The sequence below is a fragment of the Pseudomonas sp. S60 genome, from assembly GCF_016647865.1.
GTDB lineage: Bacteria > Pseudomonadota > Gammaproteobacteria > Pseudomonadales > Pseudomonadaceae > Aquipseudomonas > Aquipseudomonas parafulva.
This window is the reverse complement of sequence record NZ_JACVVH010000034.1, coordinates 1-55,420: the sequence shown is the minus strand read 5'-3', so window position 1 is coordinate 55,420 and position 55,420 is coordinate 1. Positions and strand designations below refer to the sequence as shown.

Annotated in this window: 54 protein-coding genes; 24 read left to right on the top strand and 30 right to left on the bottom strand. The window is 63.1% G+C overall.

The annotated features are described in order from the left end of the window. Positions 1-22: 22 nt before the first annotated feature. Positions 23-625, top strand: coding sequence for a peroxiredoxin (locus IAE33_RS17460; RefSeq protein ID WP_012273884.1), 603 nt, complete (start codon positions 23-25; stop codon positions 623-625). A gap of 101 nt (positions 626-726) precedes the next feature. On the opposite strand, the gene rnt is transcribed toward IAE33_RS17460, so the two are convergent. Together rnt and pyrC are read right to left on the bottom strand one after the other, a co-directional pair. Then, positions 727-1,332 (bottom strand): ribonuclease T, encoded by a 606-nt coding sequence (rnt, locus tag IAE33_RS17455; protein ID WP_236403960.1) that lies wholly within the window; start codon positions 1,330-1,332, stop codon positions 727-729. A 59-nt stretch (positions 1,333-1,391) separates the two neighbouring features. Beyond that, the gene (gene pyrC, locus IAE33_RS17450; protein WP_201164435.1) at positions 1,392-2,438 is read right to left on the bottom strand and encodes a dihydroorotase; all 1,047 of its coding nucleotides are present in this window, start codon (positions 2,436-2,438) and stop codon (positions 1,392-1,394) included. Between the two features lie 130 nt (positions 2,439-2,568). Between pyrC and IAE33_RS17445 the strand changes: the two genes are divergently transcribed. Next, positions 2,569-3,537: a flagellar protein MotY gene (locus tag IAE33_RS17445; RefSeq protein ID WP_201164434.1), complete on the top strand. Its 969-nt coding sequence runs from the start codon at positions 2,569-2,571 to the stop codon at positions 3,535-3,537. Positions 3,538-3,666: 129 nt separating this feature from the next. Next, entirely contained in the window at positions 3,667-4,884 is a 1,218-nt protein-coding gene (locus tag IAE33_RS17440) for an argininosuccinate synthase (RefSeq protein ID WP_028633240.1), read from the top strand. Between the two features lie 63 nt (positions 4,885-4,947). Here the strand turns inward: IAE33_RS17440 and IAE33_RS17435 are convergent, their stop codons facing one another. Continuing rightward, entirely contained in the window at positions 4,948-5,427 is a 480-nt protein-coding gene (locus tag IAE33_RS17435) for a hypothetical protein (protein ID WP_201164433.1), read from the bottom strand. A 367-nt stretch (positions 5,428-5,794) separates the two neighbouring features. Between IAE33_RS17435 and IAE33_RS17430 the strand changes: the two genes are divergently transcribed. Beyond that, positions 5,795-6,418: a response regulator transcription factor gene (locus IAE33_RS17430; RefSeq protein ID WP_060482769.1), complete on the top strand. Its 624-nt coding sequence runs from the start codon at positions 5,795-5,797 to the stop codon at positions 6,416-6,418. 40 nt (positions 6,419-6,458) lie between these two features. Here IAE33_RS17430 and IAE33_RS17425 read toward each other — a convergent pair whose 3' ends face one another. From IAE33_RS17425 to metG, 3 genes are all read right to left on the bottom strand, one after another. Then, on the bottom strand, positions 6,459-6,635 hold the full coding sequence (locus IAE33_RS17425) for a PA3496 family putative envelope integrity protein (RefSeq protein ID WP_028633237.1): 177 nt from the start codon (positions 6,633-6,635) through the stop codon (positions 6,459-6,461). Between the two features lie 104 nt (positions 6,636-6,739). Beyond that, positions 6,740-7,378, bottom strand: a complete 639-nt coding sequence (gene nth, locus IAE33_RS17420; RefSeq protein ID WP_201164432.1) for an endonuclease III — start codon at positions 7,376-7,378, stop codon at positions 6,740-6,742. A gap of 137 nt (positions 7,379-7,515) precedes the next feature. Further along, positions 7,516-9,555: a methionine--tRNA ligase gene (metG, locus tag IAE33_RS17415; protein ID WP_201164431.1), complete on the bottom strand. Its 2,040-nt coding sequence runs from the start codon at positions 9,553-9,555 to the stop codon at positions 7,516-7,518. Positions 9,556-9,713: 158 nt separating this feature from the next. Here metG and apbC point away from each other — a divergent pair, with 158 nt between their 5' ends. Next, positions 9,714-10,808, top strand: coding sequence for an iron-sulfur cluster carrier protein ApbC (gene apbC, locus IAE33_RS17410; protein WP_060482771.1), 1,095 nt, complete (start codon positions 9,714-9,716; stop codon positions 10,806-10,808). Between the two features lie 100 nt (positions 10,809-10,908). On the opposite strand, the gene IAE33_RS17405 is transcribed toward apbC, so the two are convergent. Then, on the bottom strand, positions 10,909-11,118 hold the full coding sequence (locus IAE33_RS17405; RefSeq protein WP_003254922.1) for a cold-shock protein: 210 nt from the start codon (positions 11,116-11,118) through the stop codon (positions 10,909-10,911). Positions 11,119-11,457: 339 nt separating this feature from the next. On the opposite strand from IAE33_RS17405, the gene dcd reads away from it, so the two are divergent. Both dcd and IAE33_RS17395 read left to right on the top strand, forming a co-directional pair. Next, positions 11,458-12,024 (top strand): dCTP deaminase, encoded by a 567-nt coding sequence (gene dcd, locus IAE33_RS17400; protein WP_028633233.1) that lies wholly within the window; start codon positions 11,458-11,460, stop codon positions 12,022-12,024. A gap of 96 nt (positions 12,025-12,120) precedes the next feature. After that, the gene (locus IAE33_RS17395) at positions 12,121-12,342 is read left to right on the top strand and encodes a hypothetical protein (RefSeq protein WP_201164430.1); all 222 of its coding nucleotides are present in this window, start codon (positions 12,121-12,123) and stop codon (positions 12,340-12,342) included. Positions 12,343-12,348: 6 nt separating this feature from the next. On the opposite strand, the gene pdeM is transcribed toward IAE33_RS17395, so the two are convergent. The 7 genes from pdeM to IAE33_RS17360 all read right to left on the bottom strand — a co-directional run bounded on the left by pdeM (position 12,349) and on the right by IAE33_RS17360 (position 23,492). Next, positions 12,349-13,002: a ligase-associated DNA damage response endonuclease PdeM gene (gene pdeM, locus IAE33_RS17390; RefSeq protein WP_201164429.1), complete on the bottom strand. Its 654-nt coding sequence runs from the start codon at positions 13,000-13,002 to the stop codon at positions 12,349-12,351. 76 nt (positions 13,003-13,078) lie between these two features. Then, positions 13,079-15,523 carry a ligase-associated DNA damage response DEXH box helicase gene (locus tag IAE33_RS17385; protein ID WP_201164428.1) on the bottom strand — a complete coding sequence of 815 codons (2,445 nt, stop codon included), beginning with the start codon at positions 15,521-15,523 and terminating at the stop codon, positions 13,079-13,081. Positions 15,524-15,590: 67 nt separating this feature from the next. Further along, positions 15,591-16,706, bottom strand: coding sequence for a succinylglutamate desuccinylase/aspartoacylase family protein (locus IAE33_RS17380; protein ID WP_201164427.1), 1,116 nt, complete (start codon positions 16,704-16,706; stop codon positions 15,591-15,593). Positions 16,707-16,824: 118 nt separating this feature from the next. Then, positions 16,825-18,483, bottom strand: coding sequence for an ATP-dependent DNA ligase (locus tag IAE33_RS17375; RefSeq protein ID WP_201164426.1), 1,659 nt, complete (start codon positions 18,481-18,483; stop codon positions 16,825-16,827). After that, positions 18,480-19,496: a ligase-associated DNA damage response exonuclease gene (locus IAE33_RS17370; protein ID WP_028633227.1), complete on the bottom strand. Its 1,017-nt coding sequence runs from the start codon at positions 19,494-19,496 to the stop codon at positions 18,480-18,482. Before IAE33_RS17370 ends, IAE33_RS17375 begins: the two co-directional genes overlap by 4 nt. Before the next feature lie 109 nt (positions 19,497-19,605). Beyond that, positions 19,606-22,047 (bottom strand): penicillin acylase family protein, encoded by a 2,442-nt coding sequence (locus tag IAE33_RS17365; protein WP_201164425.1) that lies wholly within the window; start codon positions 22,045-22,047, stop codon positions 19,606-19,608. A 104-nt stretch (positions 22,048-22,151) separates the two neighbouring features. Beyond that, a complete protein-coding gene (locus tag IAE33_RS17360) occupies positions 22,152-23,492 on the bottom strand; it encodes an aminotransferase-like domain-containing protein (RefSeq protein WP_201164424.1) in 1,341 nt (446 codons plus the stop codon). 129 nt (positions 23,493-23,621) lie between these two features. Here IAE33_RS17360 and IAE33_RS17355 point away from each other — a divergent pair, with 129 nt between their 5' ends. Next, on the top strand, positions 23,622-24,815 hold the full coding sequence (locus tag IAE33_RS17355; protein WP_201164423.1) for an MFS transporter: 1,194 nt from the start codon (positions 23,622-23,624) through the stop codon (positions 24,813-24,815). 24 nt (positions 24,816-24,839) lie between these two features. Here IAE33_RS17355 and IAE33_RS17350 read toward each other — a convergent pair whose 3' ends face one another. The 4 genes from IAE33_RS17350 to IAE33_RS17335 are packed head-to-tail and all read right to left on the bottom strand — an operon-like array spanning position 24,840 to position 26,497. Continuing rightward, positions 24,840-25,037 carry an SEC-C metal-binding domain-containing protein gene (locus tag IAE33_RS17350; RefSeq protein WP_009684590.1) on the bottom strand — a complete coding sequence of 66 codons (198 nt, stop codon included), beginning with the start codon at positions 25,035-25,037 and terminating at the stop codon, positions 24,840-24,842. Between the two features lie 7 nt (positions 25,038-25,044). Further along, positions 25,045-25,521, bottom strand: a complete 477-nt coding sequence (locus IAE33_RS17345) for an LEA type 2 family protein (protein WP_201164422.1) — start codon at positions 25,519-25,521, stop codon at positions 25,045-25,047. A 2-nt stretch (positions 25,522-25,523) separates the two neighbouring features. Beyond that, positions 25,524-26,000 (bottom strand): YchJ family protein, encoded by a 477-nt coding sequence (locus IAE33_RS17340; protein WP_028633222.1) that lies wholly within the window; start codon positions 25,998-26,000, stop codon positions 25,524-25,526. 2 nt (positions 26,001-26,002) lie between these two features. After that, positions 26,003-26,497, bottom strand: a complete 495-nt coding sequence (locus tag IAE33_RS17335; RefSeq protein ID WP_201164421.1) for a DUF6231 family protein — start codon at positions 26,495-26,497, stop codon at positions 26,003-26,005. A 160-nt stretch (positions 26,498-26,657) separates the two neighbouring features. Here IAE33_RS17335 and IAE33_RS17330 point away from each other — a divergent pair, with 160 nt between their 5' ends. From IAE33_RS17330 to IAE33_RS17320, 3 genes are all read left to right on the top strand, one after another. Continuing rightward, complete coding sequence (locus IAE33_RS17330; RefSeq protein WP_201164420.1) at positions 26,658-27,362, top strand: OmpA family protein; 705 nt, start codon at positions 26,658-26,660, stop codon at positions 27,360-27,362. 144 nt (positions 27,363-27,506) lie between these two features. Continuing rightward, the gene (locus tag IAE33_RS17325; RefSeq protein ID WP_028633219.1) at positions 27,507-27,782 is read left to right on the top strand and encodes a DUF1145 domain-containing protein; all 276 of its coding nucleotides are present in this window, start codon (positions 27,507-27,509) and stop codon (positions 27,780-27,782) included. Continuing rightward, positions 27,775-28,533: a collagen-like protein gene (locus IAE33_RS17320; RefSeq protein WP_201164419.1), complete on the top strand. Its 759-nt coding sequence runs from the start codon at positions 27,775-27,777 to the stop codon at positions 28,531-28,533. Before IAE33_RS17325 ends, IAE33_RS17320 begins: the two co-directional genes overlap by 8 nt. Positions 28,534-28,545: 12 nt before the next feature. On the opposite strand, the gene IAE33_RS17315 is transcribed toward IAE33_RS17320, so the two are convergent. Continuing rightward, a complete protein-coding gene (locus IAE33_RS17315; RefSeq protein WP_201164418.1) occupies positions 28,546-29,010 on the bottom strand; it encodes a CopD family protein in 465 nt (154 codons plus the stop codon). Between the two features lie 98 nt (positions 29,011-29,108). Here IAE33_RS17315 and dinG point away from each other — a divergent pair, with 98 nt between their 5' ends. From dinG to pdxH, 5 genes are all read left to right on the top strand, one after another. Next, a complete protein-coding gene (dinG, locus tag IAE33_RS17310; protein ID WP_201164417.1) occupies positions 29,109-31,253 on the top strand; it encodes an ATP-dependent DNA helicase DinG in 2,145 nt (714 codons plus the stop codon). Between the two features lie 80 nt (positions 31,254-31,333). Then, positions 31,334-33,571, top strand: a complete 2,238-nt coding sequence (locus tag IAE33_RS17305; protein ID WP_201164416.1) for a beta-galactosidase — start codon at positions 31,334-31,336, stop codon at positions 33,569-33,571. Positions 33,572-33,643: 72 nt separating this feature from the next. Further along, positions 33,644-34,789 (top strand): serine hydrolase domain-containing protein, encoded by a 1,146-nt coding sequence (locus IAE33_RS17300; RefSeq protein WP_201164415.1) that lies wholly within the window; start codon positions 33,644-33,646, stop codon positions 34,787-34,789. A gap of 99 nt (positions 34,790-34,888) precedes the next feature. After that, positions 34,889-35,878, top strand: a complete 990-nt coding sequence (locus IAE33_RS17295; protein ID WP_201164414.1) for an OmpA family protein — start codon at positions 34,889-34,891, stop codon at positions 35,876-35,878. Between the two features lie 18 nt (positions 35,879-35,896). Further along, positions 35,897-36,544 (top strand): pyridoxamine 5'-phosphate oxidase, encoded by a 648-nt coding sequence (pdxH, locus tag IAE33_RS17290; protein WP_201164413.1) that lies wholly within the window; start codon positions 35,897-35,899, stop codon positions 36,542-36,544. A gap of 32 nt (positions 36,545-36,576) precedes the next feature. Here the strand turns inward: pdxH and IAE33_RS17285 are convergent, their stop codons facing one another. Then, positions 36,577-36,810 carry a hypothetical protein gene (locus tag IAE33_RS17285; RefSeq protein WP_028633211.1) on the bottom strand — a complete coding sequence of 78 codons (234 nt, stop codon included), beginning with the start codon at positions 36,808-36,810 and terminating at the stop codon, positions 36,577-36,579. Between the two features lie 144 nt (positions 36,811-36,954). Between IAE33_RS17285 and IAE33_RS17280 the strand changes: the two genes are divergently transcribed. Further along, on the top strand, positions 36,955-37,419 hold the full coding sequence (locus IAE33_RS17280; protein ID WP_028633210.1) for a glycine zipper 2TM domain-containing protein: 465 nt from the start codon (positions 36,955-36,957) through the stop codon (positions 37,417-37,419). A gap of 89 nt (positions 37,420-37,508) precedes the next feature. Here IAE33_RS17280 and IAE33_RS17275 read toward each other — a convergent pair whose 3' ends face one another. From IAE33_RS17275 to IAE33_RS17245, 7 genes are all read right to left on the bottom strand, one after another. Next, positions 37,509-39,116, bottom strand: a complete 1,608-nt coding sequence (locus IAE33_RS17275) for an NAD(P)/FAD-dependent oxidoreductase (protein ID WP_028633209.1) — start codon at positions 39,114-39,116, stop codon at positions 37,509-37,511. A 104-nt stretch (positions 39,117-39,220) separates the two neighbouring features. Then, positions 39,221-39,895: a COG3650 family protein gene (locus IAE33_RS17270; RefSeq protein WP_201164412.1), complete on the bottom strand. Its 675-nt coding sequence runs from the start codon at positions 39,893-39,895 to the stop codon at positions 39,221-39,223. Between the two features lie 122 nt (positions 39,896-40,017). After that, on the bottom strand, positions 40,018-40,719 hold the full coding sequence (locus IAE33_RS17265) for an ABC transporter ATP-binding protein (protein ID WP_028633207.1): 702 nt from the start codon (positions 40,717-40,719) through the stop codon (positions 40,018-40,020). Further along, positions 40,720-41,487 (bottom strand): high-affinity branched-chain amino acid ABC transporter ATP-binding protein LivG, encoded by a 768-nt coding sequence (livG, locus tag IAE33_RS17260; protein ID WP_028633206.1) that lies wholly within the window; start codon positions 41,485-41,487, stop codon positions 40,720-40,722. Next, positions 41,484-42,740 carry a high-affinity branched-chain amino acid ABC transporter permease LivM gene (locus tag IAE33_RS17255; protein ID WP_028633205.1) on the bottom strand — a complete coding sequence of 419 codons (1,257 nt, stop codon included), beginning with the start codon at positions 42,738-42,740 and terminating at the stop codon, positions 41,484-41,486. Before IAE33_RS17255 ends, livG begins: the two co-directional genes overlap by 4 nt. Beyond that, entirely contained in the window at positions 42,737-43,660 is a 924-nt protein-coding gene (gene livH, locus IAE33_RS17250; RefSeq protein WP_028633204.1) for a high-affinity branched-chain amino acid ABC transporter permease LivH, read from the bottom strand. The genes IAE33_RS17255 and livH overlap by 4 nt, the downstream gene beginning before the upstream one ends. A gap of 186 nt (positions 43,661-43,846) precedes the next feature. Then, the gene (locus IAE33_RS17245) at positions 43,847-44,962 is read right to left on the bottom strand and encodes a branched-chain amino acid ABC transporter substrate-binding protein (RefSeq protein WP_201164411.1); all 1,116 of its coding nucleotides are present in this window, start codon (positions 44,960-44,962) and stop codon (positions 43,847-43,849) included. 358 nt (positions 44,963-45,320) lie between these two features. Between IAE33_RS17245 and IAE33_RS17240 the strand changes: the two genes are divergently transcribed. Both IAE33_RS17240 and IAE33_RS17235 read left to right on the top strand, forming a co-directional pair. Further along, a complete protein-coding gene (locus IAE33_RS17240; protein WP_201164410.1) occupies positions 45,321-45,626 on the top strand; it encodes a DUF2288 domain-containing protein in 306 nt (101 codons plus the stop codon). A 194-nt stretch (positions 45,627-45,820) separates the two neighbouring features. Beyond that, entirely contained in the window at positions 45,821-46,708 is an 888-nt protein-coding gene (locus IAE33_RS17235) for an NAD(P)-dependent oxidoreductase (RefSeq protein WP_201164409.1), read from the top strand. On the opposite strand, the gene IAE33_RS17230 is transcribed toward IAE33_RS17235, so the two are convergent. Next, the gene (locus IAE33_RS17230) at positions 46,608-48,872 is read right to left on the bottom strand and encodes a putative bifunctional diguanylate cyclase/phosphodiesterase (RefSeq protein WP_201164408.1); all 2,265 of its coding nucleotides are present in this window, start codon (positions 48,870-48,872) and stop codon (positions 46,608-46,610) included. The two genes, IAE33_RS17235 and IAE33_RS17230, sit on opposite strands and share 101 nt — an antisense overlap. Positions 48,873-49,074: 202 nt before the next feature. Beyond that, positions 49,075-51,921, bottom strand: coding sequence for an RNA polymerase-associated protein RapA (gene rapA / locus IAE33_RS17225; protein WP_201164407.1), 2,847 nt, complete (start codon positions 51,919-51,921; stop codon positions 49,075-49,077). 161 nt (positions 51,922-52,082) lie between these two features. Here rapA and IAE33_RS17220 point away from each other — a divergent pair, with 161 nt between their 5' ends. The 5 genes from IAE33_RS17220 (at position 52,083) to IAE33_RS17205 (ending at position 54,149) form a co-directional block, all read left to right on the top strand. Next, positions 52,083-52,775 (top strand): M949_RS01915 family surface polysaccharide biosynthesis protein, encoded by a 693-nt coding sequence (locus IAE33_RS17220; protein ID WP_201164441.1) that lies wholly within the window; start codon positions 52,083-52,085, stop codon positions 52,773-52,775. 62 nt (positions 52,776-52,837) lie between these two features. Beyond that, on the top strand, positions 52,838-53,167 hold the full coding sequence (locus IAE33_RS17215) for a hypothetical protein (protein ID WP_028633198.1): 330 nt from the start codon (positions 52,838-52,840) through the stop codon (positions 53,165-53,167). Between the two features lie 66 nt (positions 53,168-53,233). Beyond that, a complete protein-coding gene (locus IAE33_RS17210) occupies positions 53,234-53,392 on the top strand; it encodes a hypothetical protein (RefSeq protein ID WP_201164406.1) in 159 nt (52 codons plus the stop codon). Between the two features lie 143 nt (positions 53,393-53,535). After that, the gene (gene ccoM, locus IAE33_RS24810; RefSeq protein WP_028633197.1) at positions 53,536-53,652 is read left to right on the top strand and encodes a cytochrome c oxidase subunit CcoM; all 117 of its coding nucleotides are present in this window, start codon (positions 53,536-53,538) and stop codon (positions 53,650-53,652) included. A 146-nt stretch (positions 53,653-53,798) separates the two neighbouring features. Continuing rightward, positions 53,799-54,149 (top strand): DUF2025 family protein, encoded by a 351-nt coding sequence (locus IAE33_RS17205; protein ID WP_201164405.1) that lies wholly within the window; start codon positions 53,799-53,801, stop codon positions 54,147-54,149. Here IAE33_RS17205 and IAE33_RS17200 read toward each other — a convergent pair. Next, positions 54,130-55,227 carry a diguanylate cyclase gene (locus IAE33_RS17200; protein ID WP_201164404.1) on the bottom strand — a complete coding sequence of 366 codons (1,098 nt, stop codon included), beginning with the start codon at positions 55,225-55,227 and terminating at the stop codon, positions 54,130-54,132. The genes IAE33_RS17205 and IAE33_RS17200 overlap by 20 nt on opposite strands. Between the last annotated feature and the right edge of the window lie 193 nt (positions 55,228-55,420).

The following is a 55,420-nucleotide window of genomic DNA, read 5'->3' as shown; positions in this document are numbered from 1 at the left end:
TCACCCTCATCAGGAGATTACAATGAGCGTACTCGTTGGCAAGAAAGCCCCCGATTTCACTGTACCGGCCGTGCTGGGCAATGGCGAGATCGTCGACAGCTTCAACCTGGCCTCGGCCATCAAGGGCAAGTACGGCCTGGTGTTCTTCTACCCGCTGGACTTCACCTTTGTCTGCCCGTCCGAGCTGATCGCGCTGGACAACCGCATCCCAGACTTCCAGGCCCGCAACGTGGAAGTGATCGGCGTCTCGATCGACTCGCACTTCACCCACAATGCCTGGCGTAACACCCCGGTCAACAATGGCGGTATCGGCCAGGTGAAGTACACCTTGGCTGCCGACATGACCCACGAAATCTGCAAGGCCTACGACGTTGAGTCCGAAGGCGGCGTGGCGTTCCGTGGCGCTTTCCTGATCGACACCAACGGTGTGGTTCGCTCGCAGATCATCAACGACCTGCCGCTGGGCCGTAACATGGACGAGCTGCTGCGTCTGGTCGATGCCCTGCAGTTCCACGAAGAGCACGGCGAAGTCTGCCCTGCCAACTGGAAAAAAGGCGACAAGGGCATGAACGCTTCGCCAGAAGGCGTTGCTGCCTACCTGAGCGAGAACGCCGGCAAGCTGTAATGGCAGCCATTTGCCCAAGGGCTTGAACCTGCCCTGGGGGCACAAAAAAACCGATGCTCGCGAACGGGCATCGGTTTTTTTTTGCCGCAGGGTCGGCGGTATCAACCCTGGCGCCAGCCGCCCATGTCCTTCCAGCGGTTGACGATACCGCAGAACAGTTCGGCGGTTTTCTCCGTGTCGTAGCGGGCCGAGTGGGCCTCGCGACCGTCGAAATCGATGTCGGCGCTTTGGCAGGCACGGGCCAGCACCGTTTGACCGTAGGCCAGGCCCGCCAGGGTGGCGGTATCGAAGCTGGAGAAGGGGTGGAACGGGTTGCGCTTGAGGTCGTTGCGCGCTACTGCAGCGTTGAGGAAGCCCAGGTCGAAGCTGCTGTTGTGGCCGACCAGAATGGCACGCTTGCAACCGTTGGCCTTCAGCGCCTTGCGGATGCCGCGGAAGATGTCGGTGAGCGCCGCCTCTTCGCTGACCGCCATGCGCAGTGGGTGGTCCAGCTTGATACCGGTGAACTCGAGGGCCGCTGCCTCGATGTTGGCACCCTCGAACGGTTCCACGCGGTGGAAGTAGGTGTGCTCCGGGAACAGGAAGCCTTTTTCATCCATGCCGATGGTGACGGCTGCAATTTCCAGCAGGGCGTCGGTGGCGCTGTTGAAGCCGCCTGTTTCTACATCCACCACCACGGGCAGGTAACCGCGGAAGCGCTCGGCCATGGGGTGGCGTGAGCCCGTGTTGCCCTGGGTGTCCAGGTCGTCTTCGTACAGGTCTTCGCTCACGCGCGTTCCTCCAGCAGGCGCCAGCGCAGCTTTTCTCCAGCGCGTAGCGGAATCACGGTCTGCTCGCCAAACGGCAGGCTGTCAGGGGCGGTCCATTCGTCGCGCACCAGGGTGATGGTGTCGGTGTTCGCCGGCAGGCCATAGAACGCCGGGCCATGAAGGCTGGCAAAGCCTTCGAGCTTGTCCAGCGCGTTGCGCTGCTCGAACGCCTCGGCATACAGCTCGATGGCGGCATAAGCGGTGTAGCAGCCAGCACAACCGCAAGCGGCTTCCTTGGCGTGGCGGGCGTGGGGCGCCGAGTCGGTACCGAGGAAGAACTTTGGGTTGCCGCTGGTTGCAGCATCCAGCAACGCCACCTGGTGGGTGTTGCGCTTGAGGATGGGCAGGCAGTAGAAGTGCGGGCGGATACCGCCAACCAGCATGTGGTTGCGGTTGTACAGCAAATGCTGCGCGGTGATGGTGGCGCCGACGTTGGCCGAGGCCTCGGTGACGAACTGGGCGGCATCCGCGGTGGTGATGTGCTCGAACACGACCTTCAAGGTAGGGAAGCGCTCGACCAGACGGCGCATGTGCTCGTCGATGAAACGCTTCTCGCGGTCGAACACGTCAATTTCGCTGCGGGTGACTTCACCGTGCACGAGCAGTGGCATGCCGACTTCTGCCAGCGCCTCGATGGCCGGGAAGATGTTGTCGATGCTGGTCACGCCCGAATCGGAGTTGGTGGTGGCGCCTGCCGGGTACAGCTTAGCCGCATGCACGAAGCCGCTAGCCTTGGCGGCCCGGATGTCCTCGGGGCTGGTGCGGTCGGTGAGGTACAGCACCATCAGGGGCTCGAACCGGCTGCCGGCCGGCCGCGCCGCCAGGATGCGTTCACGGTAGGCTTGGGCTTCAGCGGCATTGCGCACCGGTGGTACCAGGTTGGGCATGATGATGGCGCGGGCGAAGGTACGCGCCACATCACCAACGGTGTGGGGCAGGACGGCACCATCACGCAGATGGATGTGCCAGTCGTCGGGGCGCAGGAGGGTCAGGCGATCGGACATTGAGGATTCCAGGCGGGTCGAACTCAAGGCGCAATGCTACCGGAAAACCCCCGGGCGAGCACGGGTATCAAGTTTTCCGCGTGCTGTCCGATAGCCTGAAAGTAAGTTGTCGAACTCTGTGGAGCCACCCGTGCGCCAGCGTTACCTAGCCCTGTTCACCTTGTGCGCCAGCCTGCCGGCCGGCGCGCTGACATTCCAGACGCGCATGGAGAATATCGCCTGGAAGGTCGAAGGTGACCTGTTCGAGTGCCGGCTCATCCAGCCCATCGAGGGTTTCGGCAGTGGCGAGTTCGTGCGCCGTGCCGGCGAACAACCGGTCTTCCAGTTGCGCTCGGACAGCAACGCATTGGGCGCCGGCGGCGCCAGCCTGCTGGCAGCGGCGGCGCCGTGGCAGCCGGGGCGGGGAGACATCAACCTGGGCAATGTGCGGCTGGCGCGCACGGGGCTGTTGTTCAGCTCGTCCCAAGGCCAGGCCAGCCGCTTGATAAACGGCCTGCTGGACGGGCGCAGCACCGTGGTGCGCAACTTTACCGGCGAGGGCGGCAGGCCGATGGAGGTGCGCGTGCTGCCGGTCAGTTTCGCCAAGGCCTACGGCGATTACCAGCTGTGTGCGGCCAAGCTGCTGCCGGTCAATTACGACCAGGTGCGCCAGACCCAGGTCGGCTTCCCTGGCGGGGGTATCGACCTGGACCAGAACGCCAAGGCGCGCCTGGACGTGATCCTGGACTACATGAAGGCCGACCCCACGGTCAACCAGGTGGAACTCAATGGCCACTCGGACAACAGCGGCAACCGCCTGACCAACCGCGACCTGTCGCGCCGTCGTGCCTTGGCCGTGGCGGATTACCTGATTGCTCACGGCGTGCCTGAGGAACACATCGCGGTGCGCTTCCACGGCGAACGTTATCCGCTGGCGAAGAACTCCACTGCCGCGAACCGAGCACGCAATCGACGCGTCAGTATTGAACTGGAACGCGTTGCCGTGGCTGAAAAGCCGGCTGAGAAACCCGCGCAGCAGGCGGCACCTGCCGTGGCACCTGCTGCGACGGGCGCTGGCGCTGCAGCACCGGCCCAGGCACCGGCTGCCAAGGCACCCTGAGGCCTGAAACCCCGTCGCGCTGCCATAATTTCTTGTCGCTTTGTCGTCAGAAGCTGTCGCGCCACTGTAAATCCGCACGCAACGCCGTTAGAATCGGGCCTTTTCCGTACAACCCCGTGGAGTGATGGCATGGCGGACGTAAAAAAGGTCGTACTGGCGTATTCCGGCGGCCTTGATACTTCGGTGATTCTCAAGTGGCTGCAAGATACCTACAACTGCGAAGTGGTGACCTTCACCGCTGACCTGGGGCAGGGCGAAGAGGTCGAGCCGGCGCGCGCCAAAGCTCAGGCGATGGGCGTCAAGGAGATCTACATCGACGACCTGCGCGAAGAGTTCGTTCGCGACTTCGTGTTCCCGATGTTCCGTGCCAACACCGTCTACGAGGGTGAGTACCTGCTGGGTACTTCCATCGCCCGCCCGCTGATCGCCAAGCGCCTGATCGAGATCGCCAACGAAACCGGCGCCGATGCCATTTCCCACGGTGCTACCGGCAAAGGCAACGACCAGGTTCGCTTCGAACTGGGTGCCTATGCTCTCAAACCAGGCGTGAAGGTGATTGCTCCATGGCGTGAGTGGGACCTGCTGTCCCGCGAGAAGCTGATGGACTACGCCGAAAAGCACGGCATCCCGATCGAGCGCCATGGCAAGAAGAAGTCGCCTTACTCGATGGACGCCAACCTGCTGCACATCTCCTATGAGGGCGGTGTGCTCGAAGACACCTGGACCGAGCACGAAGAAGACATGTGGCGCTGGAGCGTGTCCCCGGAAAGTGCCCCGGACCAGGCGACCTACATCGAACTCACCTACCGCAACGGTGACATCGTTGCCATCGATGGTGTAGAAAAAACCCCTGCGACCGTGCTGGCCGACCTCAACCGCATCGGCGGCGCCAACGGTATCGGCCGCCTGGATATCGTCGAGAACCGTTACGTGGGCATGAAATCGCGCGGCTGCTACGAGACCCCTGGCGGCACCATCATGCTCAAGGCACACCGTGCCATCGAGTCGATCACCCTGGACCGTGAAGTGGCTCACCTCAAAGATGAGCTGATGCCCAAGTACGCCAGCCTGATCTACACCGGCTACTGGTGGAGCCCAGAGCGCCTGATGCTGCAGAAAATGATCGATGCTTCGCAGGTGAACGTGAATGGCGTGGTTCGCCTGAAGCTGTACAAGGGCAACGTGACCGTGGTTGGCCGCAAATCGGACGACTCGCTGTTCGATGCCAACATCGCGACGTTCGAAGAAGACGGGGGCGCCTACAACCAGGAGGACGCTGCCGGCTTCATCAAGCTCAATGCGCTGCGCATGCGCATTGCGGCGAACAAAGGTCGCTCGATGCTCTAAGCGTCAACGGCTGCCTGAAGAGCCCTCGCCCTGTGCGGGGGTTTTTTATGCGTGAAAGCGCGTTCAGCTCGCCACAGTGGGGCTCGGCGTGTTCATCGGGCTGATGGAAAGGCGAATGCATTGGCGTTTTTGCAGGTTGCAGAATTGCCAGGTGCGTGCCGGTTCCGCGGGCTCAGCCAACGTGAGCAGCAGTTGCTTTTCCAGTAATTGGCAGGCATCTGGCCCGGAAAACATGAAGGTCACCTGCTCGGCGTTTATCGGTTCATTGTTCAGCGCTGCCGTTTTTGAATCCGTATCGCGTGGTGGTGCCCCATCAGCCGAGACCGCCCGGGTAAGGGCGGGGCTGTAGAACGACTTATAATTGAAGTTCAGCGTCAAGAAGAACAATGCCGTTAGAAAAAACGGGAAGCCGACCAGGAACCACGTGTAGAGCTTCTGGCTGGCCTCGCTCAAGAACGGCAGTGTGGCGAGCGCGGAGGCTTCGATAATGCCGGCGAAGATGGCGATGATGGTCAGCGGGGCAACTGGTTGTGCTTGTGGCATGGGGCCGTCTCCTGCGGAGTGGACCCATGATTACCCTACACGGCTGCTCACGTAGAAGCCTGCACTGTTTCCCCGGCTGGGAAATATCCCCTGATTTGCCCGATGAACCTCATTTTCGGCTTGATAGTTTCCACTATCGCCCAAGCCATTGTTACTTATTCCAATCGTATCGAGTGGGTAGCGCTGTTACGCTAACTTGCAGGTATAGATAATAGTCTTGTTACAACTATAATTATTAGTTGTAGGAAATTTCTGTAAGTGCTGTAAGGCCCTTCTGTTCATCTATTTCCAAGATAAAACCCCGCGCCATCCTTACTTCTGTCGGTTATCGTGGCGCACTAACGCAACAGCAATGAATGGATATCGCATGAACAAAGTGCTTATCGTGGACGATCATCCGGTGATACGTCTGGCCGTACGCATGCTGATGGAGCGACATGGGTATGACGTCGTCGCAGAGACCGACAACGGGGTGGCGGCCCTGCAGCTCACCCGGCAGCATCTCCCGGACATCGTTGTACTGGACATTGGTATCCCCAAGCTCGATGGCCTTGAGGTAATCGCGCGCATGGCCAGCTCCAGCCCGGGCAGCAAGGTGCTGGTGCTGACCTCCCAGGCGCCGGGTAACTTCTCCATGCGCTGCATGCAGGCGGGGGCGGCAGGCTATGTGTGCAAGCAGCAGGAACTCACCGAGTTGCTCAGCGCCATCAAGGCTGTACTGTCGGGCTACAGCTATTTCCCCAACCAGGCACTGCATGCCTCGCGTGGCAGGGGCGGAGGTAGCGAAACAGAGATGGTCAACCGCCTCTCGGCGCGTGAGATGACGGTGTTGCAGCAACTGGCAAGGGGGCGGTCCAACAAGGAAATAGCCGACAGCATGTACCTGAGCAACAAAACGGTCAGTACCTACAAGTCTCGGCTGCTGCTCAAGCTCAATGCACGTTCCCTGGTGGACCTTATCGAACTGGCGCAGCGGCAAGGGCTGAACTGATCCCCATGGTCAAGCCTCCTGCAGGGAGGCTTTGCCAAGGCTAGAAGTCGTAGTCGAAATCAGCCAACTGCTTCTGCAGGCGGCGTTCCTCAAGCAGGTTATCGATGGTGCGACGTTTGCTCAGGTTGGTCTTTGCCGGTTCTACTTGAGGCTCTGCATCCTCCTCAGTGGCAACAAAATCATCTTCGATCGACAGGTCGTCTTTGTCGGTACTCATGCGTCGCTCCAAGCCAAGGGGCCGATGGCCGACCTTATAACCAGAAAGCGCACGCTGGTAAAAAAGATTTTTTCAATCGAGACGGGCTGTTTTCAGCTATCGGTTCAATCGTCACCGGTTTTGTGCTTGTATTCGCACAAGTCCTCGATACGGCAACTTCCACAGCGCGGCTTGCGGGCTTGGCATACGTAACGCCCGTGCAGGATCAACCAGTGGTGGGCGTCGAGCAGGTAGTCCTTGGGCACGAACTTGACCAGTCTCTTTTCCACTTCCAGTACGGTCTTGCCCGGTGCGATGCCGGTGCGGTTGCTGACCCGGAAGATGTGGGTGTCCACGGCCATCGTCGGCTGGCGGAAGGCCGTGTTGAGTACCACGTTGGCCGTCTTGCGCCCGACACCGGGCAGGGCCTCCAGGGCTTCGCGGGTTTCTGGCACCTGGCCGCCATGACGTTCGATCAACAGGCGGCACGCCTCGATCACATTCTTGGCTTTGCTGTTGTACAGGCCGATGGTCCTGATGTACTGGCTAAGGCCTTCTACGCCGAGGGCATGGATGGCCTCGGGGGTGTTGGCCACTGGAAACAGGCGCGCGGTAGCCTTGTTGACCCCCACGTCGGTGGACTGGGCCGACAGGGTTACCGCGACCAGCAGCTCGAACGGCGTGGTGTAGGCGAGCTCGGTCTTGGGGTCGGGGTTGTCTTCGTGCAGCCGGCGGAAGATTTCCAGGCGTTTGGCGGCATTCATGGTGTCGAGGTGTTCCTGGAAGGCGTGGATGGGCAGATGAGCCAGGCATCAGCCACGTAATGCGTGGTGGCGGCCGGCGCCCCTGGCCACTGCCCGCTGTTCGAGAGTGGGGCCGCATCAGCGGCCCCGGTCGACAGTTACTTGATGCGCTGGCCTGGCTTGGCGCCGCTGTCGGGGCTCAGCAGGTAGATCTCTTCACCGCCAGGGCCGGCAGCCATGACCATGCCTTCAGACACCCCAAAGCGCATTTTGCGGGGTTTGAGGTTGGCCACCATCATGGTCAGGCGGCCTTCGAGCTTGGACGGGTCTGGGTAAGCCGACTTGATACCCGAGAACACGTTGCGGCGCTCATCGCCGATATCCAGGGTCAGTTGCAGCAGCTTGTCGGCGCCGGCAACTGCCTCGGCTTTGACGATCAGCGCCACGCGCAGGTCGACGGCGGCAAAGGTATCGAATTCGATCTCGTCGGCCAACGGGTCCTTGGCCAGCTCGCCATTACCGACCGCAACCTTGGCCTCGGCGGCCAGCAGGTCTTCCTTGCTGGCTGCAACCATGGCTTCGACCTTGGCAGGTTCGATGCGGCTCATCAACGCCTTGAACGGGTTCAGCGTGTGGTTCTCCAGGCGCGTGGCATGGTCGCCCCAGGCCAGAGGTGGCACGTTGAGGAAAGCCTCGGCGTCCGCCGCCAGCACCGGCAGTACCGGTTTCAGGAAAATCACCAGCTGGCGGAACAGGTTCACGCCCTGGGCGCAAATGGCCTGCACTTCGTCCTGCTTGCCTTCCTGCTTGGCCAGCGACCAGGGGGCCTTGTCGGCGATCCAGGCGTTGGCGCGGTCGGCCAGGGCCATGATTTCGCGCATGGCGCGGCCGAAGTCGCGGCCCTCGTAGGCTTCGGCGATGGAAGGGGTTGCCGCCAAAAAGGCTTGCGTGAGCTCGGGCGCCGCATCACCGGCCACCATCACACCGCCGTTGCCTTTGTGAATGAACCCGGCGCAGCGGCTGGCGATGTTGACCACCTTGCCCACCAGGTCGGAGTTCACCTTCTGCACGAAGTCTTCGAGGTTGAGGTCCAGGTCGTCGACGCCACGGCCCAGCTTGGCTGCGTAGTAGTAACGCAGGTATTCGGGCTGCAGGTGATCGAGGTAGGTACGGGCCTTGATGAAGGTCCCGCGCGACTTGGACATCTTGGCGCCGTTGACGGTGAGGTAGCCGTGCACGTTCACTGCCGTGGGCTTGCGCAGGCCCGCACCCTCAAGCATGGCGGGCCAGAACAGGGCATGGAAGTTGACGATGTCCTTGCCGATGAAGTGGTACAGCTCGGCCTTGGAGCCTTGGCTCCAGAACGCGTCGAAATCCAGCTCCGGGCGGCGGGCGCACAGGTTCTTGAAGCTGGCCATGTAACCGATCGGTGCGTCCAGCCACACGTAGAAGTACTTGCCTGGCTCCCCTGGGATCTCGAAGCCGAAATACGGCGCGTCACGGGAGATATCCCACTCCTGCAAGCCCGCATCCAGCCACTCGGCCAGTTTGTTGGCGACGGCGTCCTGCAGTGTGCCACTGCGGGTCCACTGCTGCAGCATGGCCTGGAAATCAGGCAGCTTGAAGAAGAAATGCTGGGAATCGCGCAGCACCGGGGTGGCCCCGGAAATAGCAGATTTCGGGTCTTTCAGTTCGGTAGGCGCATAGGTAGCGCCGCACTTTTCACAGTTGTCGCCGTACTGGTCCTCGGCCGCACATTTGGGGCAGGTGCCCTTGATAAAGCGGTCGGCCAGGAACATGCCTTTTTCTGGGTCGAAGTACTGGGTCACCGAACGGGTGGCAATGTGACCGGCTTCGCGCAGGCGTGTGTAGATCATGCTCGACAGCGCGCGATTCTCTTCGCTGTGGGTCGAGTGGAAGTTGTCGAAATCCACCAGGAAGTCGGCAAAATCGGCGCTGTGCTCGGCCTGCACATTGGCGATCAACTGCTCCGGGGTGATGCCTTCCTTTTCGGCACGCAGCATGATTGCCGAGCCGTGGGCATCGTCAGCGCAGACGTAGATGCACTGGTTGCCGCGCATTTTCTGGAAGCGAACCCACATGTCTGTCTGGATGTACTCGAGCATATGGCCAAGGTGGATCGATCCATTGGCATAGGGCAAGGCGCTGGTGACGAGAATCTGACGTGGCTCGGACATGGTGGCTCGGCTACTTTCCTGGCGACGGGGTGAAAATGAGGATGATCGGCCACTATAAAGGGCTGGCGAAGATATTTCACCCCGCGCACGCATCTGTTGACGATTGACGGGTTAGGATAGGCGCCTGTTTTACATTCAGTTTGCCAATGGGAGTGTCCATGAGTGCCGTCACCCGCGCCGCCGTCGAAGGCGTGCTTCGCCAGTACACCGACCCCTACCTCAACCAGGACCCGGTCAGCGCCGGCTGTGTGCGTGCCATCGAGATCGACGGCGGGCAGGTCAATGTGCAGTTGCAACTGGGCTACGCCGCCGGGCTGTTCAAGCAGGGGTGGGCTCAGGTGCTGCAGACCGCCATCGGCAACCTTGAGGGGGTTGCCGGCGCCCAGGTTGCCATCGATTGCGTGATCGCCCCGCACAAGGGCCAGGCCCAGGTGCCAGCGATGGCCAACGTCAAGAACATCATTGCCGTTGCGTCGGGCAAGGGGGGGGTTGGCAAGTCCACCACAGCGGCCAACCTGGCCTTGGCTCTGGCCCGAGAAGGCGCGCGCGTGGGTATTCTGGATGCCGATATCTACGGCCCCAGCCAGGGTGTGATGTTCGGCATCGCCGAAGGTACCCGCCCGCAGATTCGCGAGCAGAAGTGGTTCGTGCCGATCAAGGCCCATGGCGTCGAAGTGATGTCCATGGCCTTCCTGACCGATGACAACACGCCCATGGTGTGGCGTGGCCCGATGGTGTCGGGCGCGCTGTTGCAACTGGTCACGCAGACCGCCTGGGACGACCTGGACTACCTGGTCATCGACATGCCACCGGGCACGGGCGACATTCAGCTGACGCTGGCGCAGAAGGTGCCGGTGGCAGGTTCGGTGATCGTCACCACCCCGCAGGACCTGGCACTGCTGGATGCCCGTAAAGGTGTGGAGATGTTCCGCAAGGTCAACATCCCGGTGTTGGGTGTGGTCGAGAACATGGCTGTGCACATCTGCTCGAACTGCGGCCATGCCGAGCACCTGTTCGGTGAGGGCGGCGGTGAAAAACTGGCAGCCCAGTACGGTGTCGACCTGCTGGCTTCGTTGCCCTTGTCGATGCTGATTCGCGAGCAGGCTGACAACGGCAAGCCGACGGCGATTGCAGAGCCGGACAGCCAGATCGCCATGATCTACCAGGAACTGGCCAGGCAGGTGGGTGCGCGCATCGTGCTGCGTGAAGCCACAGCCCCTGCCATGCCGAGCATCACCGTTAGCGACGACTGAGCCACCTGCGCCGCGCCAGCGGCGCCACACCCTCAAATGCCAGGCATGAAAAAACCCGCCATGAGGCGGGTTTTTTTGAAAGCTGGAAAGCTAGATCGACTTAGGCGATCTGAACTTCTTCAGCCTGCATGCCTTTCTGGCCGCGGGTGGCGACGAAAGTAACAGCCTGGCCTTCTTTCAGGGTTTTGAAGCCGTCAGCTTGGATGGCTTTGAAGTGCACGAACAGGTCGTCGCCCGACTGAGGGGTGATGAAGCCGTAGCCTTTCTCATCGTTGAACCACTTGACAACACCGGATTGACGGTTGGACATTTTTCTGTCTCCTTGGACAATTTAATTACGGTCAGGAAAAACCCTGCCCGGGACTGAGCGCAAAGAGAGCAGAAAATTCAGCGATGGGCCGATCAGGATCGTGCATCAAACTAGAGATTCTCGGTGTCACGTGCAGCACAGTGGCGCCACCTTACCCCACTTTCTGCAACCTGCCAATGGTCAGAAGCGGCTTTACCCAAATTCAGATCGGTGGCAGCTGCAAGCCCCGGCCTGCGTGGATTGCAGCCCTGATACGGATGAAACTTTGAAGACCGGGCCAGGACCGGTAAGATGCGCGTCTGTATTTTTACCTCGCACCTTCTTTCAGGACAGCCCGCCATGAGCATCAAATCGGACAAGTGGATTCGCCGCATGGCGCAGGAACACGGCATGATCGAGCCGTTCGTCGAACGCCAGGTCCGCGGCGAGCAAGACAGCCGGGTCATCTCGTTCGGCGTGTCCAGCTACGGCTATGACGTTCGCTGCGCCGACGAATTCAAGGTGTTCACCAACATCAACTCGGCCACCGTCGACCCGAAGAATTTCGATGAAGGCAGCTTCGTCGACATCAAGAGCGACGTGTGCATCATCCCCCCCAACTCGTTTGCCCTGGCCCGCACCGTGGAGTACTTCCGCATCCCCCGCGACGTGCTGACCATCTGCCTGGGCAAGAGCACCTACGCCCGGTGCGGCATCATCGTCAACGTGACGCCGCTCGAACCGGAGTGGGAAGGCCACGTGACCCTGGAGTTCTCCAACACCACCACGCTGCCGGCGAAGATCTACGCCAACGAAGGCGTGGCCCAGATGCTGTTCCTGCAGTCGGACGAAGAGTGCGAAGTGTCCTACAAAGACCGCGGCGGCAAGTACCAGGGCCAGCGCGGTGTAACCCTGCCGCGCACCTGACCCGACCGGCGCGGGGAATTTCACGCGCCTTTGGCACTCCAACCTGTAACCGTGCCGGTATGCATGACGCTTATCGGCTGATGTCAGGAGGTGCCAATGAAACTCCATCCCACCATCAGTGCAAAGCTGGCAGGCCTGCAGCCCAATCACATCGGATTGCTGTCGTGGTCGCTGCTGGCTCAGCCCTTGCCCCTGCATACCGGGGGCGTGCCGGGTCAGCCCGACCCGGACACGCCACAACCGAGTCAGCCTGGCGAACCCGCGGAGCCCGGCGAGCCAACCTTGCCCGATCAGCCACCGCCCGCCCCCGTAGCCTGACGGCTGCTACAGCGGCCACACGCGCCCTGCGCCAGCCAGATAAATAAGGCTGGCCTGGGTAGGCTCAATTTCCCAGCCTCCCGTGAACTCGCCAAAGGCCGGCAGCAGGCTTACCTTGTTGTCGATCACGAAACAGGGCAGGCGCAGGCGCTGGCGTGCTTTGCCACGCAGTACGAATGCGGGGTGCACGTGCCCTGCCAGCACGGTATGTGTGGGGTGCGCCTCGGGCTCATGTTGCAGGGCAAAAGGCGCCATTATCCAAGGCTCATCAACCACATCGATCCCCAGGGAAGCGGGCGGGTCCCCTGCATGCCGGTCGTGGTTGCCGCGGATCAGCACGATGCCTAGCTGAGGATGGCGTTCTCGCCACGCCTGCACCAGCGCCAGCGTGGCAGGCGCGCGCGCCGTGCGCGCGTGCAGAAAGTCCCCTAACACGATCAGCAGCTCGCATTTATGCTCTGCCAGCAAGGTATCGAGCCTGGCCAGGGTGGCCTGGGTGGTGCCCCGTGGCACGGGTTGGTGCTGGGCGCGATAACTGGCGGCCTTACCGATATGCACGTCGGCTACCAACAGCGCCCGGCGGGCGGGCCAGTAAATTGCCTTGTCCGGCAGCAACCAAAGCTTCTGGCCGCACAGCTCGATTGCGCAATGGGTGGTCATGGCCGCCTCCAAGGCCGCTGGCACGTGCACGTCACAGACCGTAGAACCCGACACCGCGTGATATTCGTCAACTGCCTCAACCTGCTGCACTCTCCAGTTCGGCGACCATCCGCGCGATGCGGTCCGCCAGCTTTTCGGTAGAAAGGGTCTCGCGCATGCCTTCCACCAGCAACGCGAAGGCTAGCGGCCCGGTGCGTTCCAGTACCTGCAGGTCCAGCTTCAGGCCTGCCATCTTCAACAACTGCCGGTGCAGCCGCTCGATTTCCAGTTCCTCATTGAGCACCTCGTCACGCGCTTGCCCCAGCAGCAGGTTGCCCGCGTCATGCTTGCGAAATACTTCGTAAAACAACCCACTGGAGGCCTGTATCTGGCGCATGCTCTTCTGCGCTGCTGGGTACCCGCCGAAGACCAGCCCAGAGATCTGGGCAATTTCGCGGAAGCGGCGCAGCGCCATTTCGCCGGCATTGAGGCTGGCCAGTACGTCATCCAGCAGATGCTCCGGGCTGAGCGCGCGGGGCAGGTAGGTTGCCCAGTCCACCTGGCCGGGGCTGAGCAGCTCGAAGCCATAGTCATTCACGGCGATGGACACCGACAAGGGCTGCTCACGGCTCACGCGCCAGGCGATCAGGTTGGCCAGCCCCATGTTGGCCATGCGACCGGCGAACGGGTACATGAACAGGTGCCAGCCCTGGCGGGATTTGAACGTCTCAGCCAGCAGCGTTGTGCACGTGGGCAATGACGACCAATGGGCTTGCAGCGCCAACAATGGCCGTACTGCGCGCATCTCTGGGCCGTCGTAGCGGCCATGGGCGGCGGCATCCAGCTGTTGTACCAGTGCGTCGGCCAGCTCGCTGGAAAGCGGCATGCGCCCGCCATTCCAGCGTGCCACTGCAGCCTTGCGCGCCGTGCTGCGCCGTACATACGCTGTCATGTTCTCGACGCGCACCAGTTCCAGCACGCGCCCGGCGAACACGAACGTGTCACCTGGCCGCAAGCGTGCGATGAAGGCTTCCTCGACGCTGCCCAGCCCCTTGCCACCGCCGCCCTTGCTCCAGTATTTGAGGTGCAGGCTGGCATCGCTGACGATGGTGCCGATACTCATGCGATGGCGACGCGCCAGCCGTTCGCTGGCAACCTTGTACACACCGTCTGGCTGTGCTTCGACCCGCTGATAGTCAGGGTAGGCCGTGAGCGAGCTGCCGCCATGGCAGACAAAGTCCAGTGCCCACTGCCACTGGCTGTCCCGCAGCTCGGCAAACGCCCAGGTACTGCGTACTTCTGCCAACAGTGCCTGGGCATCGAAGCCACTGCCCAGGGCCATGCTGACCAAATGCTGCACCAGCACGTCCATGCACAACCGCGGCGAACGGCGGGCTTCGATATGGCCTTCGGCCAATGCCTGGCGAGCGGCGGCAGCTTCGACCAGCTCCAGGCTATGGGTGGGCACCAGGGTAATCCGTGAACGGCGCCCTGGCGCATGCCCCGAGCGCCCGGCCCGTTGCATGAGCCGGGCAATGCCTTTGGCCGAGCCGATTTGCAGCACCCGCTCGACCGGCAGAAAATCAACCCCCAGGTCCAGGCTGGACGTGCAGATCACCGCTTTCAAGCCACCCTGCTTGAGGCTGCGTTCTACCCAGTCGCGGGTTTCACGGGCCATGCTGGCGTGGTGCAGGGCGATCAAGCCAGCCCAGTCGGGGCGCAATTCGAGCAGGGCCTGGTACCAGATTTCGGCCTGTGCACGGGTATTGGTGAACACCAGGCAACTGCTGCTGGTGTCGATCTCCTCGGCCACTTGGCCGAGCATCTTCAGGCCCATGTGCCCGGCCCACGGAAAGCGCTCGATCGAGGCGGGCAGCAGGGTATCGACCAGCAAGGCCTTGTCCTGGCGCCCGCGTACCAGCTGGCCGCCCTGGGGCAGTAGCACATCCAGCGCGTGCTGCAGGTTGCCCAGGGTGGCCGACAGCCCCCAGGTGGGCAGCCCAGGGTGCCAGTGACGCAGGCGCGCCAAGGCCAGTTGCAACTGCACACCGCGCTTGTTGCCCAGCAGCTCATGCCATTCGTCCACCACCACCATGCGCAGGGTGGCGAAGTCGGCGCTGGCCTGCGCGCGGGTCAGCAGCAGTGTCAGGCTCTCGGGGGTGGTCACCAGGACACTGGGCATCCGCCGGGCTTGTCGGGCGCGCTCGGCACTGCCGGTGTCGCCGCTGCGCACGCCTACGCTCCAAGGCAGGCCCAGTTCATCCAGGGGCGCCTGCAGGGCGCGGGCGGTGTCTGCCGCCAGGGCCCGCATGGGGGTGACCCAGATCATCTGCAGCGGTGCAGCATGGCGCCCCTGGCCCTGGGCTTTGAACGCCCGCAGTGCGGCCAGCCACACGGCGTACGTCTTGCCCGCGCCCGTGTTGGCATGGAGCAGCCCCGATTCGCCCCGCTCGACGGCGGCCCAAACCCGCCGCTGGAACGCGAACGGCTTCCAGCCGCGTTGGGCAAACCAGGCGTTGGCAAGATCGGTGGTGGCGGGCATCGTACAGGTGGCCCCTCGAAGGCTGTGCTTCTACAGACCACCCGCATGGTGCATTGGTTTTACCCGGTCAGTTGCCCAGTAGGTAACCGCTGCGGCACACCTGCTCACCGGCCACATGGGCGATGACCATACCGGCGGTAGCCATGCGCCGAGTGCTGCGCGCATACATCAGCCCCGGCTGGGTGTTATGCAGCGCGGTTACCCGGTCGCTGAGCGGGTCGATCACCTCGGCAATCAACTGGCCAGCTGCCAGGTAATCGCCAGGTTTGGCGTGATACACCAGCAACCCGCCCAGTGCAGCGGTAACCGGCTCTACCGCTGCCAGCGGCGTGGCAGGCCTGGGCAAGGCAGGCAGGGCGGGGGCGGCCCCTTCGATCACGGCTGCATGGGTGAGGTAGTCGAGGATCGCCTGGGCGTCCTGACGCGCCAGGTCGTGGCTGACGTCGGCCTGGCCGCGCAGCTCCACGGTCACTGCGCAACACCCCAGCGCGATTGGGAAGCGCTTGCCGAAGCGTTGCTGCAGTTGCCACCACACCAGGCTGAAGCACTCGTCGAACGACTGCCCGCCCGAGTCGGTGGCCAGCAAGCTGGCCTGGGTGCCCAGGTAGCGGGCAAGCGGCTCAATCTGCGGCCAGGCATCCGGCGTGGTGTACAGGTGTTCGACGGCTTCAAAATCGCAGTGCAGGTCGATGACCAGCTCGGCATCGCAGGCCAGGCGCTGCAGGATAAGCCGCTGGGCCTGCAGAGGCGTACGCGCGGGGTGAGCGTCCAGGCCACGGCGCAGGTACTCGCGTATCAGTGCAGTGTTGTGCGCCGGGTCCTGGTTCAGGTGCGCTTCGATCTGGTCACCGATGCTGTCGGACAGGTCGACGAAATTGCGGTTGAAGTTCTGCCCGCTCTGCAGCTCGAAGCGCCCCAAGGGTGCGTCCAGCAGCACCTGTTCGAGGCCTACCGGGTTGGCCACCGGAACAAGGATGATTTCGCACTGCAGGCGGCCTTGCTGTTCCAGTTCCACCAGGCGCTGCTTGAGGTGCCACGCTACCAGCATGCCGGGTAATTCATCGGCGTGCAGCGAGGCCTGGATATACACTTTGCGGCCACCGCGGGGGCCGAAATGGAAGCTGTGGATTTGGCGAGTGATACCCGGAACGGGCGAAAGCAAGTCGTGGGTAGAGTGGTGCATGTTGGTCCTGAGTGCATGGCGAGAACGTGCTGCGACACGGGTCGGCTTACAGATAGAAGCACAGTTTCAAGGCATGTGCTTATCGGTTTTACGCGACGCTTAGCGCAGATGCGGCGGTTCAGACCAGCAAGGCCTGCAGGGTGGCCAGGTCATCCGCTTCGTCCACGGGCTTGTCCTGGCGCCAGCGCAGCATGCGCGGGAAGCGCACGGCAATACCGCTTTTATGGCGCTTGGACAAGGCGATACCCTCAAAACCCAACTCGAATACCAGGGTTGGGGTGACGCTGCGCACCGGGCCGAAGGTTTCCTGGGTAGTCTTGCGCACGATCGCGTCGACCTTGCGCATTTCTTCGTCGGTAAGGCCCGAGTAGGCCTTGGCGAAGGGGATCAGGCTGCGGCCGGGTGTGCCGGCCGGGGCATCCCAGACGGCGAAGGTGTAGTCGCTGTAAAGGCTCGCCCGGCGGCCATGGCCGCGCTGGGCATAGATCAGCACGGCATCCACGCTGAAAGGGTCGATCTTCCATTTCCACCAGGTGCCCATGTCCTTGGTGCGGCCCACGCCATACAGGGCTTCACGCTGCTTGAGCATCAGCCCCTCGACCCCCAGGCTGCGCGACTGCTCGCGTTGGCGGGCGAGGTCGGCCCAGTCAGGGCCCTCAAGCAGTGGCGAAAGCAGCACCGGTGCCAGTGGGCAGGCTTGCAGCACGTTTTCCAGCTGCTTGCGCCGTTCATGCTGAGGGCGGCTGCGCCAGTCTTCGCCTTGCCATTCCAGCAGGTCGTAGGCCTGTAGCACTACCGGGGCCTCGCTCAGCAGCTTCTTACCCAGCGTCTTGCGGCCCAGGCGTTGTTGCAACAGGGCGAAAGGTTGCACCGCCAGGTCGGCGTCCGTTGTGCCGGGCTTCCACACCAGAATCTCGCCATCGAGCACCACACCGTCGGGCAGGGTCTGTGCCAGGCTTTGCAGTTCGGGGAAGCGCTCGGTAACCAGCTCCTCGCCCCGCGACCACACCCACAGTTGGCCGTCACGCTTGACCACCTGGGCGCGGATACCGTCCCACTTCCACTCGATCTGCCAGTCGCCTGGCGGCCCGAGCAGCGCCTCGAACTGCTCGGTAGGGGCTTGCAGCGGGTGGGCGAGGAAGAACGGATACGGCTGGCCACCGCGCTGGCTGTGCTCGTCGGCAGACGCGGGGGCAATCAACTGCTGGTAGCTGGCAGCGGTCGGGCGGTGGCTGATGTCGGTGTAACCTACCAGCCGCTGGGCCACCCGTTTGGCATCCAGCTCCGCCAGTTGCGCCAGGGCGCGGGTGACCAGCAGCTTCGAGACGCCTACACGAAAACTGCCCGTGATGAGTTTCAGGCACAGCATCAGGCTGGGGCGGTCCAGGCGTGCCCACAGCGGTGGCAGGCGCTGCTGGATGTCTTCAGGTGGCAGGCCGCGCAATGGCAGCAGGTGGTTTTCAACCCAGTGAGCCAGGCCTTCCTGGTCTTGCTGGTGGCTTTCTGGCAACAGCAGGGAGATGGTTTCGGCAAGGTCGCCCACTGCCTGGTAGCTTTCTTCGAACAGCCAGTCAGGCAATCCGGCCAAGGCCCCGGCCAGCTCGCGCAGCACCCGGGTGGGCACCAGCTGACGCGGCCGGCCGCCCGCCAGAAAGTACACAGCCCAGGCGGCATCCTCGGCGGGTGCGGTGGCGAAATAGCCCCGCAAGGCCTCGAGCTTGGCATTGCTGGAGGTGGTGCTGTCCAGGCGCAGATACAGTTCGGCGAAGGCTTTCATGTGCCGGTCTCCGTGGTGGCTGCATCGTCTTCTTCACCGTACTCGGTGACGAAGGCGCGGGCGTCCAGGCCCTGTTCCATCAGGTAGCGCACCAGCACGCTGACCGAGCCGTGGGTCACCATCACCCGCTCGGCCCCTGTCTGCCCGATGGCCCACAGCAGCCCTGGCCAGTCGGCGTGGTCAGACAACACGAAGCCGCGGTCGACGCCGCGCCGGCGCCGTGTGCCCCGCAGCAGCATCCAGCCACTGGCAAAGGCATCGCTGTAGTCGCCGAAACGGCGCATCCAGCTGCTACCCCCGGCTGAAGGGGGGGCCAGCACCAGCGCCTTGCGCAGCAGCGGGTCGTTGCGCGCAATGTCGCCGGCGTAGCGGGTTTCGGGCAGGTACACGCCTGCTTCCCGGTACACGCGGTTGAGCGGCTCGACGGCGCCGTGCACCAGGATAGGGCCGATGCTGGGGTCTAGCCCATGGAGGATCCGTTGGGCTTTGCCGAAGGCATAGCAGAACAACACACTGGCCTTGCCCTGTTCGCTGTTGGCCCGCCACCAGGTATTGATGCCGGCAAAGATATCGGCCTGGGTGGGCCAGCGGTAGATAGGCAGGCCAAAGGTGGACTCGGTGATGAAGGTATGGCAACGCACTGGCTCGAACGGGGTACAGGTGCCGTCGGGCTCGACTTTGTAGTCCCCGGACGCTACCCACACCTCGCCCTGGTACTCCAGGCGTACCTGCGCCGACCCCAGCACATGCCCTGCCGGGTGCAGGCTCAGGGTTACGCCGTGGTGTTGCAGGCGTTCGCCGTAGGGCAGGGTCTGCAGGTTGATGTCCTTGCCCAGGCGGCTTCGCAGAATGCCGGCGCCAGGTTCGGCGGTAAGGTAGTGGAGGTTGCCGGAGCGGGAATGGTCGCCATGGCCATGGGTAATGACGGCCCTGTCCACCGGCCGCCACGGGTCGATATAGAAATCACCGGGCGGGCAATACAGGCCTTCTGGGCGGGCAATGACAAGGTCCATGGCACGTACGCTGGTTGGGAGTTACCAGTTAGGAGCCATGGCAGCGAAGGGAAGTTCGACCGGTGGTATCACCGCCCCCGCTGCACAGCCCGCACGCGCGCCGTACCGCTTATTTGCCCGGCACCAGGGTGAGGCGCTGGTTGCCGTAGGCCCGGGCGAAGTTCTGCGGCTGCAGCGGCAACACCATGAAGCGCCCCTTGAACCAGGCGTCCAGGCCGTCACTGTAATGGGCGCTGGCCGGGTTGCCGGACTGCCCGCTGCTGGTCAGTACCTGGAGGGGTTCGGCCTGGCCGAAGTCGACCACCATGCGCGCTGAAGCGGGCAGGTGGATGTCGAAACCGCTGCCCCAGGCGTACGGGGTCAGCGCCAGGGTGCTGAAGTCGCCACCGGCGGCTTGTGGTGGGCGGCTGATGGCATCCCCCAGGCCATGGTAGGCAGGCGCAGGCCAGCGGTACTGGTGCAGCTTGCCCCACTGCCAGGCGCGGCGGTCTGCGCCCAGTTGCGCGGTGCCTGCATCCACCGCCGCCGCGAGGCTGCGGGCAAGGATGGCGGGCTTGTCTTCTTTCTGTGGCGTGGTGCGGTCGTCCCAGAATGGGCTGTCATCGCGGCCAAGCAAGTGGTCGGCCTGGGCCGAGTACGACAGGCGGGCATTGCTGACAAAGGCTTGCCAGGCAGCGCCGGGCTCTGGCCCCAGTTCGTCCAGGAAGGTTTCCCGGGCAAATGCCTGCAGGAACAGCGCATACAGCGCCGCATCGGCGGACACCGGGCTCATGCGCCCATCGAAGGCCTTGAGCCGGGCCAGCGCATCGCGTGCCTTGTCACGCTGCGCGGCGGGCAGGGCGTCGATGGCCTGTTTCAGTGGCTGGGCCATGCCGGGGGCTTCGAACATCTGCTTGAGTTTGCCGGCCAACAATGTCACCTGGTCGTTCTGCAGGGCCATCAGGCTGCGGCTGTCGTGGCGGCCGTTGCCCGCCAGTTGGCCCAGGCGCTCGGCCCGTTCCGGGTAGTACCAGGTGCTGGACAGCTGCATGCCGTAGCCTTTGGGCAGGCTGCGCTGGTTGGCATGGCCGATCCAGCCGGCGGGCGGGTCCTGGTCGTAGGGGTGTAGCATGGTATCGGCGTAGCCGTCCCAGTCGTAGCGCCCGTCCCAGCCCGGCGAGGGCAGCAGGCCCTGGCCTTCGCGGCGGTTGGGGTAACGCCCGCTGACTTGCCAGGCGATATGGCCGGGCTCGGCGAACACGAAGTTCAGCGCAGCCGCCGTGACCTCGCGTGTACTGTCGAAGGCACGCTCCACATTCTTGGCACGGGTCAGGTCGAACAGCGCATCCAGGCTGCGATCACCCTTGAATTGCGGCAGGTTCAGGGCAAGGCCAAGGCTGGCGCCGGGCGGTTGGGCCAGCAGGGTGCCGTGGCGGGTTTCGTACATCACTTCGCGTTGAGGGCGCTGGCCGCGCACCAGGAATGTTTCGGTGCGGGCGCGGGCGGGCAGCCACTTGCCATCGGCCAGGTAGCTGAGCTGGTTGCCCTGGCGGCGCACTTGCTCGAGGAACAGGTCCTGGTTGTCAGCCATCACCGCGCTGCTGCTCCAGGCCAGTTGGCCGTTGTAACCCGACAGCACGATGGGCAGGCCGGGCAGCGACAAGCCTGCCACCTGGTACTTGCCGGTGTGGATCTGCACTGGGCTCAGGGCCCAGATGGCACGGCTGTCACTGGCCAGCAAGCTCTTGCCGCTGCGGCTGTGTTGCGGGCCGATGGCCAGGTTGGCCGAACCCGGGCTGCCGAGCAGGTCCAGGTCCGCCAGTTTCTGGCTGGCCGCCGCCAGGGCTTGCAGGCCGGGCAACTGGCTGGCCAGGTTGAGGCCCTTGAGCTTGTCGGTTTCCCCGGTGGCCAGGGGCTCGTCGGGTGCGCCGGGCAGCAGCCAGGCCACGTTGTCGCTGCCCACTTTTTGCGCCAATGTCAGGGCGCTGAGCTCTTCTTGCAGGTTCACCGACTGGCTGAATGCGTACAGGCTGAAAATCAGCGCCGAATCCTCAGGCTTCCAGTACTCCGGGCGGTAGCCACTGTCGGCCAGACCAGCGGGCAGCTTGTCGCGATAGCGGAACAGGTAAGCGTTCACCCCCCGCGCATACACCTCGAAAAACCGCTTGAGGCGCGGCGAAGCGTCGGCGTATTGCTGGGCCGCGCTCTGCTTGAGGTTGGCCGCCCGCATCAGGCGGTCGATGTCCAGCGCATCGGCACCGGCAAGTTCAGCCAGCCGCCCCTGGGCCAACAGGCGCATGGCAACCATCTGCTCGATGCGGTCACCGGCATGCACGTAACCCAGGCTGAACAAGGCGTCGTGGAAGCTGCTGCTTTCAATCAGCGCCGCGCCCATGGGGTTGCGCCGTACCGAGACGTTCTGCGCCAGGCCCTTGAGCGGCTGCATGCCCGTGGCGGATGGCACGCTGCCTTGCTGGGCGCCGGTCTGGCAACCGGCCAGGCCCAGGGTGCCGAGCAGCGTCAAAGCCGTTGCGAAGCGCAGGCGGAAAGGGGGGAAGGCGGGGGCGGCCATGGCAAGGGCTCCTGCAAGGCATTGCGGGTTTGGAAAGGCGCTAAAGGTAGTGAGCGCGCAGGCGTCGTGCAAGGTCAGCGGGCGGTTTATTTGCCGGCGTCCATTTACACCCTGAAAAGCTCGGCTACGCCGTCTGAAAAGTGCGTGCAGTTGATGCGCGTATAACGCTGGTAGTCACGTGTCACCGCAAATGCCGTGCCTGGCATCAGCAGTACCCGTTGCTGTTCCAGCCGGCGCATGAAGGGTTGCAGGTCGGCAAGGTCAGGGTGCGATACCCAGAGGAACATGCCACCTTGGGCGCTTATGTCGAAATGCCAGCCGTGTTTGAGCAGCACGCGTTGGGTGTGCGCCTGCTGGTGGATCAGGCGCTGCTGCACATCATTCATGTGTCGGGCGTAGGTACCGTCGCTGAGAATGGTGTTGACGAAGCGTTCGCAAAACGCCGGCACTGCGACGCACGTCAACAGCTTCAGGCGCATCAGCGGCGCTACCAGGGGCGGCGGGCAGGCGATGTAACCCACCCGCAGCGAAGCCGAAAGGCATTTGGAAAAACTGCCGATGTAGATGACCCGCTGCAGGTTGTCCAGCTCGGCGAAGGTTTGGCGCACCCCCGGGCTGAAGTCGCCGTACACATCGTCTTCGACCACGAAGAAATCGTGTTCCACGGCCAGGCGCAGCACGCCGAACGCATTGTGGGGGCTGATGGTGCCGCCGGTCGGGTTGTGGAAGGTGCTGTTGCAGAAGAACGCCTTCACCTTGTGCCTGGCCAGATGCTGTTTCATGTCTTCCAGGTCTGGCCCGTCGGCTGTGCGGCGGATGCCTACCACGTGGCCGCCGGCCAGCTGGATCAGCTTGATCAGGTTGCCATTGCCCGGCTCGTCCACGAACACGTGGTCCCCGGGGCTGATCAGCAGGCGTGCCACCAGGTCCAGCGCCTGGGTGGCACCCAGGGTGGTCAGCAGCTGGTGAGGGTGTGCCTCGATGCGGGTCAGCCGACCGAGGTGCATGCACAGCTGCTTGCGCATCGGCAGGTAACCCTGGATATCCCCGTATTCAGCCAGCGAGCTTTGTTCCAGACGGGCGGTACGGCGGATGGCCTTGGCCAGCAGTTCGGTATCACGCCAGGCAGGGGGCAGCCAGCCGCTGCCCAGCTTGGTGAAGTGCTGCCCACCTTGCAACAGCTTGAAGAGCGGGTCTTGCGCCATGTCGCCAGTGGGCTCGCCCGTTTCGGCGGGTCGGGTGCCAGTGGCCACAAAGTAGCCACGCCCGGGTACCGCCGTGAGCAGCCCTTCGCTGACCAGGCGGGCATAGCTGGAAACCACCTCGTGATAGGTGCCACCCGTTGCCACGGTGAGTTTGCGAATGGACGGCATGCGTTGCCCGGGTAGCCATTCACCGGCTGTCAGGCGCTGCTTCAACTGCTCGAATAGGTCGTGTTGCGGCACGGGGCTTTCCTGCGGGCGTTAGAAAAAACACCCTAACAGTTAGCCGTAAAGCACGTCGACTGTTTGCCGAAAACGTCGTCAACGGTGCGACGCTGTTGCTGTCACCCCTTTTACCCTCGGCGAGCCACCATGAGCACAACCCTTCCCGCACGCACGTACCTGTATTTTCTGGCCCAGTCGGTCAACCTCACCACTGCCGTGATGTCGGTGACTATGGCTGCCATTGTGGGGGCTGCGCTGGCCCCGGCAGCGGCATGGTCCACGGTGCCGTACGGGTTCCAGTTTCTGTTCGTGATGCTGGCGACCTACCCGGTGTCCCGGCTCATGGCGCGTATTGGCCGCAAACGCGCGTTCATCCTGGGGGCATTGCCGCTGGCCGTGTCGGGCGTCTGCGGCTTCCTGGCGGTGGAGCATCAGCAGTTTGGCGCGTTGGTGGCCAGCCACTCGGCGTTGGGCGTGTACATCGCCTTTGCCAACTTCAACCGCTTTGCTGCCACTGACAACCTTGCGCAGCACCTCAAGCCCAAGGCGCTTTCACTGGTGGTGGCGGGTGGGGTGATTGCCGCCGCTGTCGGGCCTGCCCTTACCGAATGGCTGCGCGATGCTGGTGGGTTCCCGCTGTTTTCATTGTGCTACGCCGCCTTCACCGCCCTGGCCTTGGTGTCGCTGGTGATCGCCATTTGCTTGCCAGGTGATGGCCAGGTTGCGCCCGCTACCGCGCCCCGGTCACCGCTGAGCCCTTCCGGGCATGGCATCACGCCGGGCATTGCAGTGGCGATGGGGGTTGCGGCCTTGGGGTACGGCATCATGAACCTGCTGATGATCCAGGCATCCCTGCACATGAAGCATATGCATGAAGACTTTTCCGACGTTCGCCTGGCCATCCAGTGGCATGTGGTCGCCATGTTCGCGCCGTCGTTTTTCACCGGGGCGATCATCCAGCGGCTGGGTATCAGGGCCACGATCTGTGGGGGGTTGATGCTGCTGATCGCGTGCACTGCTCTGAACATGGGTTCAAGCAGCTATGCGGTGATGACGGTTTCACTGATTGCCCTGGGCCTTGGCTGGAACCTGACCTATGTGGGGGGCGGGGCGCTGCTGGCGCAGACGCTGCAGAACAGCCCGGGTGCCATGCAGATGCAGGGCAAGAACGATTTGGCGATAGCGGTGTGCGCGACCGTAGGTGCCTTCAGCCCATCGTTGCTGCTGGACTTGGTGGGTTGGGGGGGCACGAACGTGCTGTGCATGGCACTGTGCCTGGGGTTGCTGCTGGCAACTGCACTGCTGTTGCCGCGCAAGGTGGCCGGGCTTCACTACCGCTAGCGAAGCCCTGCGCGGCGCCTTGTATCAGGCGCCGTGGCACTTCTTGAATTTCTTCTCGCTGCCGCAGGGGCATGGGTCGTTGCGGCCGACGTCCTTCAGCGCGTTGCGCACCGGCTCCTGGTGGCCGTGGTTGCAGTGCGGGCCGTGCACATGGCCGTGATCGTGATGGTGGTCATGATCGTGGTTGCAGTCGGGGCCATGAACGTGGGGTTGTTGGGACATTGCTGGGTTACTCCGGGTAATGATCGCCGGGTATTATCTCACCACTGCGCGACAAGTGCAGGTCCCGATGGAAGAGCAGGCCGGTGGCCAGTTCAGCCTGCAGGCTGTAGTGCAGGGGCCGCCCGCTTTTCAGCATTTTCGCCAAGGGCTTGAGGTGCTGCCACAGGTTGGTCCGGGCAGTGATCTTGAACGTACGCCGTTCATGGGGGCCCACGCTGCGCCATAGGCTGGCTTCATCCTGGGCGAGCACAACATCGTTCAGGCGCAGTGCGTATTCGACGGAGCGAATGAACAGGCGGCTGTCGTTGGGGTTTTCCACCCGCACATGCAACACGAATTCCTGTTGCAGCAGGCGGGCTTTCACCGTTTCCACCCTGACCAGGTGCACCTGTGGTTCGCGCCAGTCTGCGCCGCCCCAGCTGGCGCAGCCCCCCACTAGCAAGAGCAGGCCGCAGAGCAGCATGAAGCGGATGCGCGTCATCATGCTCAGCTACCCACGTAACTGGCGCAGCACTTCTTGAACTTCTGCCCGCTGGCGCAGGGGCAGGGGTCGTTGCGCCCGGCCTTGAGCCCCACCGTGGGGTCGATGAAGTACCAGCGGCCGTCGTGCTGAACGAAGGCGGAGCATTCACGGTGCTGGTGGTCGCCGGCCTGGTCGTGCCAGCGCGCGGTGAAGGTGACGAACGCATGCTCGGGTTGGCCACCCAGCACCTCGGCGCTTTCCACTTCCAGACCCAGCCAAGTGCTTTGTGCGCTCCAGGCTGCCATGGCCGCACGGTCCAGCCCGGCCTGCTGGGCGGGCAGGGTGGTGGCCACCAGGTACTCGACCAGGCCCAGCACATAAGCGCTATAGCGCGAGCGCATCAGCGCCTGGGCATCCGGTGCCGGCGTGCCAGCATGGTAATGACCGCAGCAGGCATCAAGCAGGTTGCCACTGCCGCATGGGCAGACCGAAACACTCATTATCACCACCAGTACTTGCCGAAATTTTCAGGGTTGGCCCAGAACCGTGCATTGAGCCAGTCCGGTACCTGCTTGTAATCGTGTAGATCATAGGTGAACAGGCTCAGCACCTGTTGCTCGCGGCAGAATTTCTCGCTGGCCGACAGGGCCAGGGCGAAGAAGTCGGTATCTTGCCAACCGCAGGCGGCAAGGTCTGCCAGTACCGCCACACGGCTGGCGTTGAGATTGCGGATGCCGCCCAGCAGTTCCAGCCCGGTTCGCTTGGGCAGGTGCTCCAGGCAATCCACCAGCAGCGCCAGGTCGAAACGCTGGGCGGCCAGTGCGGCAGGCAGTTGGCCGGGCGTGGCCGTGGCCAGGGTGACCTGCGGGTGCGCCTGAATAAAGGCGTCCAGGGCAGGGAACCGGGTGCCCACCAGCAGCAGGCGTTGCGGGGTAAAGCGCTCGAGCAGTGCGGCCAGGGCCTGTTGCGGCGTACGTTGCGAGAAACCGTCGGTCATTGCCAATCCTCTTTCATGTTGGCCAAGACTAGCGGGCCAGGGCGCGTCGGCAAAGGGCTGCATGCAAGCGCGATGGCGGATTGGTGGCAGGGTTGGCATGCACCGTCTTTACTCCCACAGGTCGGCGTTATGCCGGTTCCCACTAAGGAGAGGCGATGAGATGAGCATAGTACGCACAGCGGTACCCTTGATCCTGCTCACCAGCGTGCTGACGGGTTGCGCAGGGTTGCAGAAGACCGACTGGCCCAAGTGTGCGGCCGTCGGAGGCGTGGGCGGCGCAGCGCTGGGCGCCATCGAAAGCTCCAGCTGGGCCGGCTGGGGGGCACTGCTGGGCGGTGGCCTGGCAGCCGGCTATTGCTGGGCTCATGGTGACGGTGACGAAGACGGTGATGGTGTGCCTGACAGCCGCGACAAGTGCCCAGGCACACCGCGTGGCGTGCAGGTGGACGCCAACGGCTGCCCCCCACCGCCGCCGCAGCCTGAGGCGGTGGTGGTGGAAGAGGTGGTGGTGGCCAAGGAAGAGGTCATCGTCATCCGCGACGTGCACTTCGAATTTGATTCTGCGCGCCTGACGCCGGCCGACAAGCAACGCCTCAACACCATCGCCACCCGCCTGAAGCAGGAAGCGCCTTCCGCTCGCCTGAGCGTCAGCGGCCACACCGACAGCGTGGGCAGGGACAGCTACAACCAGAAACTGTCGGAGCGCCGGGCCCATTCGGTGACCGACTACCTGGTTGAAAGCGGCATACCGCGCAGCAGCTTCGTGTCGATCGTGGGGGCCGGTGAGTCGCAGCCGGTTGCGGACAACACCACTGCCGAAGGGCGTGCCATGAACCGCCGTACCGAAATCAAGATCGAGCGCTAGCCCGTAGGCACCCGTGCCGCGTTCCGTGGCATGGGTACCCGGTGTTGCGCCTGCTGGCGCGGCATTGGGGGTTGCAGTTAAGGTAGAGCCCTGGCGCGGTCGAGTCAGCCATCCGGGGCTGACGCTCATCGATGGGGGCAAGGCATGAAGTTCTTCCTGGGCCTGGGCAAGGTCCTCACAATCGCCTTCTGGGGTGTGGTGCTGTTCAATCAGATGGCACCGCAGCCCTTGCCGCTGAACCTCTTGATCAACGCGGCGGGCGGCCTGCTGCTGTGCCTGCACGTACTTGAGGTCCTCTTTTTCAACGGTAGCCTGCGCGGGCGCAGCCACCGCTGGTTCGACCGCCTGCAAATCCTGTTGACCGGTATATTCCATGTCATGTCCATCCCCCGTGCGCAGGAGACGCCACGAAATGCGTAATCTGATGTTGCTTGCCCTGCTGGCTACCCCCCTGGCGCAGGCCCAGAGCCTGGAGGTGGGCGCCAATTCCATGCTGCGCCTGCCGACCAAATCGGCCAGCGTTCACCTGGACCAGCTACGGGTGGGCGACGGCGCTACCCTGATGTTGCCCGCGACCCTGGCCGAGTTGAAAGTGGACAGGCTGGAGCTTGGGCGTGACGCACGCATCGCCATTGCGCCGTCAGACAGCCCGTTGCTGATCGAGGCTGCCAATGCAAGCCTTGAGGCCGGCAGCGAGTTCAGTGCGCCGGGGGCTGCGGGCAGCTACCAGCGTGCGGCACGTTCTGGCCGCGGCCTGGACCTGAAACTGGCGGAGGTGGAAGCGGAGCAGTTGGCCATCGACGCCCGCGGTGGCGCAGGTGCGCCTGGTTATGCGGGGCTCGATGGTGCCAATGGGCAAGCGGGTGGTTGCACGTGGGGGCAGGCCAGCCGCGGTTTCAACGGCGACGATGGCGGTAACGGGCATGACGGGGCGCCTGGCGGGCGTGTGCGCCTGAGCGTGCCGCAAAGCTTCCCCCAGGAGCGCATTGTGGTGCGGCTCGATGGCGGTGCACCGGGCAAGGCCGGCGACGCGGGCAAGGCGGGCAAAGGCGGTGCCAGCAAAGGTTGCCTGGTCTACCGCACCGCAGCGGGCGCCAGCGGGCGGGCTGGGCAAGCGGGCCAGCCGGGCCTGGCTGGCGCCGCCGGGGAGCTGATCCTGCAGCGGCTGTAACCGGCGCCGCGCTCAGGGCATCAGGCGGGCGCTGGCCACTGCCACCACGGCAAGGCCCAGCAACAGGTTCACGCCCACCATCCGCCTGATCCGCCCCAGCACCGCTGCACCGGTGGCCCAGTCCTGGGCTTGCACAGCGTTTTTAAGCTCCGGCAACAGCAGGGCTTGTATACGCAGAAACAGGGCGAACATGACGATGCCGCCGCCTATCATTACCTGAATGTAGCGTGGGGCGGTTTCGAAGCCGTTGAAGCGCATGTGCAACATGCCAACACCTGTTATCGCCAAAACCGCCACAGCCACCCAGACCCAGCCGAAGAAGCGTCGGAAAACTTCCACCCACAGGCGCAGCCGCGCAGGCCCTTCCAGGGCTGCAACCGTTGCAGGGCGCAGCACCAGCCAGGCGAAGAACATGCCGCCGACCCATATCAGGGCAGCCAGAACATGCAATGTGTAGGGCAGGGCAAAGGCGGCCATCCGGATCTCCATGCGGCATAAAGGGCAAGAGCGGGGTATGATAGCCGCCCAATGCGCAACACTGAAAATATATCCAGCCCTCCGGGCGCCTGCAGACCATGATCAGCAACGAACTCAAAGCCACCATCCAGGGCGCCTATACGCGTTTTCTCGAAGCCAAGAGCCTCAAGCCACGCTACGGTCAGCGCCTGATGATCGCCGAAGTGGCCAAGGTCCTCGGCGACATCGCCTGCGACGATGAAGGCCGCCGTGCCGGCGAGCCTGCCGTCGTGGCCGTGGAAGCGGGTACCGGTACCGGCAAAACAGTCGCCTACAGCCTCGCGGCCATACCGGCAGCCAAGGCGGCCGGCAAGCGCCTGGTCATCGCTACCGCCACCGTGGCGCTGCAGGAGCAGATCGTCTTCAAGGACCTGCCCGACCTCATGCGCAACAGCGGGCTGAACTTCAGCTTCGCCCTGGCCAAGGGGCGTGGCCGCTACCTGTGCCTGTCCAAGCTGGACATCCTGGTGCAAGAGGGCCACGCACAGACATCCCAGGCCCAGTTGCTCGAAGAAGAAGGCTTTCGTATCGACGTTGATGAGCGCAGCCTGAAGCTGTTCAACAGCATGATCGAGAAGCTGGCCGGCAACCGCTGGGATGGTGACCGCGACAGCTGGCCCGAAACCCTGGAAGACGAAGACTGGGCGCGGCTTACCACCGACCACAGCCAGTGCACCGGCCGCCACTGCCCCAACTTCCAGCAGTGCGTCTTCTACAAGGCGCGCGAGGGCATGGGCAAGGTGGATGTCATCGTCACCAACCATGACATGGTCCTGGCCGACCTCGCGCTGGGCGGCGGGGCGGTGCTACCTGCCCCGCGCGACACTATGTACGTGTTCGACGAAGGCCACCACCTGCCCGACAAGGCCATCGGCCACTTTGCCCATTATTCGCGCCTGCGCTCCACCGCCGACTGGCTGGAACAGACGGCCAAGAACCTGACCAAGCTGCTGGCCCAGCACCCGCTGCCGGGCGACCTGGGCAAGTTGATCGAGCAGGTGCCCGAGCTTGCCCGGGAAATCCGCACCCAGCAGCAGTTCATGTTCACCCTGTGCGAACAGGTTGCCGACTTCCGCCCAGGCGAAGATAACGAGGGGCGCGAGCGCCCGCGTTATCGATTCCCGGGCGGGGTGGTGCCGGAGCAGATCCGTGAGGTGGGGGTGGAGCTGAAAAAGGGCTTCAGCCGCCTCAACGACCTGTTCACTCGCCTGACTGACCTGCTCAAGGAAGGCATGGGGGGGGAGGTGAGCATCGGCATTGCCAGTCACCAGGCCGAAGAGTGGTACCCGCTGTTCGGCAGCCTTCAAACCCGTGCCCAGGGCAACTGGGAACTGTGGACGGCGTTCACCGCCGAAGATCCGGAGGACAGCCCGCCGATGGCGCGCTGGCTGACCCTGGCCGAAACCGGTGCGCTGTTCGATATCGAGGTCAACGCCAGCCCCATCCTGGCGGCCGAGATGCTGCGCCGCAACCTGTGGAACGTCGCCCATGGCGCACTGGTCACTTCGGCGACGCTGACTGCGCTGGGCAAGTTCGACCGCTTCCGCATGCGTTCCGGGTTGCCACGCGATGCCGTCAGTTGCGTGGTGCCCAGCCCGTTCGTGCATGGCGATGCCGGCCTGCTGCGGGTGCCGGACCTCAAGGCCGACCCCCGGGATGCCGCGGCCCACACCGCCGCCATCATCCGTGAACTGCCCAACATCGTCGAAGACGCGCGCGGCGCGCTGGTGCTGTTCTCTTCCCGCAAACAGATGCAGGACGTGTTCGATGGCCTGGACCGGGACTGGCGCAAGCTGGTACTCATCCAGGGCAACCTGTCCAAGCAGGAAACCCTCAACAAGCACAAGGCGCGGGTCGACGACGGTCAGCACAGTGTGCTGTTCGGGCTGGCCAGCTTTGCCGAAGGGGTGGACTTGCCGGGCGCCTATTGCGAGCACGTGGTTATTGCCAAGATCCCGTTTGCTGTACCGGATGACCCGGTAGAGGCCGCCTTGGCGGAGTGGATCGAGGCCCGTGGTGGCAACCCGTTCATGGAAATCGCCGTACCCGATGCGTCGTTGCGCCTGATCCAGGCCTGCGGCCGGTTGCTGCGCACTGAACAGGACCGCGGCATCATCACCTTGCTTGACCGGCGCCTGGTTACCCAGCGCTATGGCAAGGCTATTCTCAATGCGCTGCCGCCGTTCAGGCGGGAGATTTGCTGACAGCTGGAGCACTTGCGCCGGCACGTTGTCCATTTACTCAGTCGTGGGCCATGAGGGCCCTGAAGGAGAGACCCATCCCTATGGTCCGCCGCACCCTGCCTGCTGTTTTCGCCCTGTTGTTCAGTTCGCCTTTACTGGCGGGACAGCAGACGCTGTTCAGTTTCGTGCGCCCGGCCTCGGTGGTGAATGTTGCGACGGTGGATGCCGGCCTGCCACAGTACAACGCCGAGCAGACGGCGGGCGGTGAGGTGTTGCGGCGGGTGGTATTCAACCCGGCCGAGCGGCCGACCCTGCGCTTGAGCCCGCAGAGCGGCGTGTGGGACTGGTCCGCCGGGCGCTGGCTGACGTTGCGCCTGCAAAGTGGCATGGATTGGGCGCTGACTGTGGATGTGACCGTGCAAGGCAGCGATGGCCGTACGCTGACGAGCAGGATTGACGTGCCCGCAGGGCCTGCGCAAACCGTGATGGTGCCGCTGGCCGCCAGCTCGCCATCGAGCCAGGGTATGCGCGCCGGCCCGCCCATGCCGTGGAACTTTGGCGGCCAGCGCCTGCTGCTGGCCAGCAGTGCGGGTGCACTCGACCTCAAGCAGGTGGCGTCGGTCAGCCTGAGCATTCCCGGCCCCAAGGTGGCCCAGAGCCTGTTGATCGAGCGCGTCGGCATTCAGGATGACGACCAGGCGTATCAGGCCGCCTACCGTGACCTGATCGACAGCTATGGGCAGTCTACCCGCGCCAACTGGCCAGAAAAGGTCGCCAACGACGACCAGCTCAAGGCAGCCGATGGCCGTGAACAGCAGCAGTTGAAGGCCTGGCTGGCAGAGCGTGGCAAGCAGCCACTGGATGATTTCGGCGGGCTGATGGCGGGGCAGGCATTCGAGGCCAAAGGGTTTTTCCGCACTGAAAAACGCGATGGGCGCTGGTACCTGGTAACGCCGCAAGGCCACCCGTTCTATTCGCTGGGTGTCAACGCCGTGGCTGCGGACGGCGGGCGAACCTATGTGCAGGGCCGTGAGGGCATGTTCAAGGGCTTGCCTGAGGCCGGCAGCCTGCTTGCTGCCTTCTATGGCGAAGGCAACAACGACGATGGCAATGCTTCTTCAGCGGGGCGCAACTTCAAGAAAGGGCGCTGGTTTGACTTTTACGCGGCCAACCTGCAACGCACTTACGGCAAGCCATGCCCGCCCACCGGGGCTGAGCAACCGGCCAACTGCCCACCCGCCGCACGGGATGCTGCCCGCTGGCAGGGCCATGCACTGGACCGGCTCCAGGCATGGGGCTTCAACACCCTGGGCAACTGGAGCGACCCGGCGTTGATCGAGGCCGAGCGCATGCCTTACACCCTGCCGCTGTCGATCGTTGGGGATTACGCCAGCATCAGCACCGGCATGGACTGGTGGGGCAGCATGCCGGACCCGTTCGACCCCCGTTTCGCCATGGCCACCGAGCGTGCGGTCGCCATCGCTGCCCGGGATCACCGCGACGACCCTTGGCTGGTCGGCTACTTCGCCGACAACGAGCTGGCCTGGGCAGCCCCCGGCGCCGACCCCAAAGCACGCTATGGGCTGGCCTACGGCACCTTGCGCCTGACCACCGACGTGCCGGCCAAGCGTGCGTTTCTCAAGCAGTTGCGCGACAAGTACCGCAACCAGGAGGGCCTGTCCAAGGCGTGGGGCATTGAGTTGAGCGCCTGGGAACTGATGGAAGACCCGGGTTTCGAGGGGCCATTGCCCAGCCCGGAGCACCCGGAAATCGAGCGTGACTACCAGTACTTCCAGCAGGTATTTGCCGAAACCTACTTCAAGACCATTTCCGACTCGTTGAAATGGCACGCGCCCAACCACCTGTTGCTGGGCGGCCGTTTTGCGGTGAGTACACCAGAGGCGGTGAAAGCCTGTGCCGAGTTCTGCGACGTGCTCAGCTTCAATTTCTATACGCTCCAGCCGCAGGATGGTTACGACTTCGCCCACCTGGCCGAGCTGGACAAGCCGGTACTGGTCTCGGAATTCCAGTTCGGCTCGCGTGATCGCGGCCCGTTCTGGCCAGGCCCGCTGGAAGTGGTGCGCGAAGAGGACCGTGGCCCCGCCTACGGTCGTTTCCTCAAGGCTGCCCTCAGCCAGCCGATGATCGTGGGCGCACACTGGTTCCAGTACCTGGACCAGCCCGCCAGCGGGCGGCTGCTTGATGGTGAAAACGGTCATCTGGGGCTGGTCGCCATTACCGACGTGGCCTACCCGGGCTTTGTCGAGGCGGCGCGCAGGAGCAACCTGGAGGCCTTGGCCCAGTTGCGTGGGCACCTGGAGAAACCCAAGGCGCAGTGACCGGTTTGCAAAACGCCCAACTACTGAAACAATGCACGCCATTTTCGCAATGTGCCGTACGGAGAACAGCGGGTGCAGATCCAGGGTCACTATGAACTGAAGTTCGAAGCGGTGCGCGAGGCGTTCGCCGCCCTGTTCGACGACCCCCAGGAGCGGGGTGCCGCGCTGTGCATCCAGGTGGGTGGCGAGACGGTCGTGGACCTGTGGGCGGGCACTGCCGACAGGGACGGGCAGCAGGCCTGGCACAGTGACACCATCGCCAACCTGTTTTCATGCACCAAGACCTTCACCGCTGTCACGGCCTTGCAATTGGTGGGCGAGGGCAAGCTCGACCTTGATGCACCGGTCGCCAATTACTGGCCTGAATTTGCCCAGGCTGGCAAGCAGGCGATTACCCTGCGCCAATTGCTCAGCCACCGGGCCGGGCTGCCTGCTATCCGTGAGGTGCTGCCTGCCGAGGCGCTGTACGACTGGCAGGCCATGGTCGATGTGTTGGCCAGAGAGGAGCCCTGGTGGGTGCCGGGTACCGAGCACGGCTATGCGGCCATCACCTACGGGTGGCTGATCGGTGAGCTGATCCGCCGCGCAGACGGGCGCGCGCCGGGTGATTCGATCGTAGCGCGCACGGCTCGCCCCCTGGGCCTGGATTTCCATGTTGGCCTGGATGACCAGGAGTTCGAGCGGGTGGCCCACATCGCCCGAGGCAAGGGCAACCCGGGCGACGAAGCGGCGCAGCGGCTGCTGCAGGTAACCCTGCGCGAACCACACGCGTTGTCGACCCGCGCCTTCACCAACCCCCCGGCCATCCTTACCAGTACCAACAAGCCGGAATGGCGGCGCATGCAGCAGCCGGCCGCCAATGGCCACGGTAACGCACGAAGCCTCGCCGGGTTTTATGCGGGCTTGCTGGACGGCAGCCTGCTGGAGTCCGAGTTGCTTGACGAGCTTACCCGCCAGCACAGCCTGGGCCAGGACCGCACCCTGCTCACCCAGACGCGCTTTGGCCTGGGCTGCATGCTCGATCAGCCCCAGGTGGCCAACGCCACCTTCGGCCTGGGTGCCCGCGCCTTTGGCCACCCGGGTGCCGGCGGCTCGGTGGGGTTTGCCGACCCTGAACATGATGTAGCCTTCGGGTTCGTCGTCAACACCCTGGGGCCCTACGTGTTGATGGACCCGCGGGCGCAGAAACTGGTGCGGGTACTTGCGCAATGCCTTTGATCGGGTAATGCGAGTATTGCCCAGGCTCTTTGACTATCCTCAATGCCAATGCCTGAAGAGTGTGGGCAAAATTTCTTTCTAATTCATGGTGTATCGCTGATGTCTTCACATAAAACCTTAGCACTCGCCCTGTGCCTGGCCGCTGTTACCGGTTGCGCCAGCCAATCCCAGGGCACCGCCAAAAGTGCCAGTTCGAGCTGGTGGCCGTTCGGTTCGGACAAGGTCGCCGACCAGGAAGTGAAGCAGGCGGTCACCGAGAATGTGGCCAAGGCTGACGCCAAGTCCAGCAGCGGCAGCCGTTGGTGGTGGCCGTTTGGCAGCGAAGAAAAACAGGCAGAGGGCCCGGTGGTGCCGAAGATCGACCAGAAGGCCACCCAGGCCTGGCTGGACGAGTACGAGCCCAAACTGCGCGAGGCGATCAAGGACAGCAAGCTGGAGCTGGAGCGGCGCGACAACGTGCTGGCCGTGACGCTGCCGGTGGACGGCTCCTACAACCCGGACCGCCCGAACATGCTGCTGCCTATGACCCTGGGGCCGATCACCCGCGTGGCCAAGACGGTGGAAGGTGACCCCAAGACAGCCGTGCTGGTCCTGGGCCATGCCGATACCAGCGGTGTGCCAGTAGCCAACCAGAAGCTTAGCCTGGAACGCGCTGCTTCCGTGTCTGCCATCTTCCGCCTCAGCGGGTTGCAGCGTGATCGGTTGATTCTCAAGGGCATGGGTTCGGTGATGCCGCGTGCCGCCAACGACAGTGCAGAAGGCCGCGCCCTCAACCGCCGTGTGGAAATGCTGCTTACCCCGCAAAACACCATGGTCGCACTGCTGACCAAATATCAGCAGGCAACCCCGGCACCGGCGCCGGCGTCCATGGTCGCGGCGCAGGATGCCAAGGCCCCGATTAGCAAGGCGGCCGAGAGCAAGCCTGCGGCCAAGAGCGCAACCAAGGCCGCGGCCAAGAAGCCAGCAGCCAAGGCCAAGGCGTCTGCCAAAGCACCCGCCAAGAAAAAAGCCGCCCCGGCCAAGCCGGTGGCCAAAAAAGCTACCACCGACAAGAAAGTAGCTGCCAACAGCCCTGCGAAGACCAACTGATCGTCAAGGAACGCAGCAATGACCCAAACCCTGGCCGATATGCGCCGCGACTACACCCGTGATGGCCTGGCCGAGGCCCAGGCCCCCGCGGAGCCTTTTGCCTTGTTTCACCAATGGTTCGGCGACGCGGTAAAAACCGAACAGGCGCCTGTCGAGGCCAATGCCATGACCCTGGCCACGGTGGACGGTGAGGGGCGCCCGCATTGCCGGGTGTTGCTGTTGAAAGGGCTGGACGAGCGCGGTTTCACCTTCTTCACCAACTACGACAGTGCCAAGGGGCAGCAACTGCGGCAAAACCCGTTTGCGGCGATGACCTTCTTCTGGCCGGCGCTGGAGCGCCAGGTGCGTATTGAAGGCCGGGTCGAGAAGGTAACGGCCAAGGAGTCCGACGACTATTACCAGGTGCGCCCCCTGGGCAGTCGCCTGGGGGCCTGGGCCTCGCCTCAGAGCCAGGTCATTGCTGGCCGTGAGGCTCTGGAGGCCCTGGTCAAGGGCACCGAAGCGCGCTTTTCCGACACCCAGCCCCATTGCCCGGAACACTGGGGCGGGTACCGCCTTCTGCCGGAGCGAATCGAGTTCTGGCAAGGGCGTGCAAGCCGGTTGCACGACCGCTTGAACTACCGCAGTGTCGACGGGCAATGGCTGCGGGAGCGCCTGGCGCCCTGATGCCCAGGGCTGCATGGCGGCCCCTCGTCAGCTCAGCCGGGGTAGGCGGCCGCCTCACGTTGCAGCCACCCGGCCAGCTGCTTGCGCTTCACCTTCTCCACGCGTGCCTGCTGCAACCTTTGCAGCATGTACGCCTGCTTTTGCGGGTCCGTGCCGGCCAGCGACAGCGCCAGGTCGCGGTCCATCCAGCGGCGCATGCGCACGTACAACCACCCATGGAAATACAGCCCCGCAACGGTGGCGACCACGACGATGAAGTAATCCATGGCTATCCTTGGTCTGAATTGAATGGCTGCATGCAGCGGTGCGTCTGTACGCCAGCTGAATGAAAACAATTTTATGACGTTTGCGTCGTGACAGCCGTCAACGTGCAGCGTCTAATGAACACCTGACCTCTGGAGATTGTACCCATGCGTAAATCCGCTTTGCTGTTGGCGACCTTTACCACCATGTCGTTGCTGCTGGGTGGCTGTGCCTCAAGCCTGAGCGGTGACAGCTATTCGCGCGACGAAGCCCGCCGTGTTCAAACCGTGCGTATGGGCACCATCGAATCGCTGCGCCCCGTCAAGATCGAAGGCACCAAGACCCCAATCGGCGGCGGCGCTGGCGCCGTTGTCGGTGGCCTGGCCGGTAGCGCCGTGGGCGGTGGGCGCGGCAGTATCGTAGCGGCCGTTATCGGTGCTGTGGCGGGTGGCCTTGCTGGCTCTGCCGCCGAAGAAGGCATTACGCGCACCCAGGGTGTAGAAATCACCGTGCGTGAAGACGACGGCAGCATGCGTGCCTATGTACAGGCCGTGCAGGAAAACGAAATCTTCCGTGTGGGTGACCGGGTCCGCATCATGACCGTTGATGGCACCAGCCGCGTATCCCACTGACGAGCGGCACGCAGTAAAAACCCCGAGCTGGCATGGGCCAGTCGGGGTTTTTTTCTGCCTGCTAAAGGGCAGCCGCGCGCGAAACCTTGTTAGAGGCCAAGCATATCCCGGGCAACTGCCTCGGCAATACGAATCCCGTCGACGCCTGCCGACAGAATGCCGCCTGCATAACCTGCGCCTTCACCTGCCGGGAACAGCCCCTTCATGTTCAGGCTCTGGAAGCGTTCGTCACGGGTGATGCGCAGCGGTGACGAGGTCCGCGTCTCGATGCCGGTGAGCACGGCGTCGTGCAGGTTGTAGCCTTTGATCTGCCGGTCGAACGCCGGCAACGCCTCGCGGATAGCCTCGATGGCGAACGCTGGCAGGCTGGGGGCAAGGTCGCCCAATGTGACACCCGGCTTATAGGACGGCTCTACGCTGCCCAGCGCGGTCGATGGGCGGCCTGCGACAAAGTCCCCCACCAGCTGCGCCGGGGCCTGGTAGTTGCTGCCGCCCATCACGTAGGCGTGGGCTTCCAGGCGCTCCTGCAGTTCGATACCGGCCAGGGGGCCGCCCGGGTAATCGCGCTCGGGGTCGATGCCCACGACGATACCCGAGTTGGCATTGCGCTCGTTACGCGAGTACTGGCTCATGCCGTTGGTGACCACGCGGCCCGGTTCGCTGGTGGCCGCTACCACGGTGCCGCCCGGGCACATGCAGAAGCTGTAGACAGAACGGCCATTCTTGGCGTGGTACACCAGCTTGTAGTCGGCTGCACCCAGCTTCGGGTGGCCGGCATACTTGCCCAGCCGAGCCTTGTCGATCAGGGTTTGCGGGTGCTCGATACGAAAGCCTACCGAGAATGGCTTGGCTTCCATGAACACGCCCTTTGCGTGCAGCATGCGGAACGTATCGCGCGCACTATGGCCCAGCGCCAGAACGACATGGCGGGCGTGCAGCTGCTCACCGCTTTCCAGTACCACGCCGGTCAGCTGGTCGCCTTCGCTAAGCAGGTCGGTGACCTTCTGTTCGAAGCGTACTTCGGCACCCAGCGCGATCATTTCCTGACGCATCTGCTCGACCATGCCGGTGAGCCGGAACGTGCCGATGTGGGGCTTGTTAATATACAGGATCTCGTCCGGTGCACCGGCTTTGACGAACTCTTCCAGCACCTTGCGGCCGTGGTGCTGCGGGTCTTTGATCTGGCTGTACAGCTTGCCGTCGGAGAAGGTACCGGCGCCACCTTCGCCGAATTGCACGTTGGACTCGGGGTTGAGCACACTTTTACGCCACAGGCCCCAGGTGTCCTTGGTGCGCTGGCGCACTTCCTTGCCACGCTCGAGAATGATCGGCTTGAAGCCCATCTGTGCCAGCAACAGGCCCGCGAAAATGCCGCAGGGGCCAAACCCGACCACGATTGGACGTTGCGGCAGGTTGGCCGGCGCCTGGCCCACGTACTTGTAGGTGACGTCGGGTGCGACAGTGATGTTGCGATCGTCAGCGAACCTGGCCAGCAGTTCGTCTTCGTTGCTGGCGTGCAGGTCGATGGTGTAGATGAACAGCAGCTCGCTGTTTTTCTTGCGTGCATCGTAGCTGCGCTTGAACAGGTTGAAGCTGAGCAACTGCGCGTCGGCAATGCCCAGGCGCTGGACAATGGCCTCGCGCAGCGCTTCGTCGGGGTGGTCCAGGGGCAGCTTCAGTTCGGTGATTCGTAGCATGGCAGGGTCCAGTATCCCGGCCATTGGGCGGCCGGCGGCTTAACACAAACCGCCAAGTATAAGCTGTTAGCCGCCCTGACTGGCAGGTTTAAAGCACCCGGTCATCAGTCGTCGCGCGCGCCGCCATAGTAACCGCAGCCTTGCAGGCTGGTGCCATCGATACGCAGTTCGGCCCGCAGATGGTTGACGGTGCCGGTGGCCGGGTCTACGCAGCGCTGTGGCGCAACCCACAGTTCTACCTGTTGCCCATTGGCCTCGCTGGTCAGGGTCAGGCCGCCGCCGGGTACCTGTTCTTCCAGAAAGGGCAAGGGCAGGGGGGGCTGGCCGGCGCGGTTCAGCACCATGCCACGGCCGCTGGCCTTAAGGTCCCAGTCAGGTGTGTGCCCGCTGGCGCGCAAGGTGAGTTGCTTGAAATTCGGGTCTGCGCAGGCGCCGGCAGTGGCCTCCACTCGGTACAGGCGTCGTACATCCAGTTGGCCATCGGTATTGGCCTGCTTGCTGCCGGTCAGGCGCCCCCGCACGTCGGCGAACAGCGTGTCGTTGGCGCTTTTGGCAAGGTTGGCGGCTTCTTGCAGGATGCCGGTAGCCGCAGCATCGTTGACGATGAACGAACGGCTTTCGTTGCACGGCTTGAACAGCAGGTGGCCGCCGGCGGCGCGCAGTTCACCTTGCATGCGGGTAGTGCCTACATTGGGGTCGGCAGGGGCTTCACCCATGAGTTGGCAGCCGGCGAACAGGGGCAGCAGTGCCGTGATGAGCAGGGTGGGGGTGAGGCGCATGGGGCGGGCTCCGGAGAATCGTGGCCAAAGAGCCGGTCACGTTACTCAGGCTGGTGGTGGATCTCAAGTTAATGGTTGGGTGTCAGGGGGTTGGGGGCCGCAGCGCAGCCCCCAACGTTCACTCAACCGCCCAGGTAGGCATCGCGCACTTTCGGGTCGGTCAACAGGCCTTCGCCGGTGCCCTGCATTACCACCCGGCCGTTTTCCAGCACATAGGCGCGGTCAGCGATCTTCAGCGCCTGGTTGGCATTCTGCTCCACCAGGAACACGGTGACGCCATCGCGGCGCAACTGTTCGATGATGTCGAAAATCTGCTGGATGATGATCGGTGCCAGGCCCAGCGAGGGTTCGTCCAGCAACAACAGCTTGGGCTTGCTCATCAAGGCCCTGCCGATGGCCAGCATTTGCTGCTCACCACCGGACATGGTGCCACCGCGCTGGGTGTAGCGTTCTTTCAGGCGCGGGAACAGTTGCAGCACCTTGTCCAACTGCGCCTGGTAATCGCCCTTGTCGGTGAAAAAGCCGCCCATCGCCAGGTTTTCTTCGACAGTCAGGCGCGCGAACACGCGGCGGCCTTCCGGCACCACCGCAATGCTCTTGCGCATGATCTGCGAAGAGGGCTGACCGACCAGTTCCTCTCCCAGGTACTTGATGCTGCCGCTGTGCGCCTGGGGCGAGCCGCAGAGGGTCATCAGCAGGGTCGACTTGCCGGCGCCGTTGGCGCCGATCAAGGTCACGATTTCGCCCTGGTTGATCTCTACGTTCACGCTGTGCAGGGCCTGGATCTTGCCGTAGAAGGTGGAGACGTTTTCAAACTTCAGCATTTACGCTTCCCCCAGGTAGGCTTTGATCACTTCAGGGTTGTCGCGAATTTCCTGGGGGGTGCCGTGGGCCAGGGGGGTGCCCTGGTTGATCACCACGATATGGTCGGAAATGCTCATCACCAGCTTCATGTCGTGCTCGATCAACAGCACGGTCACGTTGTGCGACTCGCGCAGGTAGGCGATCAGCGCTTTGAGGTCTTCGGTTTCCTTAGGGTTGAGCCCTGCGGCCGGTTCGTCGAGCATGATGATGCGCGGGCGGGTCATCATGCAGCGGGCGATTTCCAGGCGGCGTTGCTGGCCATAGGCGAGGGTGCCGGCGGTACGGTTGGCGAACTCGGTCAGGTTGACCTTCTCCAGCCAGTACTGCGCGCGCTCCATCGCTTCCTTTTCGCTGCGGCGGAAGCCCGGCGTTTTGAACAACCCCGCAAAAAAGTTGGTGTTCAAGTGCCGGTGCTGGGCAATCAGCAGGTTTTCCAGCGCGGTCATTTCCTTGAACAGGCGCACGTTCTGGAACGTGCGCACCACGCCCCTGCGGGCGATCTGGTGACCGGCAAGGCCCTGGATCGGCTGGCCGTCGAGCAGGATGCTACCGCCACTGGGCCGGTAGAAACCGGTGAGGCAGTTGAATACCGTGGTCTTGCCGGCACCGTTCGGGCCGATCAGCGCCACCACTTGTTTTTCCTTGACGGTCAGGGCTACGCCGTTCACCGCCAACAAGCCGCCGAAGCGCATGCTCAGGCCGCTGACTTGCAGAATTTCGCGGCTCATCGACGCAGCTCCATGTGGGGGCGTTGCATCGGCAACAAGCCTTGCGGACGCCAGATCATCATCAACACCATCAGGGCACCGAACATCAGCATGCGGTACTCACTGAACTCACGCATCAGCTCGGGCAGCAGGATCATCACGATGGCCGCCAGGATCACACCCAGTTGCGAGCCCATGCCGCCCAGCACCACGATGGCGAGGATGATCGCCGACTCGATGAAGGTGAAGGATTCCGGGGTGACCAGGCCTTGGCGGGCGGCGAAGAAGCTGCCGGCAAAGCCCGCGAAGCAGGCGCCCAGGGTGAAGGCCGAGAGTTTGATCACGGTTGGGTTGAGCCCCAGTGCGCGGCAGGCAATCTCGTCTTCGCGCAGCGCTTCCCACGCACGGCCGATGGGCATGCGCAGCAGGCGGTTGATGACGAACAGTGCCAGCAAGGCAAGCAACAGCGCCACCAGGTACAGGAAGATCACCTTGTTGATGGAGTTGTACTGCAACCCGAAAAATTCATGGAAGGTCTGCATGCCTTCAGCCGCGCGGCGTTCGAAGGTCAAACCGAAGAATTCGGGTTTGGGGATGTTGCTGATGCCGTTGGGGCCGCCTGTCCAGTCGGTGAGGTTACGCAGGAACAGGCGGATGATCTCGCCAAAGCCCAGGGTCACGATCGCCAGGTAGTCACCGCGCAGGCGCAGCACCGGGAAACCGAGCAGGAAACCGAACGTGGCGGCCATCAGGCCGGCGATCGGCAGGCATACCCAGAAGCCCCAGCCCATGTAGTGCGACAGCATGGCATAGGTGTAGGCGCCTACGGCGTAGAAGCCGACATAGCCCAGGTCGAGCAGCCCGGCGAGGCCCACCACGATGTTCAGGCCCAGGCCCAGCAACACGTAGATGAGGATGAGCGTGGCGATATCCACTGCGCCGCGCGAGCCGAAGAAGGGCCACACCAGCGCAGCCACGATCAGGCCCATGATCACCCAGCGTTGGGTTTTGGGCAGCGTCAGGTAGTTGCTGACGGCCGGCGGGATCAGCTTGCGATCCGAGCGGCGGCCCATCACCGAGCTCCACTGCTTGTCGAACAGCACCCGTAGGAACATTAGCACCGAACACACGGCAATGATGGTGAGGGTGAACGAGCCCTGGCTGTGCACGGCCAGGCTGATGCCGTCGATGCTCAGTTTCAGGCCCAGTACCGGGAAGGCCACGGCCCACACCAGCAAGGCGCTGAAGAACGCCTGTTTGAGATTTCTGCTCATACTTTTTCAACCTCCGGGCGGCCCAGAATGCCGGTCGGCCGGAACAACAGGACAAGAACCAACAGGCCGAACGCAACCACGTCCTTGTACTGGTCGCCGAAGATGTCGGCGCCGAACGCTTCAGCCACACCCAGCACCAGCCCACCGAGCATGGCGCCCGGAATGCTGCCGATGCCGCCCAGTACCGCTGCCGTGAAGGCCTTCAGGCCCACCAGGAAACCGGCGTTGGGGTTGATCACCCCGTACTGCATGCTCAGCAGCACGGCCGCCACGGCAGCCAGGGCGGCGCCAATGACGAAGGTGAGGGCGATGATGTTGTTGGTGTTGATTCCCAGCAGGTTGGCCATCTTGATGTCCTCGGCACAGGCGCGGCAGGCGCGGCCCAGGCGGGAACGGGAGATGAACAGGGTCAGGCAGGTCATGGCCACGAGGGTAACCACGAACACCAGGATCTGCATGTAGGACACCAGGACTTCTTCCGCGCCCCCTGGCCCGAACGAGAAGCTGCCGGGGATCAGGTTGGGGATGGACTTGTCCTTGGAGTCTTGCGAAAGCAACACGGTGTTCTGCAGGAAAATCGACATACCGATGGCAGAAATCAGCGGGATCAGCCGGTTGCTGTTGCGCAATGGGCGGTAGGCAACCCGTTCGATGCTGTAGCCATAGGCACTGGTGACGCAGATCGTCGCGACGAAGGCCACGGTCATGAGGATCGGCAGCGAATGGATACCCATCATGGCCAGGCCCGCCAGGGCCATGAAGGCCACGTAGGAACCAATCATGTAAACCTCGCCGTGGGCGAAGTTGATCATGCCAATGATGCCGTACACCATCGTGTAGCCGATGGCGATCAAGGCATAGGTGCTGCCGATGGTCAATCCATTAACCAGTTGTTGGAAGAAATGGTAGATCTCAGGCATTACAGCGCTCCTAAAAACCTGATTTGCATTTCGCTGGCCGGGGTATGGCCAGGAAACCGCGGGTGACGGTTTTAAGATTTTCAGGTGAGCCCGCCCCCGGATCGCGGGGGCGGGCCCATGAACCTCGTAAAACAAAGCCCACTGCTCGCACAGTGGGCTTCTACGGTCAGCTATTAGTCACGCGTGTTACTGAGGGGAGACTTCGGTCTTCGGTTTGCCGAAGTGCCATTCGTAGACCACGAACTTGAAGTCTTTAAGGTCGCCTTTGGTGTCGTAGGACAGCTCGCCAGTCGGGGTTTTGAAGGTGCCGGCGTGGATGGCGGCTGCCACCTTGTCGGTATCTTCGGAACCGGCTTTCTTGATGCCCTGGGCGATCAGCTCAACTGCGGAGTAGGACGGGAACACGAACGGGCCGCTTGGGTCCTTGCCGTCAGCCTTGATGGCGTCGACGATCTTCTTGTTCTCCGGGTCGGCATCGAACGACTTCGGCAGGGTGACCAGCAGGCCTTCGGAGGCATTCTGGGCGATCTGCGAGATGGAGTCGTTGCCCACGCCTTCCGGGCCCATGAACTTGGCTTTCAGGCCTTTTTCCTGCGCCTGGCGCAGAATCAGGCCCAGCTCTGGGTGGTAGCCGCCGTAGTAGACGAAGTCGACGTTGTTCTGCTTGAGCTTCTGGATGATGGACGAGAAGTCCTTGTCACCGGCGTTCAGGCCCTCGAATACGGCAACTTTGACGCCTTTGCCTTCCAGGGTTTGCTTGACCGCAGTGGCGATGCCTTCACCGTATTGCTGTTTGTCGTGCAGCACGGCCACGACCTTGGGCTTGACGTGGTCAGCGATGTAGTTGCCTGCGGCTGGGCCCTGAGCGCTGTCCAGGCCGATGGTACGGAAGATCATCTTGTAACCGCGAGCGGTAATTTCCGGCGACGTTGCGGCCGGGGTGATCATGATGATGCCTTCGTCTTCATAAACGTCGGAGGCTGGCTGGGTAGAGCTGGAGCACAGGTGGCCGATGACGAACTTGACACCATCGTTTACCACGCGGTTGGCGACCGCTACGGCCTGTTTAGGGTCGCACGCATCGTCGTATTCCTTGGCTTCGAGCATCTTGCCGTCGACACCGCCTGCAGCGTTGATGTCCTTGATGGCCTGCTTGGCGCCGATGAACTGCATGTCGCCGTACTGGGTCACAGGGCCGGTCTTGGGCCCGGCGATCCCGATCTTGATGGTATCGGCGGCAAACGAATGGCTGGCTACCCCGGCCAGAACCATTGCGGCGAACAGCTTGGAAATCTTGATCATAGTGCTCCACTCATTCTGTTGTAATTCTTATAGTCCTGGCGGCCAGGGCTACAGACCGGGCGGGATTTGCGGCGCGGTCATGCCAACGCGCAAGCCCACCTTCCCCCGGAACATGTCCCGGAACTGTACCGGTACAGTGTAGAGCGCTGCCCGAGCGCTTGAAAAGCGGTCGAAAAGTGCCTATTTCGCGGGTTGTCGCTTGGTTGACACAAAAGTACAGAAAGGCGCCATTACAAAGCCTGATTCTGCAGCCAGGCCCCACCAATGCGGGGCCAATCGACCAAATTGCATATTTGAAACCGGGTTTTTCTGCAAAAATGCCGGCCTTTGTTATTGGCTATTTTTGCGGATACCACCCATGACGGATGAAACAAGCACCCTCTATGCCAAATTGCTGGGTGAGACGGCAATCATTGAGTGGAAAGCGCTGGAGCGCTTCTGGGCCAAAGGTGACCTGATTTGGGTCGACCCTGCTCTGGACCTGATCACTGTGGCCGAAGCGATGGCTGAAAACCGCAGCGATCTGTTCGCCAAATGGCGCAGTGATGGCACTGTGGGGCCAGTCTCTGCCGACCAGGCGCTTGACCTGCAAACCCGCGACCCAGAGATCTGGGCGGTGGTGGTGTCGCCGTTCATCGTGATACAGGTCAAAGGCGCAGCGTAGGCGTGATCTTTTTTGGTGCGCGCAAATTCGCAGTCGCACCGTTGCAGTGCTCGTTTATGCTCAAGGTGGGTAGAGGTAAGTAACAATTCGGCGTGGCGGTAACAGTTTACGGCATGCGTAAAGCGACGGTGGCTGGCCCGTCATTGTGCATTCGAGATAGGCTGCCGAAATGTAAGCCATTGCCAGGAGTCATGATGAGCACTGATCTTCCCTCGTTGGCCTTTGCCGGTATCGGTTTGATGGGGTTGCCCATGTGTCGGCGCCTGCTGGCTGCCGGGTACCCGCTGACGGTGTGGAACCGCAGCCCCGACAAGTGCGACGCGCTGGTCGCAGCCGGGGCGCGGCGTGCCGCCAGCCCTGCCGAACTGAGCCGTGATGCCGATATGGTACTGCTGTGCCTGGCGGACACCGCGGTGGTACGCGAGGTGGTGTTTGGCGAGGCCGGTATTGCGCTAGGCGGGCGCAGTGGCCAGTTGCTGATCGACCTGTCCAGCCTGGAACCCGGTGCCACGCGTGAGATGGCTGCCGAGCTGGCAGCGCTGTGCGGCATGGCCTGGCTGGATGCCCCCGTATCCGGCGGCACCCCTGGCGCCGAAGCCGGTACGTTGGCGATCATGGTAGGCGGTGACGCGCACGCCCTGCACCGCGCCCAGCCGGTGCTGCAGGTACTGGGGCAGCGGGTCACGCATATGGGCGCAGTGGGGGCTGGGCAGGTTACCAAGGCCTGCAACCAGATGATCGTGGCCTGCAACGCCCTGGTGATTGCCGAGGTGATTGCTTTGGCTGAACGTTCGGGCGTTGACACCCGGTTATTGGCTGAGGCACTGGCAGGCGGTTTCGCCGACTCCAAGCCGCTGCAGATACTGGCCCCGCAAATGGCAGCGAGCACCTACCAACCGGTCAAATGGCACGTTCGCACATTGCTCAAGGACCTGGACAACGCAGTGAAGCTGTCCCGCGAGCAGGGCGCTGCAACCCCGATCAGTGGCCTCGCCGCGCAGTTGATGCGCCTGCACGCAAGCCAGGGTTTTCTGGACCAGGATCCGTCGACCTTGGTGGAGCAGTACCGGAGCAAGCCGTAAGGGTCACCGCCGGTGGACGCAGGCGTAGCAACAGCGGGTGCAGCTCGGCCAGTGCAGCCGGCCGGCCGAGCAGGTAACCCTGCAGGCAGTCACAGCCGTGATCCTGTAGAAACGCCTGCTGTTCGGCCTTTTCCACCCCCTCGCTTACCACCTGCAGGTGCAGGGTGTGGGCCATCGCGATGATCGCCTGGACGATCTGGCAATCTTTGAGGCTGTGCGGTACGTCTTGCAGGAATGTTCGGTCGATCTTCAGCACATCCAGCGGCAGCCGCTTGAGGTAGGCCAATGACGAGTAGCCGGTGCCGAAATCGTCAATGGAAAGCGTCACGCCCAGTGCGCGTATGCACTTGAGCACGTTGACGGTGCGCTGCATGTCGCCCATCAGGGCGTTTTCAGTTACTTCCAGCTCGAGCAGTGTGGCAGCAAGGCCTGTTTCGGCCAGCACCCGCTCCACTTCATTGGGCAGGGCATCGTGGCTGAGGGTCACGGCCGAGCAGTTGACCGTGACCTTGAAGCCACCAACCCCCTGGCGCTGCAGCAGGGCAAGGTCGGTGCAGGCACGGCGCAGCACCCACAGGTCCAGGTCGATGATCAGGCCGTTGGTTTCGGCAATGCCGATGAAACGATCAGGCCCCAGCCACCCGTGTTGCGGGTGTTGCCAGCGAACCAGGGCTTCAAGTTTGGCCACCAGGCCAGTACGGGCATCAAAAATGGGTTGGTAGTGCACAGTCAGCCCGTGCTCTTCGAGCAACGCCAGGCGCAGTTCCTCTTCCAGCTGCAGCGCGAGGGTAGCCCGGGTCTTGAGGCTGTCGTCGAAAAAGTGCCAGCCGTTGCGGCCATTGGCCTTGCACTGGTAAAGGGCCAGGTCGGCATTTTTCATCAGTTCTTCGGCGCTGGTGCCATCGTCTGGAAACAGGCTGATGCCAATGCTGGAGGTCATGACCATGCGCCGGCCACCGAGGTCAATGGGGTCCTTCATGCGCTGCAGGATACGCTGTGCCAGATGTTGTGCCTCCTCACGCCCGCTCAGGCTGGTGACCACGCAGAACTCGTCGCCCCCCAGGCGTGCGACCAGGTCCTGGCTACGGGTGGCGGCCTTGATGTGGCTGGCGATCACGGTCAGCAACCGGTCGCCGGCCGGGTGGCCGAGGCTGTCATTGATACGTTTGAAATGGTCGATATCCAGGCACATGACTGCCATGCGGCCTTCGCAAGCCTGATGCTCGGCAAGGCGCTCGGCAAAGACCTGGTTGAAGCCTCGTCGGTTGACCAGGCTGGTCAGTGCGTCGTAGTGCGCAGCCTGTTGCAGGGAGGCACGGGCCTGGTCCAGTTGGCCAAGCAGCACACTGACCCGGCGCAGGTCATGCTCCTTGCTCTGCAGTTTTTTGTCAGCCAGTGCCGCACTGATGCTGGCGCCACTGATCAGCAGGGTAATGAAGCCCACGCCCAGCCCCAGTTGCAGGCTGTTGTCAGCAGACGGCAGGCGGATTGCCATGTCCGTTGGGATCACCAGTGTCATGGCCGACATGGCGGTGAAATGGGTGGCTACGATGCCCCCCGCCATCACCAGGCTGGCAGCATATTTCATTGACTGGTGCAGCATGCCGCTGCCTTTGCGGAAGTAGCGGGCCAGCCACAAGGCCGACAGGCTTGTGAAGAACGCGATCACGGCGCATACCAGCAGCAGGTCGGTGCGGTAATACTGAACTGCGCCGGTTTGCATGGCCGCCATGCCTACAAAATGCATGATCACGATGCCCAGGCCGATCAGCGCTGCGCTCTGCAGGTAGTGCCGGGTGTGCATTTGATGCCGGCCAAAGCTATACATCGCCCAGCAGGCAACTATCAGCGCAATCACCAACGAAAGCGCGGTGAGGGTTACGTCGTAATGAACTTCCAGCGGCACCTGGAAGGCGAGCATGCTGATGAAGTGCATAGCCCAGATGCCGCCTGCCAGGCAACAGGCGCCCAGTAACGCCCAACGTCGATAGGCCGCGGTGTTTTCGCTGCTGCACTGGCGTTCGGCCATGTGTAGGGTGGCAAAGCAGCCGGCCCAGGCCACCAGGTATGCCAGTAGCACCAGAACGGGTTCGTGTCGGCAGTCCATCACCACATGGCCAGTGGCTGGAAGGTCAGCGAACAGTCGTAGCTCAATCCACTCCATGGAACGCCCCGTTATCGTGTATCCGCACGCACGATCGGTGCAGACCATCCGGGGGAGTATAGGGAATGGGGCTCAGGCCATCATCGGGTAATGGGACATTGACTTCAACGATTTGGATATCGGAGGTATAGCAGGCGGGAATATGCGGGGTGGGGAAGGTTCAGGAGCAGCCAGCCAAGGGCCGCTCCTGTTTCAACTTAGGCTAGCCGGCTACCAGTACGCGAATTGCTTCAAGACGCAAGGCCGCCTTTTCCAGCATGGCCAGGCCTTGTTCACGTTGCTTGCGAAGGGCTTCGACTTCGCTTTCACGCACGCTCGGGTTGACCGCCTGCAGTGCTACCAGGCGCGCCAGTTCCTCATCTGCCTCAGCCGCCAGACGGCGTTGGGCCTCGGCCACGCGCTCAACGTGGGTAGGCACCACTTTCTCTTCACCGCTGCTGATGCGTTTGGCCAGTACGTCACGTTGCGCTTGCACGAACTTGTTGGCGCTGGCGCGCGGCACGCTCTCGAGCTGATCGTTCAGGGTTTCGAAGGCCACGCGGGTGGCCAGGTCGTTACCATTGGCGTCCAGCAGGCAGCGCAGGGCGGCGGGTGGCAGGTAGCGGCCCAACTGCAGGCTGCGCGGAGCCACCACCTCGCTGACGAACAGCAGTTCGAGCAACACCGTGCCGGGCTTGAGGGCCTTGTTCTTGATCAGCGCCACGGCGGTGTTGCCCATCGATCCGGACAGTACCAGGTCCATGCCGCCCTGTACCATCGGGTGTTCCCAGGTAAGGAACTGCATGTCTTCGCGCGACAGAGCCTGGGCGCGGTCGTAGGTGATGGTGACACCCTCGTCGTCCCCCAGCGGGAAGCTGGCGTCGAGCATTTTTTCGCTCGGCTTGAGAATCAGTGCATTCTCGGAATGGTCTTCGCTGTCGATGCCGAACGCATCGAACAAGGTTTCCATGTAGATAGGCAGGGCGAACTGGTCGTCCTGTTCCAGAATTGCTTCGACCAGTGCTTCACCTTCGCCGGCGCCCCCGGAGTTGAGTTCCAGCAGGCGGTCACGCCCGGTGTGCAGTTCGGCTTCCAGGCGCTGGCGCTCTGTGCTCGCTTCTGCCACCAGGGCATCCCAGGGCTTGTTGTCCTGGCCTTGCAGCAACGGCAACAGCCGCGGGCCAAACTGGTGTTGCAGTGCGTTGCCAGTGGGGCAGGTGTTGAGGAAGGCATTCAGGCCTTCGTGGTACCACTGGAACAGGCGCTCCTGCGGCGTGCCAAGCAGGTAGGGAATATGCAGCTCAATGGTGTGTTTCTGGCCGATCCGGTCCAGGCGCCCGATGCGCTGCTCCAGCAAGTCGGGGTGCGCTGGCAGGTCGAACATCACCAGATGATGGGCAAACTGGAAGTTGCGCCCCTCGCTGCCGATTTCCGAACATACCAGCACCTGTGCGCCGAACTCTTCGTCGGCGAAGTACGCAGCGGCGCGGTCACGCTCAAGGATACTCATGCCTTCGTGGAACACCGATGCCGGTATGCCAGAGCGCACGCGCAGGGCGTCTTCCAGGTCCATCGCGGTTTCGGCGTGGGCGCAGATCACCAGCACCTTGGTGCGCTTGAGCATTTTCAGGGTGTCGATCAGCCAGTCGACCCGCGGGTCGAAGCGCCACCAGCGCTCATCGTCTGCCACCTCCCCCTGGGCCTGGAAGGCCACTTCGGGGTACAGCTCGGCATGCTCGCCGACCGGCAGGTTGCCGTACTGTTCTGGGGCGGGCAGCGGGTAGGCATGCAACTGCCGCTCCGGGAAGCCCTGGATTGCCGCACGGGTGTTGCGGAACAGGACACGACCGGTGCCGTGGCGGTCCAGCAGTTCGCGGATCAGGCGGGCGCTGGCCTGGGTGTCGCCATCGCTGACGGCAGCCAGCAACGCTTCGCCTTCGGCCCCGAGAAAGCCCTGGATGGTGGCATGGGCCTTGGGCGACAGGCGGCCGTCGTCCAGCAATTCCTGCACGGCCTCGGCCACGGGCCGATAGTGCTCGCTTTCGGCGCGGAAGGCGGCCAGGTCATGGAAGCGGTTAGGGTCGAGCAGGCGCAGGCGGGCAAAGTGGCTGTCTTGGCCCAGCTGCTCCGGCGTGGCGGTGAGCAGCAACACGCCCGGGATCACCTGAGACAGTTGTTCGACCAGGGCATATTCGGCACTGGCCTGTTCTTCGTGCCAGACCAGGTGGTGAGCCTCGTCGACTACCATCAGGTCCCAACCGGCAGCGAACATCGCGTCCTGGGCCTTTTCATCCTCCACCAGCCATTCCAGGGCAACCAATGCCAGTTGCGCATCCTCGAAGGGGTTGCTGGCATCGCTTTCAATGAAGCGCTCGGCATCGAACAGGGCGACCTGCAGGTTGAAGCGGCGGCGCATTTCCACCAGCCACTGGTGCTGGAGGTTTTCCGGCACCAGGATGAGCACGCGGCTGGCACGGCCAGACAGCAACTGGCGATGAATCACCAGGCCGGCCTCGATGGTTTTACCCAGGCCCACTTCGTCGGCCAGCAGTACCCGAGGGGCGCTGCGGTCGGCGACCTCGCGGGCAATGTGCAATTGGTGCGCAATAGGTTGCGCGCGGCAACCGCCCAGGCCCCACAACGCTGACTGCATCTGCTTGCTGGTGTGGTGCAGCGTGTTGTAGCGCAGGCTGAACCAGGGCAGCGGGTCGATCTGCCCGGCGAACAAGCGGTCGCTGGCCAGGCGGAACTGGATGAAGTTGGACAGCTGGGTTTCTGGCAGTGTCCGCGGCTGGTTCTGGCCGTCCAGGCCGTGGTAGACCATCAGGCCGTCGATGTCCTCGACTTCCCGTACGGTCAGCTTCCAGCCTTCGAAATGGGTGATCTGGTCGCCCGGGGAAAAGCGCACGCGGGTCAGCGGCGCGTTGCGCAGGGAGTACTGACGGGTATCGCCAGTGGCCGGGTAGAGCACGGTCAAGAGGCGGCCATCCTGCGCCAGGATGGTACCCAGGCCGAGCTCTGCTTCGCTGTCGCTGATCCAGCGTTGCCCCGGTTGATACTGCTGCGCCATACTGCCTGAACTCCCGCGATGAAAAAGCCGATTATGTTAACGGATCGGCCGGCCAGACCAAAGTGCCGAGTGCACCTTCTGGCGCCGAACGGTGATGGCAAATGCGTCATTCTAGCCGTTTCATCGCCTCATGCCGTGCTGCTCGAGGGTCGTTCATCAACATGTCTGCCAAGCATCACTGGACAAGCACTGGCCTGGTGGCTGGCTGCCTGTTGTTGGCCGCGTGCCAGCAGAAGAACTTCGAGACACTGCCTGCCATCCCCGTCGAGCAGTTGGAGGTGTTGGGGGTGCAGGCGCCGATCAAGAGCGTGCACTTTCGCGACCGTGATGGCGAAGGCTTGCTGGTGCTGAGCCGCAGCGATGGCCAGGCCAGCGACCCGGACAGCGAACAGGAAGTGGACAAGGTGGTGCTGAAAGCCACCCTGTACGGGCGCAGTGCAGAGCGCGAGGCATTCAAGCCCCGCTGGCAGATCGAACAAGAAACCACCTGCCCAGGCCTCGACCTGGATGTGGACTTCTACGCCGACGTCAGCGATGTCGGCGACCTCAATGGCGATGGCGTTGCCGAAGTGACCGTCGCCAGCCATGCATACTGCGGCGGGGGGATCGACCCCCATGACATCGCCATCGAGATGCGCGAGGGGCAGGCCGTGTACACCATCACCGGGCAGTCGCTGATTACCCCGCCCGGCGAGGAGCCGATAGGCGGCGAACGCGTGGACAGCGCTTCGCTCAAGGCCGCATCGGCGCAGGTTCGAGCCCATATGGATGCGGTGTGGCAGCAGGTGTACAAGCGGCCATGGAGCGAAGTCAGCCCGCCAGCCGACGACGACCCGGATGACGAAGCCGAATAATTGTTGTCCATGACATCAAGGCCAATTCGCGCCTGCCGATACAGGAGCATAGGAGAACGTCCATGCTGCCACCGATCATCCCGCTCAGTGCCGTACCGGTGACCTCGCAACAGGACCCGGTAAAACCTACCCCGGATATCAAACCGGTGGTGCCTGCGCAGCCGGCTTCCGGCGAAAGCGCCATCGATCTCAAGCAGCAGCGCGACCCCCAGGAGCAGGAGCTGCTGCTGCGTGAAGAGCAGCGCCGTCAGCAACAGCGCCGGCGTCAGGGCGATCAGCAGCGTTTCAGTGCCGTGCCGGGTGACGAGGTCAATGCCGACAACACGGTGCCGGTGGCACCGTTGATGGGGGAGCCCGTGCGTCAGGGCCTGCTGGTTGATATCGAAGTCTGAGGCAGGGCTGGTCAGCGCATGCCCCTGGCGTCATCATGCAATCTCCATAGATCGTCGAGCCCGAGCATGAGCCAAGACAACCTCATCGATTTCGATGCCGAGCGCGCCAAGCGCGTGCATGACCTCAAGGAAAGGCGCCTGAACGAGATGCGCAACGCGTTCGAGCAGGCCTTGCCGTTGAATGCCTCCAAGAAGAAGCCCAAGCGCAAGCCCAAGAAGCGCTGAAACTTGACGCAGGTCAAGCCTGCGCCTGCCTCCTGTGCCCGCCCCCGGGCACCCTCCATACCCATTGACACCGGTCAATTTTCCCCGCCCGCAGATTGGTTAACTTAGCCCTATCGGACAACGGCACACGAATGGAGGCCAGCATGTTCTTCGACAACGTGGTTATCGCAGGCGTGGTAACGGTTGGGTTGATGGTGGCTTTCTTTGCCGGTCTGGGCATTTTCATCTGGAAGGACTCGAACAAGCGCAAAGGGCGCTGACCTTTCAGGTACACGAGCACGCAAGGCATTTAGGGCGACTTCGGTCGCCCATTTTTTTTGCCTGGACGCTTTGTATTAAAGAGTGCGAGTGCGCGCTCAGCGTCGCTTGGCGTACGTGTCTTTCAACTTCATCGGGAGGTTAGGTGATGGCCATCACATCGCAGGACATCTGCAGCGCTGCCGAACAGCTCAAAGGTTTTGTCGGGTTTCATGGCAAGCGCGGCTGCCACATTGTGCGCTTTTCCGAGGATTCGTTCGGCATGGATGTCGCCGACGCCAGTATCACGCCGTGCAACGAGTTCGTCTGGCGCCACGAGCAGGGGCAGCGCATGGCGCTTTGCCGTGAACGGCTTGCCTTGCTGTTGGCGCAGCATGTGGATGACCGCCTGAATATCAGTGAGCCGCTACGGGCCTACCTGCGCCGCAGTGACTTGCCCGAGATCGTGGCTGAGCGCAAGTTGCAGGCGGCTGCCCAGGTCAGCGGGCAAGGGACATGAGGTCTGGCATTTCGTGCAGCCCTTGCGTGCCAGCATGCAACCGGTGCGCGACCATGACTTGATCGCGGCCGGCGCCTTTGGCCGTATACAGCGCCCGGTCTGCCTGTTCCAGCCAAGTGTCGGAGGTATCGAGGTGGGCGCCGAACGGGCACAGGCCAATGCTGAGGCTGATGCGCAAGGTGGGCAGCTGCGGGTTGCGGTAGCTGCCAACCCGCTCGCGCAAGCGTTCCATCGCCTGGCAGGCCTGCGCCTCGCTGGTGTCTGGCAGGATCACGCAGAACTCATCGCCCCCGTAACGCCCGGCCTGGTCGCCCTCGCGCAGGGTGCGACGCAGCTCGGCGCTCAATTGACGCAGCACGCAGTCGCCGATGACGTGGCCAAAGGTATCGTTGATTGCCTTGAAGTGGTCGATGTCGATCAGTGCAATGACTGCGTCGCTGCGGTGTTTCCTGCATTTCTGAAAATTCAGCATCAGCAGGTCCTTCCAGGCGCCATGGTTGAGCAGCCCGGTCAGGCTGTCGGTAAGGCTCAGCGCGCCAAGCCTTCGCTTGTGCTCGGCAAGCTTGATTGCCAACTGATAGCAGACCCAGCCCAGCGCCATTGGATAGAGGGTGAGCATGGGCAGGCTGGCGTAGACTTGCAGCGTGGTGGCCTCAAGCTCCAGCCCGGGGCCGAGCAACATTACAGCAACGGCCATACCGCCCAATTGCGCCAGTGCGCCGCGCCGCACCAGGCGTTTTCCGCCGGCCGACACGTTGTTCATGGTCATCATCGACAGCACGGTAACTGTCGGCAGTGGGTTGAAATGCATGGCTGCGGCCCAGAACCCGCCCATCAGCGAGTCGAGCACAAGGTTGCGCTGTTCTGCCTGGTAGGGCGCCTCGGAGCGTGCAGCCCACTGGTAGGCAAGGTGGGGCCATACCAGGCCATTGAACAGCATGAAAGCCCACACCCATGGAGGGGGCGAGAGCGGCGCCGTGCCTGCCATCACACACAATAAACCGATGCCCATGCCAAAAACACGCGGCAGGTAGATGCGCTTGGCGAATGAAAGGCCCTTGCCGGAGCGTGTGTTCATGACTGTGGAATCTCTGTCAGGTAACCGTTTATCGCATAAATCGCATGAATATTGTGAAACAGTGTCGCGCCTCCGAACACTGGCCTTACAGGCCAATTCAAGGTTGATGCGATCACTGGCCGGGCGGGGCAGGGCTGGGCTGTCGGCAACGGCTGCCAAGTGCAAGGGTTTGGGGCGCGGGGGATTCGGGAGG

Coding starts and splice junctions, on each gene's coding strand:
- IAE33_RS17460 (WP_012273884.1), top strand. CDS start 23: ATGAGCGTACTCGTTGGCAAGAAAGCCCCCGATTTCACTGTACCGGCC.
- rnt (WP_236403960.1), bottom strand. CDS start 1,332: ATGGCCGAGCGCTTCCGCGGTTACCTGCCCGTGGTGGTGGATGTAGAA.
- pyrC (WP_201164435.1), bottom strand. CDS start 2,438: ATGTCCGATCGCCTGACCCTCCTGCGCCCCGACGACTGGCACATCCAT.
- IAE33_RS17440 (WP_028633240.1), top strand. CDS start 3,667: ATGGCGGACGTAAAAAAGGTCGTACTGGCGTATTCCGGCGGCCTTGAT.
- IAE33_RS17435 (WP_201164433.1), bottom strand. CDS start 5,427: ATGCCACAAGCACAACCAGTTGCCCCGCTGACCATCATCGCCATCTTC.
- IAE33_RS17430 (WP_060482769.1), top strand. CDS start 5,795: ATGAACAAAGTGCTTATCGTGGACGATCATCCGGTGATACGTCTGGCC.
- IAE33_RS17425 (WP_028633237.1), bottom strand. CDS start 6,635: ATGAGTACCGACAAAGACGACCTGTCGATCGAAGATGATTTTGTTGCC.
- nth (WP_201164432.1), bottom strand. CDS start 7,378: ATGAATGCCGCCAAACGCCTGGAAATCTTCCGCCGGCTGCACGAAGAC.
- metG (WP_201164431.1), bottom strand. CDS start 9,555: ATGTCCGAGCCACGTCAGATTCTCGTCACCAGCGCCTTGCCCTATGCC.
- apbC (WP_060482771.1), top strand. CDS start 9,714: ATGAGTGCCGTCACCCGCGCCGCCGTCGAAGGCGTGCTTCGCCAGTAC.
- IAE33_RS17405 (WP_003254922.1), bottom strand. CDS start 11,118: ATGTCCAACCGTCAATCCGGTGTTGTCAAGTGGTTCAACGATGAGAAA.
- dcd (WP_028633233.1), top strand. CDS start 11,458: ATGAGCATCAAATCGGACAAGTGGATTCGCCGCATGGCGCAGGAACAC.
- IAE33_RS17395 (WP_201164430.1), top strand. CDS start 12,121: ATGAAACTCCATCCCACCATCAGTGCAAAGCTGGCAGGCCTGCAGCCC.
- pdeM (WP_201164429.1), bottom strand. CDS start 13,002: ATGACCACCCATTGCGCAATCGAGCTGTGCGGCCAGAAGCTTTGGTTG.
- IAE33_RS17385 (WP_201164428.1), bottom strand. CDS start 15,523: ATGCCCGCCACCACCGATCTTGCCAACGCCTGGTTTGCCCAACGCGGC.
- IAE33_RS17380 (WP_201164427.1), bottom strand. CDS start 16,706: ATGCACCACTCTACCCACGACTTGCTTTCGCCCGTTCCGGGTATCACT.
- IAE33_RS17375 (WP_201164426.1), bottom strand. CDS start 18,483: ATGAAAGCCTTCGCCGAACTGTATCTGCGCCTGGACAGCACCACCTCC.
- IAE33_RS17370 (WP_028633227.1), bottom strand. CDS start 19,496: ATGGACCTTGTCATTGCCCGCCCAGAAGGCCTGTATTGCCCGCCCGGT.
- IAE33_RS17365 (WP_201164425.1), bottom strand. CDS start 22,047: ATGGCCGCCCCCGCCTTCCCCCCTTTCCGCCTGCGCTTCGCAACGGCT.
- IAE33_RS17355 (WP_201164423.1), top strand. CDS start 23,622: ATGAGCACAACCCTTCCCGCACGCACGTACCTGTATTTTCTGGCCCAG.
- IAE33_RS17350 (WP_009684590.1), bottom strand. CDS start 25,037: ATGTCCCAACAACCCCACGTTCATGGCCCCGACTGCAACCACGATCAT.
- IAE33_RS17345 (WP_201164422.1), bottom strand. CDS start 25,521: ATGATGACGCGCATCCGCTTCATGCTGCTCTGCGGCCTGCTCTTGCTA.
- IAE33_RS17340 (WP_028633222.1), bottom strand. CDS start 26,000: ATGAGTGTTTCGGTCTGCCCATGCGGCAGTGGCAACCTGCTTGATGCC.
- IAE33_RS17335 (WP_201164421.1), bottom strand. CDS start 26,497: ATGACCGACGGTTTCTCGCAACGTACGCCGCAACAGGCCCTGGCCGCA.
- IAE33_RS17330 (WP_201164420.1), top strand. CDS start 26,658: ATGAGCATAGTACGCACAGCGGTACCCTTGATCCTGCTCACCAGCGTG.
- IAE33_RS17325 (WP_028633219.1), top strand. CDS start 27,507: ATGAAGTTCTTCCTGGGCCTGGGCAAGGTCCTCACAATCGCCTTCTGG.
- IAE33_RS17320 (WP_201164419.1), top strand. CDS start 27,775: ATGCGTAATCTGATGTTGCTTGCCCTGCTGGCTACCCCCCTGGCGCAG.
- IAE33_RS17315 (WP_201164418.1), bottom strand. CDS start 29,010: ATGGCCGCCTTTGCCCTGCCCTACACATTGCATGTTCTGGCTGCCCTG.
- dinG (WP_201164417.1), top strand. CDS start 29,109: ATGATCAGCAACGAACTCAAAGCCACCATCCAGGGCGCCTATACGCGT.
- IAE33_RS17305 (WP_201164416.1), top strand. CDS start 31,334: ATGGTCCGCCGCACCCTGCCTGCTGTTTTCGCCCTGTTGTTCAGTTCG.
- IAE33_RS17295 (WP_201164414.1), top strand. CDS start 34,889: ATGTCTTCACATAAAACCTTAGCACTCGCCCTGTGCCTGGCCGCTGTT.
- pdxH (WP_201164413.1), top strand. CDS start 35,897: ATGACCCAAACCCTGGCCGATATGCGCCGCGACTACACCCGTGATGGC.
- IAE33_RS17285 (WP_028633211.1), bottom strand. CDS start 36,810: ATGGATTACTTCATCGTCGTGGTCGCCACCGTTGCGGGGCTGTATTTC.
- IAE33_RS17280 (WP_028633210.1), top strand. CDS start 36,955: ATGCGTAAATCCGCTTTGCTGTTGGCGACCTTTACCACCATGTCGTTG.
- IAE33_RS17275 (WP_028633209.1), bottom strand. CDS start 39,116: ATGCTACGAATCACCGAACTGAAGCTGCCCCTGGACCACCCCGACGAA.
- IAE33_RS17270 (WP_201164412.1), bottom strand. CDS start 39,895: ATGCGCCTCACCCCCACCCTGCTCATCACGGCACTGCTGCCCCTGTTC.
- IAE33_RS17265 (WP_028633207.1), bottom strand. CDS start 40,719: ATGCTGAAGTTTGAAAACGTCTCCACCTTCTACGGCAAGATCCAGGCC.
- livG (WP_028633206.1), bottom strand. CDS start 41,487: ATGAGCCGCGAAATTCTGCAAGTCAGCGGCCTGAGCATGCGCTTCGGC.
- IAE33_RS17255 (WP_028633205.1), bottom strand. CDS start 42,740: ATGAGCAGAAATCTCAAACAGGCGTTCTTCAGCGCCTTGCTGGTGTGG.
- livH (WP_028633204.1), bottom strand. CDS start 43,660: ATGCCTGAGATCTACCATTTCTTCCAACAACTGGTTAATGGATTGACC.
- IAE33_RS17245 (WP_201164411.1), bottom strand. CDS start 44,962: ATGATCAAGATTTCCAAGCTGTTCGCCGCAATGGTTCTGGCCGGGGTA.
- IAE33_RS17240 (WP_201164410.1), top strand. CDS start 45,321: ATGACGGATGAAACAAGCACCCTCTATGCCAAATTGCTGGGTGAGACG.
- IAE33_RS17235 (WP_201164409.1), top strand. CDS start 45,821: ATGAGCACTGATCTTCCCTCGTTGGCCTTTGCCGGTATCGGTTTGATG.
- IAE33_RS17230 (WP_201164408.1), bottom strand. CDS start 48,872: ATGGAGTGGATTGAGCTACGACTGTTCGCTGACCTTCCAGCCACTGGC.
- rapA (WP_201164407.1), bottom strand. CDS start 51,921: ATGGCGCAGCAGTATCAACCGGGGCAACGCTGGATCAGCGACAGCGAA.
- IAE33_RS17220 (WP_201164441.1), top strand. CDS start 52,083: ATGTCTGCCAAGCATCACTGGACAAGCACTGGCCTGGTGGCTGGCTGC.
- IAE33_RS17215 (WP_028633198.1), top strand. CDS start 52,838: ATGCTGCCACCGATCATCCCGCTCAGTGCCGTACCGGTGACCTCGCAA.
- IAE33_RS17210 (WP_201164406.1), top strand. CDS start 53,234: ATGAGCCAAGACAACCTCATCGATTTCGATGCCGAGCGCGCCAAGCGC.
- ccoM (WP_028633197.1), top strand. CDS start 53,536: ATGTTCTTCGACAACGTGGTTATCGCAGGCGTGGTAACGGTTGGGTTG.
- IAE33_RS17205 (WP_201164405.1), top strand. CDS start 53,799: ATGGCCATCACATCGCAGGACATCTGCAGCGCTGCCGAACAGCTCAAA.
- IAE33_RS17200 (WP_201164404.1), bottom strand. CDS start 55,227: ATGAACACACGCTCCGGCAAGGGCCTTTCATTCGCCAAGCGCATCTAC.